Below are 56,204 nucleotides of genomic sequence, written 5' to 3' on the forward strand. Positions count from 1 at the left end.
GTGATAAAACGAATGGCATACGGATACCGGGATAACGACTACTTTTTTATGAAGATAAAAGCAGCGTTCCCCGGTAAGGCGCGATGAACCAAAAAAGAGGCTACCGAAAGGTAGCCTCTTCACATTGCAGGTGTCGTCTTACTTTTTTGTATTATGCAGTCTTGGTGCGAATCAGATAATCAAACGAACTGAGTGAGGCTTTCGCGCCTTCGCCAGTCGCAATAATGATTTGTTTGTACGGCACGGTAGTACAGTCGCCCGCCGCAAACACGCCCTTCACGCTGGTTTCGCATTTAGCATCAATGATGATCTCACCCATGCGGTTGCGCTCAATCGCGCCTTCCAGCCAGGTGGTGTTCGGCAGCAGACCAATCTGGACGAAGATGCCGGACAGCGCCACCTGGTGCGTATCCCCGCTGACGCGGTCACGATACTCAATCCCGGTCACTTTGCTGCCGTCACCCTTCACTTCGGTGGTCTGCGCGTTAAGAATGATGTCGACATTTTTCAGGCTGCGCACTTTATCCTGCAGGACCTGGTCGGCTTTCATTTCCGGGGCAAATTCCAGCAGGGTCACGTGCTCGACGATACCCGCCAGGTCAATGGCCGCTTCCACACCGGAGTTACCGCCGCCGATCACCGCCACGCGTTTGCCTTTAAACAGCGGGCCGTCGCAGTGCGGGCAATAGGTCACACCCTTGGTACGATACTGGTCTTCGCCCGGGACGTTCATGTTGCGCCATTTCGCGCCGGTGGCAATGATCACGCTACGCGCTTTCAGCACCGCGCCGGAGGCTGTTTCAATCTGATGCAGACCGCCTTCGACGGCCGCTGGCGTTAGCTTGCTGGCGCTCTGGGAATCAATCACGTCGACGTCATAGTCGGACACGTGCTGCTTGAGCGCGCCCGCCAGCTTCTGGCCTTCGGTTTTAGGAACCGAGATGTAGTTCTCGATATCCACAGTATCGAGAACCTGACCACCGAAACGTTCACCCATCAGGCCAGTACGAATGCCTTTGCGCGCAGAATAGACCGCCGCCGCCGCACCCGCCGGGCCGGAGCCGACGATCAGCACGTCATACACATCGCGTTTGTTCAGCTCTTCTGCCGCACGTTTTTCCGCGCCGGTGTCCACTTTGGCCACGATTTCCGTCAGCGTCATGCGACCCTGACCAAACTCTTGACCGTTAACAAAGACCGCCGGAACGCCCATCACGTTGCGATCGGTGATTTCGTTCTGGAACACGCCGCCGTCGATGGCGGTGTGCTTAATGCGCGGATTGAGCACCGCCATCAGGTTCAGCGCCTGCACCACGTCCGGGCAGTTGTGGCAGGAGAGCGAGTAATAGGTTTCGAATTCAAAATCGCCATCGATATCGCGAATTTGCTCCAGCAGCGACTGCGCTTCTTTCGACGGATGACCGCCGGTCCACAGCAGTGCCAGCACCAGAGAAGTAAACTCATGGCCCAGCGGAGAGCCCGCAAAGCGCGGCCCCTGGTTGGATCCTGGGTTAGTAATCAAAAACGATGGCTTACGTACCGCCAGGCTGTTGTCTTCTTTAAAGCTCACCTGCGGTGAAAGTTCGGCGATTTCCGCCAGCAGTTCCTTGATTTCTGCCGATTTAGCGCTGTCGTCCAGCGTGGCAATCAGCTCAACAGGTTTCGTCAGTTTCTCAAGGTAGGCCTTGAGCTGGTTTTTCATGTTAGTGTCGAGCATCGTTCTTCCCTCTCTTAAAACATCATCATGCGAGCGGCCTGGTTCGGGCAGCTTGCATCATGATATTCAGTGAATTTACGTGATGAGTAGGCCCGGCAAGCGCAGCGCCGCCGGGCATTGACGGCTTAGATTTTGCCGACGAGATCCAGGGACGGAGCCAGAGTCGCGTCGCCTTCTTTCCACTTAGCCGGGCACACTTCGCCAGGATGGGAAGCCACGTACTGAGCCGCTTTCACTTTACGCAGCAGGTCAGACGCGTCACGGCCGATGCCTTCAGCGGTCACTTCGATAGCCTGAATAATGCCCTGCGGGTCAACGATGAAGGTGCCGCGGTCGGCCAGGCCTTCGTCTTCACGCATGTTTTCGAAGTTACGGGTCAGGGCACCTGTTGGGTCGCCGATCATCGCGTATTTGATTTTGGCGATAGTTTCAGAGCTGCTGTGCCACGCTTTATGGGTGAAGTGGGTATCGGTAGAAACAGAGTAGATATCCACGCCCAGTTTCTGGAACTCTTCGTAATGGTCAGCCACATCGCCCAGTTCGGTCGGGCAGACGAAGGTGAAGTCAGCCGGATAGAAGAAGAACACGCTCCAGCGACCTTCGGTGTCTTTCTCAGTGACTTCTACGAATTCGCCGTTTTTGAAAGCCTGGTTTTTGAACGGTTTGATTTTAGTGTTAATTAAAGACATCTGTACTTCCTCCGTGTTTTCGTTGAGAGCTAAGGTAACCAACTTTCACTCATCGGGCTAATGCGTTTCCTTTATCAAATCAATAAGCGCTGGCTAACAAACTTATTGTTGCCCCTGAACGTAAAAAGGCCACCTTTTCAGGTGGCCCCGTTACCTGAAAAGCCCTGGGAGGGTATTCAGTGCCAGCAAGCTGGCTGTGCGTTGCGCTCTATAAAACCCAGATAAAGGTCGTATTAGCGGGCCGATTAGACCATTCAGGTTTTGTAAGCGCAATTGCACACGCCTCTGGTCTTCTCTATGGTTGTGATAGGCTGAACCATTCACCTGCGGCCATAAACTTATTTTACAAGGAGTTACCATGCGCAAACTCACCCTGCTTCTGACGTTATTACCGATGCTGGCCAATGCCGAAGAGCTGCCAGCCCCGGTAAAAGCGATAGAGAAACAAGGCATTACGATAATCAAATCCTTCGATGCGCCGGGCGGGATGAAAGGCTATCTCGGAAAATATCAGGATATGGGCGTCACCATTTACGTGACGCCGGACGGCAAGCACGCCATTTCGGGTTATATGTACGATGAAAAAGGAGCCAATGTCAGCGAGCAGATGATTCAAAAGGAAATTTATGCCCCCGCGGGCCGTGAGCTGTGGTCGCAAATGGAAAAAGCGCACTGGATCCTCGACGGCAAAAAATCAGCACCGCGCGTGATTTACGTTTTCGCCGACCCGTTCTGCCCGTACTGCAAACAGTTCTGGCAACAGGCTCGGCCATGGGTTGAGTCGGGCAAAGTGCAGCTTCGCACGCTGATGGTTGGGGTCATTCGACCGGATAGCCCGGCCACGGCGGCAGCCATTCTCACCAGTAAGGATCCGGCGAAAACCTGGCATGATTACGAACAATCGGGCGGGAAATTACCGTTAAATGTGCCGGCGTCTGTTCCTCCGGCGCAAATGGAAATATTAAACACCAACCAGAAACTTATGGATTCATTAGGTGCAAATGCAACACCGGCAATATATTATCTCAACGCAGATAATGAACTGCAGCAAGTGGTCGGTTTGCCCGACGCCGATAATCTAAAAGCGATGATGGGCGACAAATAATACACAGGGGCAAGGCATTCCACCGCAATTCGTCTTGCCCAACTTTCTTTTACCCAATGATTTAACGAGATATTCCCAATCAGTTATATTCAATTTATATATATTAGTCATCAATAAATAATCACCATGAATATTTATGAAATGACAATTTAGTTTACTTACATCCGTAATTTATATATTTTTTATTTATACCCTGAAAGGAATAATCAAGGCCAATACAATGTCGATCTACAAACTCCCGTTGGAACATACAGTTCTGGAAGCGAGTACCGAACGCATTACATGGACTCTCAATAATTTTGAACGGATTTGCGTCTCCTTTTCCGGCGGCAAAGATTCCACCGTTATGCTGCATTTAACCGGAATGTTAGCGCGCAAATACCATAAAAAGTTCAGCGTAATATTTATCGACTGGGAAGCACAATTCAGCAGTACCATCGATCATTGTGAAAAAATGCGCGTCGAATATGCCGATGTCATTGAGACGTTTTATTGGGTTGCACTCCCGCTGACCACCCCGAATGCCCTGACGCAATTCACCCCAGAATGGCGCTGCTGGGAACCCGGTACCCCATGGGTACGCCAACCGCCGAAAGATGCCATCACCGATCCGGCATTCTTTTCCTTTTATCAGCTGGGCATGTCTTTTGAGCAATTCGTTCGTGACTTTGCCGAATGGTTCTCAAACAAACGCCCCGCGGCGGTGACCATTGGCATCCGCGCGGATGAGTCCTACACCCGTTTTCTGACCGTCGCTTCCCAGCGCAAACAGCGATTTGCCGATGACATGCCCTGGACCAGCATGGCTCCGCGCGGGCACACCTGGTACATCTACCCGCTTTATGACTGGAAAACGGCGGATATCTGGACCTGGTTTTCGCGTAGCGGCCTCAGCTTTAACCCCCTGTATAACATGATGTATCAGGCGGGCGTCCCGCTGCGCTACATGCGAATTTGTGAACCGTTTGGCCCTGAACAACGTCAGGGACTGTGGCTGTATCACGTACTTGAGCCCGAACGCTGGGCTAAGATGTGCGCCCGCGTCAGTGGTGCGCACTGCGGCGGGATTTACGCCGGGCATGATAATCATTTCTACGGGCACCGAAAACTGGTGAAACCCGACGGCTACAGCTGGAAATCCTATGCGCTGTTTCTGCTGGAAACCATGCCGCCCCTGACCGCCACGCATTACAGCAATAAAATCGCGGTCTATCTCCGCTGGTATCAAAAACAGGGCATGGAGGATATCCCTGATACGCAAGAGAACGACACCGGCTCGAAAGACATTCCTTCGTGGCGGCGTATCTGTAAAGTTCTGTTAAACAACGATTACTGGTGTCGGACGCTGTCGTTTAGCCCGACAAAATCACAGCACTATCAGCGCTACAACCAACGGATGGCGAAAAAGCGCCAGGAATGGGGGATTTTATGCAACAACAAATGATCGAACAGATGACTGCCTGGCTGACAACGCTGTCAGAAGCGGAACGCATTGAAGCTATTAATCGGTTCAGACTCGCGCTACACCATGAGAGTCCCTTTAAGGATCAGCCCGTCGACTGCGTGCTGTGGATCAAACACGAACACATTGCACCGAACGATTACAACCCCAACAACGTCGCCCCGCCGGAGAAAAAGCTGCTACTGAAGTCGCTTGAAAGCGATGGGTTTACCCAGCCAATCGTGGTACACGAGCAAAAACAGCACCAATATGAGATTGTCGACGGCTTCCATCGTCATCTTCTGGCGAAAACGAAAAGCAGCCTGAAAAAGACGCTGAAGGGCTACGTGCCGGTCAGCGTTCTGCAATGCGACAGCGATGAAGTGTCCGGGCGCATGGCCTCAACCATTCGCCACAACCGCGCCAGAGGCCGCCATCAAATCAACGCCATGTCAGAGATTGTGCGCGAGCTAAGCCAGCTCGGCTGGACCGATGAGAAAATGGGATTAGAGCTAGGGATGGACAGCGATGAAGTCCTGCGCCTGCGGCAAATTAACGGCCTGCTGGATATGTTCAGCGACCGTCAATTCTCCCAGGCCTGGACGGTAAAATAATTACAGTTTGCACAGCTTTTCAGCGGCGGCTAACAGCGTCGATTCCTGCTTCGCAAAGCACAAACGAATCAGCTTATGCGGGAACGGATCGGCGCAGAATACCGACAGCGGAATGGCCGCCACGCCCACTTCTTTGGTCAGCCACTGGCAGAAACTGACATCGTCCATATCGGAAATGGCGCTGTAGTCGGCCAGCAGGAAATAAGTGCCTTCACACGGCAAAATTTCCAGCCGACTGTTACCGAGCGCGTTGATAAATAAGTCCCGACGCGCGCGGTAAAATTCCGGTAACTCACGATAATGCTGCGGCTCGCTGCGCAGCATATCCGCCAGCGCAAGCTGCGCCGGCGTATTAACGGCAAAGGTCAGATACTGATGCACTTTACGCAGTTCGGCACTGATTGCCGCGGGTGCCACGCAGTAGCCCACTTTCCAGCCGGTCATGTGGAAGGTTTTGCCAAACGACGACACCGCCACCGCGCGCTCGCGCAGTTGAGGGTGCGCCAGGACGCTGGCATGGCCAACGTCTGCAAAACTAATATGTTCATACACTTCATCACTCAGCACATAAATTTCGTGCCCGGCAATCGCCTGCCACAGCGCTGCAAAATCACTTTTCTGCCACACCGTCGCCGACGGATTATGCGGCGTATTGAGGATAACCAGCCGGGTTTTCTCACTCAGCAGTTGAGTGAACGCTTGCCAGTCGACGCGAAAATGCGGCGGTTGCAGGGCGATACGCTTCAGCACCCCGCCGGAAAGCGCCACCGCGGGCGCGTAGCTGTCATAGCTCGGGTCAAAACAGATAACTTCATCACCTTCGCGCACCAGGGCAGTGATCGCCGCATACAGGGCTTCTGTCGCCCCCGCCGTCACGGTGATGTCGGTATTGGCATCCGGCGTGTGGCCGTACAGCTCCGCTGTTTTCGCAGCGATCGCTTCCCGTAACGCCGGGACACCGGTCATCGGCGCATACTGATTGGCACCCTGTGCAACATGATGCGCCAGACGTTGCTGTAAATAATGTGGCCCGTCAAAATCCGGAAATCCTTGCGACAGGTTAATCGCCTGAAACTCCTGCGCCAACGCGCTCATCTGCGTAAAGATCGTGGTGCCAAGATTAGGGAGTTTGCTTTGCGGAATCAGACGGTTGTTGCTCATGCTCGTTTTACCCGAATGTAATGCGGTTGTTGCTGCCACTATAACACGATGTTAGTATTTGGCAATCAAGACGCTTAGACGTCTAAACGATAACGATATTCCTGTCGGAGAATGGTAAATGACCGTACACCCGCAACTCACTGCCCTCGTCGAAGCCTGTCACTGGATAGGGGCCAAAGGCTGGGCCCCCGCGACTGGCGGCAATATGTCCGTCCGGGAAGACGACCGTTGGTGCTGGCTGAGTGAATCCGGCAAAGACAAAGGCAGCCTGACCCATGCCGATTTTTTACAGGTCGAGATAGCCTCCAATCAGGCGCCCTCCGGGCGCAAACCCTCTGCCGAAACGGGCCTACACACCCTGATCTATCGCCTGTTTCCCGAGGCCGGCGCGGTGCTGCACGTCCACACGGCGAACGCTACCGTGCTGTCTCGGATCGAAAAATCGGCCGAACTGGTTCTGCACGGCTATGAGATGCAAAAATCACTGCGCGGTCAGAGCAGCCATCTCGACAGCGTCGCCATTCCGGTATTCGACAACGACCAGGATATTGACGGGCTCGCCCGTCGCATTGAACACTACGGGGCAGAACGTCCGCTCAGCTATGGCTTTTTACTGCGCGGCCACGGCCTGACCTGCTGGGGACGCGACGTGGCTGAAGCCCGCCGTCATCTGGAAGGGCTGGAATTTTTATTTGAATGCGAACTGCGCTTACGTCAACTGGAGAAACCATGATCCGCGCCATTGTGACCGACATTGAAGGCACCACCAGCGATATTCGCTTCGTCCACAACGTGTTGTTTCCCTATGCGCGTGAGCGTCTGGCGGCGTTTATCACCGACCAACAGTTTTCCGACCCGGTAAAATCGATTCTGGAAAATCTGCGCGAGGAGATCGCTCAGCCGAACGCCAGCCCCGCCGAGCTCATCCCAACGCTGTTCGCCTTTATGGATGAGGACCGCAAATCTACCGCCCTGAAAGCGCTGCAAGGGTTAATCTGGCGCGACGGCTACGTGAACGGGGATTTCACCGGTCATCTCTACCCGGATGTATTGCCAACACTCGAAAAGTGGAAGTCAGAAGGCATTGATCTGTATGTATATTCCTCCGGCTCGGTTGCAGCGCAAAAACTGTTATTTGGCTACAGCGACGAAGGTGATATTACTCATCTGTTCAGCGGGTACTTTGACACCCACGTGGGCGCCAAGCGCGAGGTGCAGTCTTATCAGACCATCGCTGAGCACATTGGCCACTCTGCCGGGCATATCCTGTTCCTGTCCGATATTCATCAGGAGCTGGACGCCGCCGAGCAGGCCGGGTTTCGTACCGTGCAGTTAATTCGTGGCGACGGCGATACGGCCAGTCACCATCATCAGGTTCCTCGTTTCGATAAAATTCATCCGGAGCAGATCCCCTCATGAGCGCCCTGACTATTTTCTCTGATACTCACGCCAGCGAGCCGACCTGGCACAGCACCGACGGCCATGAAATTCAGCAGCAGCTGAACGGTAAAGGCGTGCGCTTCGAACGCTGGCAGGCGGACCGGGATCTGGGCGTCAATCCCACCCCGGAAACGGTGATTCACGCCTACCAACACGCGATCGACAAACTGGTGCAGGAAAAAGGCTACCAGAGCTGGGATGTGATCAGCCTGCGCGCCGACAACCCGCAGAAGGAGGCTCTGCGTGAGAAATTCCTCAACGAGCATACTCACGGTGAAGACGAAGTGCGTTTCTTTGTGGAAGGCGCAGGGCTATTTTGCCTGCATATCGGCAATGAGGTGTATCAGGTGCTGTGCGAGAAAAACGATCTGATTTCAGTGCCCGCAGGCACGCCGCACTGGTTTGATATGGGGTCGGAGCCGAACTTCACCGCCATCCGCATCTTCGATAATCCAGAGGGTTGGATTGCGCAGTTCACCGGGAGTGAGATTGCGGCGGGATATCCGAAACTGGCGTAACGCTTTCCCCCTCACCCTAACCCTCTCCCTCAGGGAGAGGGAATGTCCGGTGCGGTTTTCTCCCTCTCCCTGCGGGAGAGGGCCGGGGTGAGGGCATCAGACGACACCGTTGCCCAACAACACTGCGACACTCCCTCCTTCAACCCCTTCGCATACGCCACCAGTTGATCCAGCACTATCCCCCATCCTTCGTGGAAACCCATCTGCTCATGCTGCTGACGGATTTTAGCGGTCGCATGGGGGGCAATGGCGGTGTTACGGGCTTGCCCCTCAGGATAATGCCTTGCGAAAGCAGATGGCTTCATCTCTGCCAACATACCTGCCGTAGTTTTCCGTAACCTGGTATCCCTGCTTTAAATAAAAGGCGACCGCACGCTGATTGACTTTTCGGGTTTCGAGCAGGATATAACGGTAATTCAGCCCGATAGCCGCGGCTTCCAATGCCAGTAACAGTGCGTGCCCCGTGCCCGGTTCACGCCCGGTCGAGTACATGCGTTTTAGCTCCGCCGTGTCGGCTGATAAGGGTCTGATCGCGCCACACCCGATGGATTCTCCCTGCTGATTTCTGGCCAACACCCACATCGCACGTTCACTCTCTATATCCTCGAGGCTGAACGAGGCTGTTCCCCCCTCTCCGGTGATGCGGGCGAGTTCTGCCGTCAGCTGCGCGATAAGTTGTTGCGATTCGCTCGAGCGCGGATCGGAGGGTTCCACCCTAATCATCGTTGTGCAAACCTCCCCGCCGCCACTTCTGTCGGGGTGACCACGCCGGTATCCAAAACCCAGCCGCTGATAAGCGCTGCGGGCGTGACGTCGAACGCCGGGTTGTAGACTTGCGCGTCTTCTGGCGCCCACTGCACGGCACCAAAACTGCCCGCTACGCCGGTGACTTCGGCCGCAGCGCGCTGTTCAATCGGGATGGCCTCCCCGTTTGGGCAGTTCGGGTCGAGAGTGGTTTGCGGGGCGGCAACGTAGAACGGAATACCGTGGAATTTCGCCAGCACCGCCAGGGAATAGGTGCCGATTTTATTGGCCACATCGCCGTTGGCAGCGATGCGGTCAGCCCCGACCCACACGGCATCCACCTGCCCTTTCGCCATCAGGCTCGCCGCCATCGAATCGGTGATCAGTTGGTACGGCACGCTAAGCTCGCCGAGCTCCCACGCGGTCAGCCGCCCGCCCTGCAACAGCGGACGGGTTTCATCCACCCAGACGTTAGCGACGTTACCCTGCCGATGGGCGAAATTGATCACCCCAAGCGCGGTGCCCACGCCCGCCGTCGCCAGCCCGCCGGTATTGCAGTGGGTCAGCAGACGGCTGCCGGGTTTCACCAGTTGGCTCCCCGCCAGGGCGATACGCTCGCACAGCTGTTTATCTTCTTCGATCAAGCGCAAGGCTTCAGCCACCAGCCCGGGCACGAAACGTTCCTGCGCTAACGCGAGCTTCATCCGGTCGAGGTTATTCATCAGGTTCACCGCCGTCGGGCGCGAGGCACGCAGCGTTTCCAGCGCATCCAACAACTGGTCGCGGTTCAGGCCCCGCTCCGCCAGTAGCGCCAACAGCAGGCTGGCCGACAGACCAATCAGCGGGGCACCGCGCACCCGCAGGGCGTGAATATGGCCCACCAGCGCCTCGACGCTATTGGCATCCAGCCAGCGCGACTCCTGCGGCAGCGCCTGCTGATCCAGAATAAACAGCTGATTGTCCCGCACCCGCAGGCTGGTGGTCTGTAATGTCTGCATATCGTTAAATCCCTGTTGCGTTGTTGTGTCACATTGTGTCAGGATGAATTCCAGATGTATAGACGTCTGAATGGCTTTATTTCTGGCTATCTGATCAAGAGAACATGAGGATCGAGGCAATGTCGCAATACCATACCTTCACAGCCCACGATGCGGTGGCCTATGCGCAGCAATTTGGTGGGCTTGCAGACCCGTCCGAGCTGATTTCGGCGCAGGAGGTCGGCGACGGCAACCTTAACCTGGTGTTTAAAATTTTCGATACGCACGGCGTGAGCCGCGTTATCGTCAAACAGGCCCTGCCCTATGTGCGCTGCGTGGGCGAATCCTGGCCCTTAACGCTGGATCGCGCCCGTCTCGAAGCGCAGACCCTGGTGGAGCATTACCAGCACGCCCCGGAACACACGGTCAAAATCCACCATTTCGATCCGCAGTTGGCGGTGATGGTGATGGAAGATTTGTCCGACCACCGCATCTGGCGCGGAGAGCTGATTCAGGGAGCGTATTACCCCCAGGCCGCGCAACAGCTCGGGCATTACCTGGCGCAGACCCTGTTTCACACCAGTGATTTTTACCTGCATCCGCACCAGAAAAAGGCCCAGGTGGCAAATTTCATCAACCCGGAAATGTGCGAAATTACGGAAGACTTGTTCTTCAACGACCCGTACCAGGTACACGAGCGTAATAATTATCCGGCAGAACTCGACGCCGACGTGGCCGCCCTGCGCGATGACGTTCAGCTCAAACTGGCGGTCGCCTCGCTGAAGCACCGTTTCTTCTCACAGGCCGAAGCGCTTTTGCACGGAGACATTCACAGCGGGTCGATTTTTGTGGCAGACGGTAGCCTGAAGGCGATCGACGCGGAGTTTGGTTACTTTGGCCCCATCGGCTTTGACATCGGCACCGCGATTGGCAATCTGCTGTTGAACTACTGCGGCCTACCGGGCCAGTTAGGCATTCGCGATGCCGCCGCCGGACGCGAGCAGCGTCTGGCCGATATTCAGGAACTGTGGAACACCTTTGCCGAGCGTTTCCAGGCGCTGGCGACGGAAAAATCCCGCGATGCGGCGCTCGCTTTCCCGGGTTATGCCAGCGAATTCCTGAAAAAGGTGTGGCACGATGCGGTCGGTTTCTGCGGCACGGAGCTAATTCGCCGCAGCGTGGGCCTGTCGCACGTGGCGGATATCGACACCATTAAAGATGACGCCATGCGCCACGAATGTTTGCGCCATGCGATTGCGTTGGGTCGGGCACTGATTGTGCTGGCAGACAAAATTGACGGTGCGGATGCGTTGATTGCCCGGGTTCGCCAGTACAGCTGAGCCTGAGCCCCTCGCCTGCGGCGAGGGTTTTACTTATCCCAGATACTCAATCACCGACAGCCCGCCGTTGTAATCGGTGCTGTAGATAATCCCCTGCGCATCGACGAACACATCGCACGACTGAATAATCCGTGGACGGCCTGGCCGGGTGTCCATCATTCGCTGCGGCGCGGCAGGCACCAGCGCCCCGGTTTCCACCGGGCGATACGGATTAGTAATGTCGTAGGCACGCACGCCCGCATTCTGATAAGTCGCAAAAATCAGGGTCGAACTGACAAAGCTGCCTGGCCGGTTCTCATGCAGATTGTGCGGTCCAAAATGTGCGCCTTTCGCCACGTAGTCCGTTTCATCGGGCTGCGGGAAGGTGGCAATGCTGACCGGGTTCGACGGTTCGCGAATATCAAACAGCCATATCAGCTTCTCGCCGTCTGCCTGATTATCGAGCACCGCTTCGTCCAGCACCACCAGCAGGTCGCGGTCCGGCAACGGCAGGGCGGTATGCGTCCCACCACCGAACGGCGGACTCCAGTTGCGATGGGCAATCAGCTTCGGTGCGGTACGGTCTTTAACGTCGAGAATCGTTAACCCACCGTCGCGCCAGCTACCGTAGGCGGTATCCCCGGCGATAATCGCATGATGCAGCGCATAACGTTTACCCTCGGGCCAGTCGGGCGTTTCTCCTGCCGCCTGATTCATGCCCGGCAGCCACCAGCGCCCCGCCACTTCCGGCCTGCGCGGGTCGGCTAAATCAATGGTCAGGAAGATGTAATCGCTAAAGCCCTCAATCAGGGCCGAGACGTACGCCCAACGCCCACCGACATACCAGATGCGGTGAATGCCGATCCCGTTGAGTGACAGGAAGCTGATTTCACGCGGCTTATCCGGGGTGGAAATATCAAACACCCGCAGCCCTGCGCTCCAGCCTTGGTCCTGCACGTCGCTGACCGTTTCGCCGACGGAACGGGTGTAATACACCTTTTCATCGGCAAAGCGCGCGTCAGCGAACAGGTCGCGGGCGTTGATCACCAACAGCAGATCGTCATGGGCCTGCAAATGCACATTCCAGGTGCCCGGCGGCGCAGGAATATACGCCACCGTTTTCGGGTTTTTCGGGTCGCGCACGTCAACCACGGAAAACCCTTGCGACACCATATGTCCGATATACGCATAACCGCGATGGACCATCAGCTGCACACCATCCGGTCTGCCGCCCTGGTCGCTGTGCCCGATCAGCCGCATATTGCGGCTGTAGTCAGGCGTCGGCCAGGCACTCATTTGGCTTTCGCTTCAAGGGTGGCGAACCACGGGGCGATAAAATCTTCGGTCTGGCCCCAGCATGGGATGATTTTGCCGAGGCTCGCCACGTTCACCGCACCCGGTTGCGCCGCCAGCAGCGCCTGCGGGATCGCCGCGGCTTTGAAATCATAGGTGGCAGGCGTCGGTTCCCCGGCGATTTTATTCGCTATCAGGCGCACGTTGGTGGCACCGATCAGTTTTGGATCCACCGCCACGCTGACTTTCCACGGGCTGCCCGCTTCGCGCATCAGCTGTAAATCCTGGTTGGAAACGTCGATGCTGTAGAGTTTGATTTCGGTACGACCGTTCTCTTTCAGCGCCTTATATGCGCCCTGGCTGAACGCATCCCAGGTGCCCCAGATAGCGTCGATTTTGCCTTTCGGGTATTTCGCCAGCACCGCGCCGACTTTGTTGGCAGTATCACCCTGCACGTCGGAGGAGACCGCGCCAATAGATTCCAGCTCTTTGATGCCCGGATTCTGTTTCAGCAGCGTTTTGTAGGCCGCTTCACGACGCTCCATCGGTGGGAAACCGGCCACCCACAGTTTGATAATGTTGGCTTTGCCGTTGAAATCCTTCACCAGCTGGCCGAACGAGAGATCGGTCAGAGAGGCGTCATCCTGCTGAGTGACGGTCACGCCAGGGATCTCCCCGTTCACGGCGGTATCAAACACCGCTACTTTGATGCCCGCGTCCACGGCTTTTTTCACCAGCGCGGTGGAGTACGGGTCGCGGCCCTGGGACAGGATGATCCCGTCATATTTCTGGCTGATCGCCTGATTGACGAAGTCCTGGAATTTGGCGTCATCACCGTTGCTCAAAAAAGTGCTGACCTTAAAGCCGAGCTTCTTGCCTTCCTGAATCGCCCCGGAAACGAACTGGGTGGTGTTGTCGTCCGAGCCGAGATTACGAATAACCGCAATGCGGATCGGTCCGCTGTGGTTGGCGATCGCCGCCGGAACCGGCGTCGGGGTTTCCGCAAAGGCATTAACGGCGTTGAACAAGCCCAGTGCGATAAGCGACAGCGTGATTTTTTTCATTATCTTTACCCTGAATGTTGTGTTGAGTGTTGTTATGTCTGACTTATTGTTATGTTCGGCGCTGAAAATAGGTCAGCGCCAGCGCGCCAGCCAGCACCAGACCTTTGATAATATCCATGGCGTAATACGGAACCGACAGCATCACCAGCCCGTTCGACAGCACGCCCAAAATCACCGCGCCGACCAGCGTACCCAGCGCATTAGGCTTGCCCGAACCGGCGAGCGAGAAGCCAATCCACGCCGCCGCCACCGCATCCATCAGATACCCACTGCCCGCGTTAACCTGCGAGGAGCCAATACGCGAAGCCAGCAGAATGCCGCCCAGCCCGGCGAGCAGCGAGGCGATCACATACGCCGCCACTTTGTAACGGGTCGTACGCAGGCCGGAGAGGCGCGCGGCCTCCGGATTGCCGCCTATGGCATACATCCGCCGACCGTGGGTGGTTAGCGACAGCGCCAGCTGTGCTACCACGGTGACCACCAGCATGATAATCACGATGGTCGGCACCTGACCGAGCAGGCCGAACGCCGCCGGAATAGTGCCCTCCGCCATCTCTCCGCTCGGCAGGACCATGTTTTCGGTTACCGATCCGCCGAAGCTGTAGGTCGCCGCCACGCCCTGCACTACGAACAGGCTGGCCAGCGTCGCGAGCATGTCGGGGATGCGCAGAATGACAATCAAAAATGCGTTAAACAGCCCGACCAGGGTACACAGCAGCAGGGTGACCACGATGGCTTCGGTGGTGCCAAACCCGTGCCAGACGAACAGGGAAATCACCAGCGCGTTGGCCAGTGAGGCGGTTGACCCAACCGACAGATCGAACCCGCCGACGGTCAGGGAAATCGACACCCCAACCGCAATCACCGTCACGATTGCGATGGATCGCAAAATGTTGATGATGTTGAACGGGTCGAGGAAGTTGTCCGAGGCGAGGCCAAAAATCACCACCAGCGCGACCACGGTCAGCAACATGCCCCACTTATAGAGAAAATCGAAAAACTGCTGACGGCCCGATGCCGTCGCCTTAACTGTCAGGGCCTTGCTCACGACGCCGCTCCTCCGGTGGAGTAATAAAGTAGGGTTTCTTCGCGGGCGTCAGCGCCCGCCACTTCTGCCACAATGCGCCCATCCCACAGGACGCAGATGCGGTCACACAGGCCGACCAGCTCGGCGAATTCGCCGGAGGCATAAATCACGCCTTTGCCTTCCCGGGCCAGGCCATCAATCAGGTTAAACAGGTCGGTTTTGGCTTTGACGTCGACCCCTTTGGTCGGCTCGTCAAAAATCAGCACGCTGGCGTTACCGCGCAACCATTTACCGATCGCCACTTTCTGCTGATTGCCGCCGGACAGACGACGCAGCGTTTGCCCTGGGCCAATGGTGCGAATGCCAACCCGGGCAATCACCTCTTCTGCCCAGCGCCACGCCTGACGATGACCGAACAGGCTCCAGCGCGAGAAGCTGTTATCTGCCCCCACCGCCAGATTCATGCCGATAGATTCGTCGATAAAAATCCCCTCTTTACGCCGCTCCTCGGGTACCAGCGCCAGTCCTCGGGTGACGGAATCCGCCGGGTCACGCGGCCGCCACGGCTGGCCGTTCAGCTCGGCGCGGTCAACCCGGCATTTGCTGGCGCCAAACAGCGCTTTGCACAGCTCGGTTTTCCCGGCCCCCGCCAACCCGGCGATACCGAGAATCTCGCCTTTGCGCAGGCGCAACGAGATGTCCCGCAGCAGATGCGGGTCGTGCAGGCCATCGACCTGCAACACCACCTCATCGCTATGTGCTTCACGGCGCGGCGGGAAAATGTCAGTCAGTTCGTGGCCGAGCATTTTCTCAACGATCTGCTCGCCGCTCAGTCGCGCCATCGGGCCGCTTTCGATTAAGCGACCGTCGCGCAGCACCGTCAGGGTGTCGCAAATCGCTTTTAACTCATGAATACGGTGCGAGATAAACACCACCCCGATGCCCTGCTGTTGCAGACGTTTCACCACCGCAAACAGGCGCTCGCTTTCGTGGCTGTCGAGCGGGGCCGTGGGCTCATCGAGGATCAGAAAACGGCAGCGGTGCGACAACGCCCGCGCCAGCAAAATTTGCTGTTTTTCCGCCAGTGAACAGCTGTCGATTGAACGCTTAACGTCGAGATCCACGTCAAGCTGCGCCAGTGCTGCCCTGGCCTGCTGACGCACCTGCCGCCAGCTGAAGCGATATCCCGGATCGGCCAGATGGTCGAGCAGGATGTTTTCGGCAATCGACAGCCCCGGCACCAGCGCCACGTCGACTTCCTGCTGCACCAGATGGATACCCAGCTGTTTGGCATCACGGGGGGAACGGATGCCGACCGCCTCATCGTTAATGACAATCTCGCCTTCGTAATGGTCATAGGTGCCGCACAGCACCGCCATCAGCGTCGATTTTCCTGCGCCGTTGGCCCCGGTCAGCGCATGCACCGATCCGCCTGTGAGCGTGAACGCCACCTGCGTTAAGGCCTTAAAACCGGAGAAGGCCAGGCTGATACCACGCATCTCAAGGCGATTGGCTACCATTCGCTGCATACCCTTATCGTTAATCGTCTGATTCGTGGACTGTTCCACACCCGCCGTTGACAGACAACGGCGTAAAAGGCATAAGATAAAGCAAAATAATATTAGCCTTCCAGATGTCCAGACATACCATCTGGGGAGCGATAATACACAAGGACATAACAAATGAGCAACACCGATATTCGTGTGGTCGTCGGGCCCGCCAACTATTTCTCGCATCGCGGCAGTTTTCAGCGGTTGGCGGACTTCTTCACGCCGGACCAGCTTTCCCGCGCGGTGTGGATTTACGGCGAACGCGCCCTCGAAGGGGCCCGCCCTTTCCTGCCCTCTGCGTTTGAAACTGACGGCGCGACGCATCTGCTGTTCAAGGGGCATTGCAGCGAGCGTGACGTCAGCGCCCTGGCCGAAAGTGGCGGGGAAAATCCGTCGGTGGTGATTGGCGTCGGCGGTGGGACGGTGCTGGACACCGCCAAAGCCGTAGCCCGTCGACGCGGGGTGCCGTTCGTAGGCTTACCGACCGTGGCCGCTACCTGCGCCGCGTGGACGCCGCTATCGGTGTGGTACAACGATGCCGGACAAGCGTTACAGTTTGAGATATTCGACGACGCCAATTTTCTGGTGCTGGTCGAACCGGACGTGATCCTCAACGCCCCTGCGGAATATCTGCTGGCGGGCATCGGCGATACGCTCGCGAAATGGTATGAAGCGGTGGTGCTGGCCCCCACGCCGGATGAACTGCCGTTAACGGTCCGGCTCGGCTTAAACGGCGCGCTGGCAATCCACGATGTGCTGCTCGAACACAGCGAGGCGGCGCTGGCGGATCAACGCCAGGGGAAATTGAGCCGGGCCTTTCTCGACGTAGTGGATGCGATTATCGCCGGAGGCGGAATGGTCGGCGGCCTGGGCGAGCGCTATACCCGTGTCGCCGCGGCCCACGCGGTTCACAATGGGCTGACGGTCCTGCCGCAGACCGAGAAATACCTGCACGGCACCAAAGTCGCCTACGGCATTCTGGTGCAAAGCGCGCTACTCGGGCAGGACGAGGTTCTGGCCCGTCTGGTCGCGGCCTATCAGCGTTTCAACCTGCCGACCTCCCTGGCAGAACTTGAGGTCGATATTAACGACAGTGCCGCACTGGAAAAGGTTATTGCGCATACCTTACGCCCGGTTGAATCCATTCATGCCCTGCCGGTGCCCGTCACCACCGACTCACTGCGCGCCGCATTTGTAAAGGTTGAAGCCCTAAGCGCTTCATTCTGAACGTCTAAATCTATACCCCTCGTTTCGCCAATTGACGGGGGCTTTTCGCCCTCTATAACTAGTGATGATTCTCAACTATCACCTGGAGTTACTATGCAGATCGATCTGACAGGTAAACGCGCCCTGGTCACCGGGGCCAGTCGTGGGCTTGGACGGGCTATCGCGCTGTCGCTGGCGAATGCCGGGGCTGATGTGGTTATCACTTACGAAAAATCGGCGGATAAAGCGCAGGCCGTGGCGGAGGAAATTCGCGCCCTGGGCCGTAAAGGCCACGCCATTCAGGCCGACAGCAGCAATGCCGAGGCCATTGTGCAGGCGGTAAATCAGACCGCTGAAACCCTCGGCGGGCTGGATATTCTGGTCAACAACGCCGGAATTGCGCGCGGCGGCCCGCTGGAATCGATGTCGCTGGAGGATATTGATGCGGTGATTGGGGTCAACATTCGCGGGGTGGTGATTGCGACCCAGGCCGCGCTGGCGCATCTCGGTCAGGGTGGCCGAATCATCAATATCGGCAGCTGTCTGGCGAACCGCGTAGCGTTTGAAGGCATTGCAGTGTATTCGATGAGCAAATCCGCGCTGAACTCGTTCACCCGTGGATTGGCCCGCGATTTAGGCCCGAAAGGGATCACCGTCAATCTGGTCCATCCCGGCCCGACGGACAGCGACATGAACCCGGCTGACGGGGAAGAGGCCAAAGGCCAACTGCAGCATATTGCGCTAGGTCATTACGGTAAACCCGAGGATATCGCCGCCGCGGTCACTTTCCTCGCCAGCCCCGCCGCCGGGCAAATCACCGGCACCGGACTGGACGTCGACGGCGGCGTGAACGCCTGAGTCCGTTTTCAAACTTTTGCTTTTGCGACCCCCCTTCCCATTTTTATGCAAGCCTCTGCCCTCCGGCAGAGGCGCGCCCAGCCTGCCTCGCAGCGTAAACATCGCCTGCTTTCTCTCTTCTTCCACGCAGTCTAAAGTGTGAGATATTTTCTAATACAACCATCACTAATAATCTAATTATTTACTTATGTTCGTAAGGGAATACTATGCAAATGAAATTAACGATCCAGTGGTCGAAATCGGCAAAAAAAGATCTGATGTCTATAGACCAACGTTACAAGCAGCGCATCAGGATGAAATTAGAATGCCTCAGCGACAATAGAGCCCCGCAGTTGGATCTTCAGAAACTGACGTCACCAGCAGATCACTATCGGCTCAGAGTAGGGGATTATCGGGTTATCTTCACCCATCGCGGTGAGGATCTTAAAATCTGCTTTGTCGTGGCGGTACGGCGCAGAACGTCAAAAACATATACCTTTCATGAGGAACAGATGCCCTATGAATATACAGTTTATAAAAGATGAAAAAGGGAACACCGAGTATGTCGTGGTGCCTTACCACGTTTGGTTCAACTTGATGCTGGACCGACTGCCGGTCGAAGATGAAAAAGAAGCAGAAAACTGGGAGGAAATCCCTATTGAGCATGATGAATACGACGATATCGCTATTCCCCATGAAGTCGTCTGCCTGACGATCGATGAAAGCGTCAGCCTGCAGGCCGCATGGCGCATTTACCGTGGTCTGTCACAACAAGAGGTGGCAGACAAACTGGGCATTACCCAGTCGGCGGTATCACAACTCGAAGCGGTGGACTCCCGCCCGCAAAAACGCACGCGTGAAAAACTGGCCGCAATTTACGGCTGCACGCAGGAGCAAATCAGCCTGTTTCTGCCGAAAGAGGGGTAATTCTCCGGCGCTAACAGCACTTCGCGCCGCCTTTACCGCCGTAGCGGGCGTCTTGCCGTTCGCGGAAAAACTCTTCATAGGTCATCGGCGTCTGGTCCGGATGGGTCAGGCGCACGTGGGCGACGTAGTTGTCGTAGTCAGGCACGCCAATCATCATTTTGGCCGCCTGGCCGAGGTATTTTCCAGCTTTTGAAAGTGTGTCGAACATAGAAACTCCTGTGGTGTTTTCCCCTCATCCCGACCTTCTCCCCATAGGGGAGAAGGAGAAAACTTTCCCTCGCCCCTATGGGGAGAGGGTTAGGGTGAGGGGCAACCCAACTTAATGTGCGCTCTTGGCCTGCGCCACAATCTGCTGAACATCTTCCGGCATCGGCTCATACGGCGTCTCTTTCGCCGTCGGTTTGTCGTTTTTCAGTGCCGTCAGTGCGGTTTTCACCGAATACAGCGCCAGCACCACGACCACCACCATAAAGAAGATGGTCAGACCGGCATCCAGACGGTTGTTAAACACCAGCTGCGACAGCTGAGACTCGGTATACTGCGCCGGAATTTTACCGCTGTCGATCATCGCCTGGAACTTGTTGGCGATGGCGAGGAAACCGACTTTAGTATCCGGGCTGAACGCTTTCTGCCAGCCTGCGGTCAGGGTACAAATCAGCAGCCACGCGGTGGGCACCAAAGCCACCCAGGCATAACGCTGACGTTTCATCTTGAACAACACCACCGCACAGAGCATCAGCGCCATGCCCGCCAGCATCTGGTTGGCGATCCCGAACAGCGGCCACAGAGTGTTGATCCCGCCGAGCGGATCGACCACGCCCTGATGCAGGAAGTAGCCCCACGCCAGCACGCAAAGCGCCGTCGCCAGCAGGTTCGCCGGTAACGAATCGGTACGTTTCAGGTTCGGGCTGAGCACCCCTAATAAGTCCTGCAACATAAAGCGCGCCGCACGCGTTCCGGCATCGACCGCGGTGAGAATAAACAGCGCCTCGAACAGAATCGCAAAGTGATACCAGAAGGAGACATCCATCAACCCGCCGAGCGAACCGTGCAGAATATAGGCCATGCCCACCGCCAGCGTCGGCGCCCCGCCCGCGCGGGAGATAATTGACTGCTCGCCAACCTCCTTCGCAATTTGCGTCAGGGTATCCGGCGTAATCGCAAAGCCCCAACTGCTGACCACCTGCGCCGCAGAGGCCACCACGTCGGTGGTTCCTGCCGGAGCCAGCACCGCCATCGGACTGTTCATCGCGAAGTACACGCCGGGATCAATGATACAGGCCGCTACCAGCGCCATGATCGCCACGAACGACTCCATCAGCATCCCGCCGTAACCGATCAGGCAGGCCTGGCCTTCATTAGCCAGCATCTTCGGCGTGGTGCCTGAGGCAATCAGGGCATGGAAGCCCGATACCGCCCCACAGGCGATAGTGATAAACAGGAACGGGAACAGGCTGCCGGTCCACACCGGGCCGGTGCCGTCCACGAATTTAGTCAACGCAGGCATGGTCAACGTCGGGCGCAGGATCAGAATGCCGATCGCCAGTCCGACGATGGTGCCGATTTTCAGGAAGGTCGAGAGATAGTCACGCGGCGCCAGAAGCAGCCACACCGGCAGCACCGCCGCCACGAAGCCATAGCCCACCAGGATCCACGTCAACTGAACGCCGGTGTAATCAAACCACGGTGCCCACGTTGGGCTCTCCGCTACCCAGCCGCCAGAGATAATGGCGAAAATCAGCATCACCAGGCCAATCACCGACACCTCGCCAATACGTCCCGGACGCAGATAGCGAATATAAATCCCCATGAAAATCGCCAGCGGGATGGTGAACGCCACGGTGTAGGTCCCCCACGGGCTGTGGGTCAGGGCTTTCACCACGATCATCGCCAGCACCGCGAGGATGATGACCATGATCATGAAGGTCGCTACCAGCGCAATCACGCCTGCGGTTGCGCCCATTTCCTCTTTCACCAGTTCACCGAGCGAGCGTCCGTCACGACGGGTCGAGACGAACAGCACCATAAAGTCCTGTACCGCCCCGGCCAGCACCACACCTGCGAGGATCCAGATCATCCCCGGCAGATAGCCCATCTGCGCCGCCAGCACCGGGCCAACCAGCGGCCCCGCCCCGGCAATTGCCGCAAAATGATGACCGAACAGCACTTTTTTATCGGTCGGAACATAATCGAGACCGTCGTTATGGCGCACCGCAGGCGTCATGCGCGTCGGGTCGACCGCCAGCACTTTTTTGGCGATGTAGAGACCGTAAAAACGATAGGCGATGAGATAGATACAGACTGCCGCGACGACAATCCATAAGGCATTGATTTGTTCACCACGATTGAGCGCGATATAGCCGAGGGCGAAGGCTCCCACGATCGAGAGAATGGCCCATATCAGGTATTTCCCTGGGTTGTTCATGGTCAAATTCCATCAGTGAGGGGAAGATGTTACATTTTGTATCTATAACACCCCTGATGGATTTAACAACCTGATAACCGTTGAAAAATTCGACAATGTTAAGCAGATCACTGTCGTAGGTCCGGTCAGCGCAGCGCCACCGGACAATCAGACAATGCCCGGCGGCGCGTTGCTTGCCGATCCAACGTGACCAGTGCCCGGAATTACCCTATCACCATGGTGCTTAACCGGCAGGTACAGCAGCGCCGTCCCTGCTCATCGAACACCACGATTTCCCAGCTTTGGGTCTGTCTGCCGAGATGCAGCGGCTGACACACGCCGCGCACGTTGCCCTGCGATACCGCCCGATGATGGGTGGCGTTCAGTTCGGTGCCGACCACGCACTGCCCGTCGCGGGTCATCAGATACCCCGCCATCGAGCCGAGCGTTTCCGCCAGTGCCGCCGACGCTCCGCCGTGCAGCAGGCCAAACGGCTGATGGGTTCGCGCATCGACCGGCATTTCGGCTTCCAGGGAGTCGTCTCCGAGGCGGGTATAGACAATGCCCAGATGCGCTACCATCGTTGCTTCACTGGTGGCATTCAGGTCTTCAAGGCTTAATCGACGCGTCCAGATCATCACGCCCCCAGGGTCGAGCCGCCGTCGACCACGATATCCTGCAACGTAATGTGGCTGGCGCAATCAGAGGCGAGGAACAGAATGGTGCTGGCGATTTCCTGCGGGCGGGCAATTTTCCCCAGCGGAATGCCGAGTTTGAACTGCTCGCCGAAGCCGCGAATGCGCTGCTGTTCGGCATCATCGCTGACCCACAGCGTGCGCTGCATGTCGGTGTCGGTGGAGCCTGGCGAGACAATATTGCAACGCACGCCGCTCGCCGCCAGTTCCAGCCCGACGGTCAGGGCCAGGCTTTTCAGCGCCGCTTTCGATGCGCCGTATGCGCTCATGCCAATGCGCGGGGTGTGCGCCGCATCTGAGGCGACGGTGACAATCGCCCCCCCCTGCTGTTGACGAAATTTCGCCATTGTCTGCTGGAACAAATTGAACGCCCCGCCGACGTTGACCGCGAAGGTCTGCTGCCAGTCGGCCTGGCTCAACGCGTCCGTCGCGCCCATGCGTAAAATTCCGGCGGCGTTGACCAGCACGTCGAGCCGCGCCAGGTCATGCAACAGTGGCGCACAGACCAGCAGCACCTGCTGCGGATCCGCGACGTCCATTTTCACCGTGGTGAAAGGATAGTCAGCCTGTTCAAACGCCAGGTCGAAACCGGTGACGTCTGCCCCGGCCTCAACAAATGCCCGGGCGGTGGCGTAACCAATACCTTTGCCCGCCCCGGTCACCCATACCGTTTTGCCGTGAAAATCGAATCCGGCCATCACTTCACCTCGCGGGACAGCAGCGCCCACCAGGCATCAATCGTTGGATTCTTCGCCAGCATCACAAAATCGATATCGCCGTGAATTTTGCGCCAGCGCGCCGCCAGGGCCATCATCCGTACCGAATCCAGACCGTAATCAATCAGGTTTTCGTCATCCAGCGGTTCGTCGGATTCATCCAGCAGCGGCAGGATCACCGCCCGCAGTGCCGCTTTTGACCCCGGCAGCGGGAGCAGTTCTTCGGTCATCACTACGCGCCCGGAACGCCCGGCCACGTATTTCAGCGACATCAGATGTTCGTCGCGGCTGAAATCCGCCAGCGCATCGGCCACGAAGAACGGTTTGATATCCCGCATGAACGCGTCGGTGGCGGTGGTCATGCAGCCGATGTGCGCATACACCCCGGTGATGACCAGCTGGTTGCGCCCGGTCTCTTTGAGCATCTGCTCCAGCGGCGAGCGGTGGAAAGCGCTATAGCGCCATTTGACCAGCACGGTGTCGGCTTCGTCTGGCGCGAGGGCGGCAATCACCCGCTGCTGTTCCGGGGAGCGGGTCAGGCCCGGCCCCCACATATCATTCAGCAAGGCGCGGTCTTCATCGCTCTGCTCTTTCGGCTGGGCGGTGTAGTAAACCGGAATATTGTGTTGTTTGGCAAAGTCACGCAGGGCTTTGATATTGGCGACCACGGTCTCCATCATCGCGCTATTTTCACCCCAGAAGTTGAGGAAATACTCCTGCATATCATGAATAAGCAGCGCAGCGCGCTGAGGCTCAAAGGCCCAGTCCACTTTGTTAGCCGGGATATCAGCGGCGGTGGGCAGCGCATAAGCCTGCAGTTTTGGAATTGCCATACTCTTCTCCTTCAGGCCAGGGCGCGGTCCGCAATCCACTGACGTAATTGTTTTTTATCGACTTTTCCCACCGGCGTCAGCGGCAGCGCGTCCACGCACTCCACCCGGTCCGGCAGCTTGAATTCAGCAACGCCCTGCTCACGCAGGAAACGACGGACGGCCACCGCCTTCAGCGGGGTTTTGACCACCAGATACGCGCAGCTCTTTTCGCCGAGCAGACTATCTTCCATGCTGACCAGTGCGGCGTGGATCACCGCCTCGTGGCGTAACAGCAGGTTTTCGACTTCCTCGGCGGCTATCTTTTCCCCGCCACGGTTGATCTGATCTTTCTCGCGCCCCTGTACCGTGATGTAGCCGTGTTCGTCGATTGAAATCAGATCGCCCGAGCCGTAGAAACCGTTGGCATCGAAGGCGCTGGCGTTGTGCTCCGGGCTGTTGTAATAACCGCGGAAGGTATACGGCCCGCGGGTCATCAGACGGCCCACTTCGCCACGCGGGAGCGGATTGCCCTCGGCGTCGGCGACCCAGACTTCGTCATCCGGCGACATCGGGCAGCCCTGGGTGTGGATGATACGTTCCAGCGGATCGTCCAGACGGGTGTAGTTCACCAGCCCTTCCGCCATGCCGAACACCTGCTGCAGCTGACAGCCGATTTCCGCCGGAATACGTGCCGCCAGCGTGGCCGACAACCGAGCGCCGCCCACCTGTAACAGCGTCAGGGAGGCTAATTGCGCCTGGCTGTTGTCGTCATGAACGGCCTGCAACCACAGGCTCACCGCCGGAGGCACCAGCGCCGCGACGTTAATTTGATGCTGTTCAATCAGCGGGAAACAGAGCGTGGCGCTCGGGTCGGCGGCCAGAATGACGCAGCCGCCCGCGAGGAACACCCCGAGCGCCCCGGGGGAACTTAGGGCGTAGTTGTGTGCCGCAGGCAGCGCGCACAGATAGCGCGTGGTCGCATCAAAGGCGCAAATCTCATTGCTGCGGCGAATGCTGTAGTAATAATCGTTATGGGTGCGAGGAATAAGCTTCGGCGTACCGGTACTGCCGCCAGACAGTTGGAAGAAAGCCACTTCGCCTGCGTCAGTGGGTGACGGCACAAAATTATCCGCAGGCTGCGCCATGGCCGCCGCAAGATTGTGTTCCCCATGGTCGTTACGCAGCAGCACGATGCGCACCGAGTCGTGCTGGTCGACAAAGTCGTTGAGGAAGGCGTCATCGGCAAACAGGGCATGCTCCCGGTCGGCAATCACTAACGCCGGTTGAATTTGCGTGGCGTAGGCCTGCAGTTCGCTGCGCTGATGGCTGAACAGCGCATTCACCGGGGCCACGCCGATACGCAGCAGTGCGAATAGCGCGATATAAAATTCCGCTACGTTGCCCAGATGCACCAGCGCGGTTTCCCCCGCTTGCAGCCCCTGACGCTGCAACGACGACGCCAGGTTATCCACCTGCGCGTTCAGTTCACGGTAGGTAATGCGGCGATCGCCGTCGATCACCGCCAGCCGCTCGCTGTCGGCGTGACGCGTCAGAATGTCGGTCAGCGGCAGATCCTGCCAGTACCCCTTTGCCCGGTAACGGGCCGCCAGCTCCGGCGGCCAGGGCGTAAATGCAACACTCATCGTCAATCCTTAATTGAGGCCAAACACGTTCAGCATGGTGGTCAGCTTGACGCCGGTTTCGCGCCATTCCCCCAGCGGGGACGAGGCAGGCACGATACCCGCGCCCGCGAACAGGCGAATGTGGTTGGCACGGACGTTGGCGCAGCGGATGGTGACCACCCACTCGCCGTTACCCTCGGCATCACACCAGCCGACGATCCCGCCGAACAGCTCCCGGTCAAACGGCTCCAGCTCGGCGATCAGTTGCTTGGCGACATCGTGCGGGAAGCCGCTCAGGGCTGGCGTTGGATGCAGCAGGCAGGCCAGCGACAGCGCGTTCTCCCCGGCTTTTGCCTCGCCTTCAATTGGGGTCGCCAGATGCCACAAAGTCGGGGTGGTGATCAGCTGCGGTGAGGAAGGGAGCGACAGCGCATCGCTGCGCGGGGCCAGCACGTTTTTCATCGCCTGGGTGACAAGATCATGCTCATGGCGGTCTTTTTGCGAGGCCAGCAGACGGTTGCCCGCTTCCCGGTCCAGCACGTTATCCGGCTGACGTCGCGCGGAACCGGCCAGCGGCAGCGAACTGAAATGCGCCCCGTCTTTACGCAGCAGCAGTTCCGGGCTGGCACCGAGCAGCACTCCGCCGTCGGGCAGCGGCACGTGGAAGTTGAAGCTCGCCGGATTCTGGGCAATGAGCCGTTCCAGGAGCGCCCCGGTGTCGACGTGGGTATCAGTTGTTATCTCGATCAGCCGCGAGAGCACCACTTTGTCGACTTTCGGCGTGGCGGTCAGCTCGGCGGCGCTCGCCACCATCGCCATGAACAGGTCCTGCTCCGGGATTTCCTGACGCGCCTGAACCTGCATCGGTTTCATGCTGGCGGCGTAAGGCGCGGAGTGCTGTTTGGCGGTGCGGGAAAACGCCTCGCTGTGCTGCGGAATAAACAGCGCGGAAGGCTGGGTGGTATCAAACGGGATCGCGCCCACCAGCAGCGGACGTTCAATTCCGGCGGCTTTGGCCTGCGCGAAGGCATTGGCGAGGGTGTGCTGGAACGCCCCCGCTAAATCTTCACCGCCTTCCACGGGCTGTTCGATGCGACGAAAACAGCCGGAGGTGGTGAAACTGCGGTACGGCGACATAAAAAAGAAGTTGTCGGGCGACAGCGTTGATGCGACTTCCTGCACGGCCTCAGCCGGTGACGTTTCCATATCATCCTCCAAAACGATAAAGATATTAATAATGATTATCATTTATATTTTGGTTCGGTAAGCTAAAAGTAAAAGCGTCCCTTGTCAACTTCCGCCGCATCATCCGACTTGCATCTGAGATGCCTTGAAGTGAAAATGAGTTTCATTAACATCAACAAAACAGGACTTTGCCGTCGTGAAATTCCCCGTTTTCTTCCGTCATACCCTGCTCATCTCCGGGCTGTGCCTTTTAGGATTAACCTCAGCCATGGCCGCCGACTGGCCGCGTCAGGTGACCGACAGTCGCGGCAGCCACACGCTCGAGCACAAACCGCTGCGCATCGTCTCCACCAGCGTTACCCTGACCGGGTCGTTGCTGGCGATTGACGCCCCGGTGATTGCCAGCGGGGCCACCACGCCGAATAACCGCGTGGCGGATGCACAGGGCTTTTTGCGCCAGTGGAGCGACGTGGCGAAACAGCGCAAGCTCACGCGGCTGTATATCGGCGAGCCGAATGCCGAGGCCGTGGCCGCGCAGATGCCGGATCTGATTCTGATCAGTGCTACCGGCGGCGACTCGGCGTTAGCCCTGTACGATCAGCTGTCGACCATCGCCCCAACGCTGGTTATCAACTATGACTCGCAAAGCTGGCAGGCCCTGCTGACTCAGTTGGGTAGCATCACTGGCCAGGAACAGCAGGCCGCCGCGCGGATCGCCGAATTTGATACCCAGCTAGCGACGCTTAAAAAGCAAATGAAGCTGCCGCCGCAGCCGGTCAGCGCGCTGGTGTACACCGCTGCCGCCCACAGCGCGAACCTGTGGACCCCAGAATCCGCACAGGGAAAACTGCTCGAACAGTTAGGTTTCACCCTTGCCCCGCTGCCTGCCGGGCTGCACACCAGCCAGAGCCAGGGTAAACGCCACGACATTATTCAGCTGGGCGGCGAGAACCTGGCGGCGGGCCTGAACGGCGAATCGCTGTTTGTGTTCGCGGGCGACCAGAAAGATACCAACGCCATCGAGGCCAATCCGCTGCTGTCACACCTGCCGGCGGTGCAGAACAAACGCGTTTATGCGCTCGGGACCGAAACCTTCCGCCTTGATTACTATAGCGCGATGCGGGTGTTGCAGCGTCTGGAAACGTTGTTTGGCTGATGCCTTTGCCCGGTGGCGCTTCGCTTACCAGGCCTACGGAATGTGCGGTGTAGGCCCGGTAGGGCGCAGCCACCACCGGGCACCTTCCACCGGATTAAACCGCTGCCGTTTCCTGGCGGAAGCGGCGCAACTCTCCAAGCAGCAACACCAGAATCAGCCCAACGATCGCCAACGCCCAACCGCTGGCGGAGGCCGCCGCGACCGGGGTGAGCATCGCGCCAACGCCGCCTAATATTGCCGCGCCGATGGCATCGCCGGTGACGTTCTGCGCCGTCCACAAACCGTTAATGCGCCCGAGCATCGCTTCCGGGGTTTGGGTCTGAATCAAGGTATATTGCAGCAGTGAACTGATGGCACTCAGCCAGCCAAACAGCGCCAGACACAGCACGCCCAGCGCCCAGACCGGCATCAGGCTGAACAAGCCAATGGCGACGAACGCACCGACGGTCGTCAGGAGCATGATTTGCCCAGGCCGAACGCTGCGCGCCAGGTTGCCGCTGGTGAGCGCCCCCAACGCCGCCCCGAGCGGGATCGCCGCATACAACATGCCAATCTGCGCCGCCGACATATTCCAGCTCATCGCCAGCGCCGGATACAGCACCCGCACCGCGCTGGCCATGGTCAACAGAGCGCCGAGCAGCGCAATGCCGCCAATCAACGGGCTATTAAACAGAAAGCGCAGGCCGGTCAGTAAGGATTTCAACGGATGTTCACGCGGCTGCGGAGGTGGCGGCAACAACGGCAGACGCAGCAGCGTCAGGGTGGTGATGAAGGTGCCGAGCGCCGCCAGTAAATAGTTCCAGGAGAATCCCCCGCTCGCCAGCAGCAGGCCGCCAACCATCGGCGAAATCACCGACCCGAGGCGCACCGTGAGCATGGTTATCGCCCCGGCCTGCATCAGGTTTTCACGCCCAACCAGCGCAGGCGTCGCCGCCAGCAGGGCGGTCACGCCAATCGAGGCGAACAGCCCATCCCAGATACCGAGCAGATAAATCGCCAGCAGCGACGGCTCCGGCAGCAGCGCATTCAGCCACAGGCCAATAAAACCGATCCCGCAGGTGCCGCGCGCCAGCAGGATAAGCTTCTTGCGTTCATAGCGGTCGGCCAGCACGCCGCCGAGCATCAGGCCGATAAACATCGCCCCGCCGGTCAACGTCACCGCCAGCCCAACATGCCAGGTGGAGTGAGTCAGCGTCTGGATTTGCACCGGCACGGCAACGCCGAGCAGGCCGAGAGAAAGAATGGAGATAAAACGGGCGATAAAGACGGCGCGGAACGCCGGGTGAGTCTTCAGCAGGCTGAGATTTAGCAGCCAGGATTGTCTTTGCATGACAGGGCCTTCAACGAACTTTCGGTACCATTTCCGTGGTCGCACATGCTAACATAGGCGAATAAGATCGAGAACGATAATTACTATCATTATCACATCATGGACGTTGCTATGTCGTTTTCTGCCGCCACGCTGCGTACCGTCGCCGTGCCCGGATTACTCATTCTGCTGATCGCCGCAGCTGCGCTCAGCCTGCTGATTGGCGCAAAACCGCTGCCGCTGAACGTGGTGCTGGACGCCCTGTCCGGCACCTGTCGCAGTCCCGACTGCACCATTGTTCTTGACGCCCGTTTACCTCGCACCCTTGCTGGCCTGTTGGCCGGTGGCGCGCTGGGTCTGGCGGGCGCACTGATGCAAACCCTTACCCGCAATCCGCTTGCCGACCCCGGCATTCTCGGCGTTAACGCCGGAGCCAGCTTTGCCATCGTGCTGGGCGCGGCGCTGTTCGGTCTGACGCTGCCGCAGGAGCAACTGTTGCTCGCTTTTGGCGGGGCGCTGATCGCCTCGCTGCTGGTGGCCTTCACCGGCAGTCAGGGCGGCGGGCAGCTTAGCCCGGTGCGTCTGACCCTGGCGGGCGTGGCGCTCGGGGCGGTGCTCGATGGCCTCTCCAATGGCATCGCGCTGCTGAATCCCGATGTGTACGATCAGCTGCGTTTCTGGCAGGCCGGGTCGCTGGATATTCGCTCCCTGGAAACGCTAAAAGTGGTGCTGGTGCCGGTCACTATCGCCATCATGATAGCCCTCGGATTAAGCCGCTCGCTGAACAGCCTCAGCCTTGGGGCGGATACCGCCACCGCGCTCGGGAATAAAGTGGCGCGCACCCAACTATTAGGGCTGCTGACCATCACCGTATTGAGCGGCAGTGCCACCGCGCTGGTCGGGCCGATTGCGTTTATCGGCCTGATGGTGCCGCATATTTCTCGCGGGTTGGTCGGGGGCGATCACCGCTGGTCGCTGCCGGTCACCCTGCTCGCCACCCCTGCCCTGCTGCTGTTTGCCGATATTATTGGTCGCCTGCTGGTGCCGGGTGAACTGCGCGTCTCGGTGGTGAGCGCCTTTATCGGTGCGCCGATGCTTATCTGGCTGGTGCGCCGCCAGCCGTCGCGCGGAGGTGTCGCATGATGGCCCCGTCTCGCCGTCTGGTAGGGAGTTGCGTGCTGCTGACGCTGGTAAGCCTGGTCATTGCGCTGTATAGCCTGCGCAGCGGAGCGGTGACGCTGGATTTACGCCAGGTGCTGGCCGCGCTGTGGGGCGATGCGCCGCGGAACGTGACAATGGTGATCACCGAATGGCGTCTGCCACGGGTGCTGATGGCGCTACTGGTCGGCGCGGCACTCGGCGTCAGCGGCGCGATTTTCCAGTCTTTGATGCGTAACCCACTCGGCAGCCCTGACGTGATGGGGTTCAACACCGGAGCATGGAGCGGCGTGCTGGTGGCGATGGTGCTGTTTGGTCAGCATCAAACCGCCATTGCGTTTGCGGCGATGGTGGGCGGGATTGTGACCTCGCTGCTGGTCTGGCTGCTGGCGTGGCGCAATGGCGTCGATACTTTCCGGCTGATTATTATCGGGATCGGGATCCGCGCCATGCTGATGGCCTTCAACACCTGGCTGCTGCTGCGCGCCTCACTGGAAACCGCACAGTCGGCCGGGCTGTGGTTCGCCGGATCGTTGAACGGGCTGACGTGGGCAAAAATTTTCCCTTCCGCACCGATCCTGCTGGTGATGCTGGTCTTCGCCGCCCTGCTGGTACGCCGACTGCGGCTGCTGGAAATGGGCGACGACAGCGCCTGCGCGTTGGGCGTGCGGGTGGAACGTTCGCGTTTATGGATGATGCTGGTGGCGGTGGTGCTGACGGCGGCATCGACCGCGCTGGCGGGCCCGATCTCCTTTATTGCGCTGGTGGCCCCACACATTGCCCGCCGCCTCAGCGGCACCGCGCGCTGGGGATTGACCCAGTCGGCGCTGTGCGGCGCATTGCTGCTTCTGCTTGCTGATTTCGGCGCACAGCAGCTGTTTATGCCTTACCAGCTTCCAGTGGGCGTGGTGACCGTCAGCCTTGGCGGCCTGTATCTCATCGCCCTGCTTATTCAGGAGTCTCGTAAAAAATGACCCACTCTGACGCTCGCCTGCAAGGCGAAAATCTGACCCTCAGCTACGGTAAAAAAATCATCGCCGAGGGGCTGAACGTGGCCATTCCGGATGGACATTTTACCGCCATCATCGGCCCCAACGGCTGTGGGAAATCGACCCTGTTACGCACCTTGAGCCGCCTGATGACTCCGCAGCACGGCCAGGTGTTTCTCGACGGGGAGCAGATCCAGCGTTATGCCAGTAAAGAGGTCGCGCGACGCATTGGCCTGCTGGCACAAAACGCCACTACCCCGGGCGATATCACGGTGCAGGAGCTGGTGGCGCGCGGGCGCTATCCGCACCAGCCGCTGTTTGCCCGCTGGCGGCAGGAAGATGACGACGCGGTGCAACGGGCGATGCGGGCCACTGGCGTCGTGGAACTGGCGAATCAAAGCGTGGATACCCTCTCCGGCGGCCAGCGCCAACGCGCGTGGATTGCGATGGTGCTGGCCCAGGAAACGGCGATCATGCTGCTCGACGAGCCGACCACCTGGCTGGATATCAGCCATCAAATTGATTTGCTGGAGCTGCTGAGCGACCTCAATCGCCAGCAGGGTTATACCCTGGCGGCGGTGCTGCACGATCTCAACCAGGCCTGCCGCTATGCCACGCATCTGATTGCCCTGCGCGACGGCAACATTGTGGCCGAAGGCGCGCCGAAAGAGATTGTCACCGCGGAGCTGATTGAGCGGATTTACGGCCTGCGGAGTCTGATTATTGAAGATCCGGTGGCCGGTACGCCGCTGGTGGTGCCGTTAGGGAAAACCTCAAAGTGAGGGGGTGAGCCGGAATCCGGCTGACATCCCGGTATCCGCCGTGCCGCTCCAGAACCCGGTCTCCACCGTGGCCCAGGCGTTCACCGGCACGCTCCAGGCCAGCGCAATCCCTTTCATCGTCGCTGATGCAGGATACGCCTGATTAATGCGCTGCGACGTGCGATTCACCCGCGCCCATACCAGGCGCGTGCTCAGCCGCTGCTGATTTTCCAGCACCAGCTCCACCCGTCCTGAGTACTGCGTCCCGTCGCCGCCCATCGCCGCGCCCAGCGGAGCACCCTGCTGGTAATAGCCGCCGTGATAGCAGTAGTGATAATAAATGATGCCGGTGTCTTTCAGGCCCGAACGGGTGTCGGCCGTTTCCAGATACCAGTTTACTTGCCCGACGTTAAGGCTCTGATGCCCTTCCACTCCGCCGACAAAGGTATTGTGTGAGGGCAAAATTCCCGCCTGATCGTCGCCGGTGATTTGCCCGTACAGGCTGAGCGGGAGGCCCGTTAGCGGCAGCAGTTTGAGGCGGAAATCAATGCCTGCCATCTGATCGCCCGGGTCCCGGTCCTGACTGCCGGTGTTGTCCCGGCCGAGCAGCGCATCGCCAAACGAGTCCAGGGTGTTGGGTCGCCCTTTCCCGCCCCACATCAGCATTCGTGACATCCCCACGTCCAGGGTAGTAAACGGGCTGGCGGTCAGCCTGCCGCCAATCAGCTTAGGCTCTTCCGGGCGTTGATACTGGCGCAGTTGCCCGGCTGAAAGCTGATATTGCCAGCTGCCGAGCCACGCCAGCCAGGGGGTGTCGAATGGGGTTTGCTCTGCACGTTGCAGCATAAAACCGACCACCGGGCGCGCGGCATCGGAGCGAATGGTGCTGACGTCATTGCCCGGCCCCCACCACTGCGGGATCTCGCCAAACGCCAGCCACTGGTTAAACAGTTTTACACCCGCATACGCACCGTTGAGGTTGAAATGTGAGGCGTCACTGATGTACTGATGGCTTTCGGCCTGACCCTGAAGATTGATATCCCAGAACTCACCGCTGCTGGCGAGCGCCGCGCCAAGCCCGTGGGCGCTGGTAGGAGTGTTGCCAAATCCCTGCGGTAACGACGGGCTGGCGGAATGCGTCCAGCCATTGAGGCGTAGCGGGGCTTTTACTTCCGCCAGGCGACGCTGCACGCGGGCGAGGGTTTCCTGGTTGGCTATCGTACGTGGGGCGTTGGCGTTGGAAAGCGCCCGTGTAACCTCTTCCTGGCTGAGCGGCCAGGTGGAGAGATTAAGCTGAATAATATCGCGGTCCACCAGCCAGGCTAAATCAGCGCGTAACTGCGGATCGTTAACCAATAATCCCGCATCAGCCTGCGAGCAACAGACCAGCAGCGCCAGACAGAGAGTCCGTCGGCGCAATAAAGCCAAAGTTTTCATATTCATCCCTTGAAATATACGCCGAGCCTAAATAAAGATTATCGCCCTGCCAGACACTCTGAAAATTCATTGGGCATCAGCTGTTGTTTTTTCAATCCATTAAGGAAGTGCAATAACTCACAGTCGGAATAAAGATTAAATTTGGTCATGATCATCCGTTTATGGGCGCAGACGGTTTTCACATTGAGCTGTAAATCGAGAGCGGTTTCTTCCGGATTATGGCCGGAATAAAAATGAGCAGCGACTTTAACCTGCTGGGGCGAAAGGGTCCGATGCAGGCAGCGCTGACAGTTACGGATAATATTTTTACTGGCACTCAGGGCACTATTTTCCCAGCCACGCACAATTAATGCCCTGGTCTTGCTGAGACTTTCGGCCCGGTTGATGAATACCATGTTATTGACACACAAAGGCAGTTCGCCAAAATAGGGATTGCCTGCCCCTTCGTAAATACCGATGAGTAGACTGACTGCCTTACGATCGCGTAATACCGGGTTGCAGATATAGCTTTCACCAGGTTCAACGCTTTTGACAATAACGTCGGCCGTGGCCACATGGTCTTCGGTGAGAGGCAGGAATTCCACTAACTCACCCTCTTCACGCAGAAATATCTGCTCCAGCAAAATCTCCATGCCTTTTCGGTACAAGGTATTTTTATCATCTATCACTATTTGCAACATCTGCCCTCTCCTGTGCCAATGCAAAAAGTCATCGAGAATATCGTTGGATTAGAATTCCGTACTGCCGTCGGGTATTAAGCTCCAGACCACGCAACAAAACAGTGTCAGGACAATAATGGTTTTAATGATCAGCGGCAGGTAATAACGTAAGACATACATCTGAACCTCCATTTAAATAATATCTATCTCATCAGGGGCACATTACTGATAGGCCATAGTGATGGTTGCAGTGGCGTTGGCGATACCCGGCGTGACAGGACTCGCCGCCTGATAATAACGGGCAACAAAGGGAATATTTAACGTTCCGCCAGCACTGATAATACTCCCTACGTTGAAGTAACTATCAAAGGCTACAGGACTGCCGTTATACATGACCTGAATGCCGACCCCTCCGGCATTTCCGGTAGCGCTCGTTAACGCCAGTACGCCGTTAGGTTTCGAGAGATACCCTGCCGACGTCATATACGCACTGACGTTGGCGGGCGAATTACAGGTGACGGGCACCGTGAAATTCTTATCGCCTGCGGTGGATCCAATGCCGTTAAAATCCGCGCGCGGCACTTTCGGTAGTGGCACGGGGATAAGGGTACTGACCGCGCAGGAAATAGCCCGATAATTAATAGTCCCGGCATACGAAACCGAGCTGTCGGTATTGCTCCCGAGGCCATAACCGGTGGCATATATCCCGATGCCAAATTTGGTTTGCGCCTGAACCAGAGTGCCGGTGCCCACCGTCGGTGACGTTTTGACTAACGCTAACGTCATGCTGATGGAATAGGTTTTTGCACTGGTGTTTGAGATATAGCCGAGAGGTGTATTTCGGGTATCGCAACTCGCGCCTCCGCCAGAAATACGCACACCAGAAGAGTTTATCAAGGTGATACCGATGCCGCTTACACCGGTATTATATACCCCGGGCATACCCGCCACTTCAGTCCCCGAGCCATAGTAACAGGTGATGATAACACTCCCCTGAGGTACAGCGCTGATGGCGGAACAGTTACCCGAGAAGTTAAAATATCGCTCAGTGCCGGGGATAATATTCCCCACGGGGATAGTCGTATCCACGGCAACGGAACCTAAAGTCGCCACCCCTGGAATAGCCGGAGAACTCACACACCCGGTGTTCGCCGCGAAAGCCGCGGGTGACAACATGCTCAGCCCTGCCAGCAAACCGCATAGCAGCAGACACCTTTTAATTAAAAACACCAAAGCCATACATTTTCTCATTTACGTTGTTCACGGTGCCTGCTTGCAGGAATATTATTGATATGTAAAGGTCATCAGAACCACACTGTTGATTCTTCCCGGCCCCGCATCTCCCGTAGGCGTAATAACTCTTCCCGCCAACGGAAATATCGCCGCATGTGATACTGGATCAATGTTAATTGACATTGAAGTGCCGTTACTTTTTATACTGCTCTTGTCTGCATCTTCAGCCACCTGAATTGCAATATTGGTGGCATCACCTGGAGATGAACCATTGCTGTATAACGCGGCATCCGAAGAATCCGGTATGCCACTAAATGTGGCGATGGCCGTCACCGTCGCGGCAGGACAGTTCATCACTTTGACCTGAAACGATTTCCAGTCTGATGCCGCGCCCGCAGTAACAAGATTGGTCCCGAGTATTTGGCCAAAATCGACGGTCTGACTTACCGAACCAGCATCCACCGTGCATGGCGTGGCGGTGACTCTGCCCTGCACATTAATATTGACCAGGTCGCCTGCAATCCCTTTCGCGCAGCCCCCTGCGATAATGAAGGAAAATAGTAGCGCCTTTCGCATTCGATCCATTATTGCTTCCTAATAAACAGGCTTTAAAAACATCATCAGTATTAATTCGATGATTTATTTCGACGGTCCTGTTTTTACTGGTAGGTTAATGTCATCGTGGCTGTCGCATTCGCAGCACCTTCTGAGACCGTACTTTTCGTCTGATAATATTGTGCGGTGAACGGGTAGGACTGCACGCCGTCACCGGCCGTCCCCAATATTAAGGGGGTTGAACCGTTTAGATTCACAGCATAACCATTATAAAGAATTTGGATGCCGACACCTTTAGCCACACCATTCCCTCCGGCGTTGCTTAGCTGTAATACACCTGGCGCGCTGGTATCGGTGTTTGCAACCCCCTGGAAGGTCACATTAACCCTCGCCCCTGCGGCGCAATTTAATCCCAGATTAAACCCCGTGGGCTTGGCCGTGGTGCCTATCGCCGTCAGGCTGCTGGTGTAAACATCATCCAGCTTCACCGCAATATTGCTACTGCTGACAGAGCAGGCCAATACGTTCACCGTTGTGCCGGGTAACAGTGTCGCCGTGGCGGCGCTACCCGAAATACCCGTCAGGGTCACATTGTATAAAACCCCAGGATTAAGCACATTGGTCCCGACGGGTATGTCACCTATTTTAACGAGACTCACAGCGGCAGCATTGTTGAACGTCCCGGCCACCACGTTTGTCCCGGAATAGGAATAAGGCAACCAGGTGCCATTTAAATAACTGATCCCCACCCCAGGAATATTGGTCGCATATATGTAGTTCGTTGAACTCCGGGTCGAATACGTTACAGGCGTATAGGTATAAGATAGTGGCCCAACACCGCACGAATAGGACACAACTGATGACGTCACCGGACCATAGATAACGGTCCCCACGGGGATATCGCGCTGTATCGTCAGCGAACCGATATTGATTTGGATATTGGGCGAACCACTGGTAAGGGTGCAAGCCCAGCCCATGGAACTCCAAAGTGTCATCAGTAAAAGTAGGCCACCCAACAACCCGCCTATTCTTAAGTGTTTCATCACATTGTCCTATTTACACTGCCCGGTCATGGTCTGGACGCCGGTATCTGCGGCCTGTTTGGTTAATGTGTAACTCACACGGCACTGCTGTGAGGCTTCATTACCCCATTTCGCCGTCAGCGTTCCGCTGTCGTTTAGACCCGTCAGATAGACCTGCCCGCCGTCACCCACGATAAACGCCTGGGTATGCTTCTGGGCCGGGTCGGTGACCGTGGCACCAAACGGAATCGGATCGCCACCCGCACGCAGGATAGTCATCAATACACGCTGACCGACGCTGGCGCTAAAGTTCGCCCGCACCACGGCGCCACGCGTAGGCACCACATTCTGGTTATTGAGTGCGAGTTCCACGTCGTCAGGCAGCGATTGAGGATCAAGCTGGACCGGATTGCGGCGATACGGCGTGGCGTACGGCACAATCGCATAACCACGCCAGTCAGTTTTCACCCCTGGCTGGCTGCTGACGGCGATACCGCTGGCACCCGGCGCGGCTACCAGCGCAACGGTTTCATTCATTTGCTGACCGAAGGTCACACCGTTCTCGTGCACCAGAATCCCGCCCTGTACGCCATAGTTAACGCGCTGGGTATCTTTGTCATAGGCATAGCCGCCGGTGACTTCCCCGTAGGTGCCGCGATAATCGGCGTTAAGGTTTCCGCTGTTGCCAGCGCCCTGGCTGCCATACCCCTCAAGGGCGCTCCAGCTCAGGTTACTGGCTTCCAGGGCGGTGCCGTTCAGGCCGACAGTCTGGGTGGTATTGCCCTTCTTGCTGGTGTTCAGGGTGTAGCTGGCCCAGGTGTTCGGCAGGAACAGGCTAAACGGCACGTTGATATTGAGGCTAAAGACCTGATCGCGGTCGTATACCCGGCCAATTTGCGTTCCGTCGGTAGTCACGGAATTCTCGTTATAGCTGTAGTTCAGGCCATAACTGACGCCGTTCCAGGAGTTGTAATAACCCGCCCCAATCGAACGCATCGTCCTGTCGCTATTCCAGTAGTTCTCACCGACCCAGCTCAGGGATAACGAACCTGCACTCCCGCCCAGCTCCTGGCTGATGGTCAGCTCGCTGCGGTTGCGTCGACGCTCTTGTAATAACAGGCTGTTATTGTTGTCGTCGCGCCAGGTGTACATCACCTCCGGCAGGCTATAGAAGCCGCTCGTGGAGTATCGATAGCCCGCAATCGCAAAGTTGGTGCCGGTCTGGACGATGTTTTTGCTGTAGCGCACGCGCCAGGACTGACCGTTGTCTTTGCCCTGATCGTTTAAGTCAGACCAGGCCTGGGTAACATCGGTCGATATCGCCCCGAAGTCGCCGAGGTTTTTACCCACGCCGAGCGCCACCGATCGGTAGTGATCGGCCAGTTGGCTGCCCCCATAAACGGTGAACCCTTTCGGTAAGCCATAAATGAGGGTGCCCTGGGCGAAAGGCGCGTTATCGACGCTGTGGTCATAGGCGCGATATTGCCCACCTGTCAGGCTGTATTTCACGCGGCCTTCACGTTGCAGAACCGGCAGGGACGCAAATGGCACCACCATGTTTTGTTCGCTGCCATCCGCTTCTTTTATGGTGACGTACAGATCGCCAGAGCCACCGGTCGGATACATATCATTGATTTCAAATGCGCCCGGGGACACATAGCTCTGATAAATGATATAGCCGTTCTGACGAATGATGACCTGAGCGTTGGTGCGGGCAATGCCGCGCACCACCGGGGCATAGCCTTTCTGGCTGTCCGGCAACATATCGTCGTCAGAGGCCAGCTGCGCCCCGCGAAACGGTACGCTGTCAAAGACGTCAGACGGCGAGGTGCTGTCGCCCATCACCAGCTGACTTTTCAACGAGATAATGCTGCGCGCAGCATAGGTATACACCGTATCCCACTTGTCCTGACCGTTGCTGTCGCGGCTCCAGGTGGTGTAGTTGCGCAGCCGCCAAGGGCCAAGGTTGATCCCCGGACGCAGGTTGGCATACTGGCTGTCGTTGTCTCGTCCGTTACCGCTGCGGGCGGTGTTATTCGCCCCGCTAAAGCTGTAATTGAGCAGAAAAGCCGGGATACCGTTATCCCATTGCGCTTCCGGCACGTAGCCTCGCGCGTTCTGCGAAACCGCCATTTGCGGAATACTGAGCAGCAACTGCTGGCCGCTGAAACGGAATTCAGCTTTGGCCTGGGGAATAGCCCCCAGTTTCGCGCATTTGGCGGTTTTATCCCCCAGCTCCGGGAATAATTCGGTTTTAACCCCCATCTCATTGAGCTCGGCCACGCTCAGACACGGTTGCAGGGTCTCATTACCCGATGCGTCTTTTTGCAGGCTGAATTCGACGTCGCGCGTATCCTGTAAATCGTTGTTCAGATAGATATCAACGTGATAAAAACCCGGCGGCTGGCCCGCTCCGTCCTCAAAAACGGAGAGGTCTGTCATCCCCTGGTGAGGCGCATCCACTTCCAGCAGCGCCGGGTTAAAGACATCACGCGCCAGGGCGCTGAGGGGAAAACTCCCCATCAGCACAAATTGCCCGGCGATCAAATACGCGAGCTTGCTCACTCGCGGAAAAGGCATGTATCTGCCCTTTTTTAATGTGCTATTCATCCATTAACTCCTGCCCGCAAAGCGGTTTCCTGATAAAACATCTTTTGCTTTTCAGCCGTGTTTTTCTGGAGTTCTTTCCTATTACAGAGAACCTTTGTGTTCCGGCCCAACGGCGCCGTAATCACTGATAATTTTCCAGCTCACGCTGCCGCCGCTGACGCCTGCGGGCAACGCAAATTTCGCTGTACTTTGCGGCGCGACATAGGTCACGTTTTTCACCTCTTTGCCCGCCACGCTGATTTGCATAAAGTTCATATAAAAAGGCGTCGGGTTGGTAATTAGCAGGCTGTCGCCGCTGCGCTGCCAGGTGAGTTTGTCTGCCACATCTTCAGGTACACCTTTCAGACCCGTCGGGCGGAAAATCAGCTTGATGCGGTTTTTGACCGCAATTTGCAGGGTGTTCTGGTTACTGGAAACTTCCGCAGACGGAATAGCTTTGATGTTCATCCAGTACAACGACTCCCTGTCATTGGGCAAATTACCGCCCGCGCGAACCACGCGCAGCACGTTCTGTTGCCCACCGTCGAGACGAAACAGCGGAGGCGTCACCATAAAGGGGGCTTTCTCAGCGCCACCAGTGGTGGTATCAACCCAGGACTGCACCAGATAAGACACCTTGTCCGGGTTACTGACGCTCAGTGAAGACTCCTTCTTACTCCCGTCATAAATCAGGCGTGTCCCGCCGACGACGACACCCGCCTGGGCTAAAGTTGAGGTGACCAGCAGTACAGCCAGTATTGAGCCAGTAAAAATTTTCATCTTAGTTTCCTGTCGAGGAGATAAAAAATGGCCGGCAATATCGCCGCCGGCCAGTTCACTCATTGCCTGCCACGACGGGCAGAGAATTAGTTGTAAATGACGCTGAAGTTCGCCACGGCGTTCGCAGGACCTGCGGTAACGGCGGTGGTATATGACTTATACCGCGCGGTAAACGGCAGATCGTTCATGGTGCTGCCAGACTGCAGAGGGTAAGCCGTAGACGGTTGAGCCAGAGGCACAATGCCGCTTGCATCAGAGAGCTGAATGCCTACACCTGTTGCCACACCGGAGTCCTGAGTCAGTTGCAGAATGCTGTTGTCGCCAGCCACCGCCGTGCCGTCAAACTTAATGCTGGCGGTAGAAATCGTTATCGGGCAGTTGGTCAAGCGGATGTTGAAGCTCGTGGCTGCAGCGGTATCTCCGGCGCTCACGAACTCAGATTTAGCGACCTGACCCAGGTTAACCTGCAGTGGGTTAGCGACGGTGTTGATAACATCGCAACCTGCATCGATAATTTCACCGGTGAAATTAACCTGACCCGCAGCAGCGAATGCGTTAGCCGCAGACAGAACAGCAGTAGCAGCGATAGCCATAGCGATTAAATTCTTTTTCATAACGATATCCTTTATTTATATAAGTAACGCCAACGAGTTCAGGCAATACGGCGCCCATCAATTACACCAGGGTAATTGATCATTCTGTTGAACATTTCCTTGCTTCATCAATTGAGTTGTACAGTGTGGTTTTTATGAATAACAATTAAATTAATCCCTGAAAGAATACTTTCAGCCTGTCAGACTGGAACGCCTGACGAAAACTGACTTGCATTCAAAATTAATCTAAGTCATCAACTACCAATTCACTGCATGAATCAATTTTCATTAAAACACGCACTAAACTCAAGGTGTTTTTTGGTGTAATTTTACACCGCAACATTTATTCACTTAATAAAAGTTCTTTACCATAATGCAGCCACTTATTAACGTCGTAAGAATATTCTTATGCGTGCATGGAGTGATGTAAATGACTGTATATGAACAACAAAAGCATTTTTTCCCTGAGGAGAAAAACCTCAGAAATAAAAAACCCACTGCTGAAATAGAAAAACTCCTTTTTCATCTCACGCCATTTTCTAACAATTTTGAAACAAAAGATCGCCAGACGATTAACTATATGGATGATGAAAAGAGAAAGTGTTTTTTGTTGCATCAAGGTAGCGTGTCGCTGTACCGCAGCGTTGACGGCATGGTGTTAAATACCGAGTCTGCACCTTTTATTTTTGGCATGAGTACGCAACTGACGGATCCGGAATATCTTTTTATCCGTACCCATGAAGTTTCCGAAGTAAGTTGGATGCCACTGGAAGTCGCCAATCAGGTTATTGCTGACAATAACCTTTGGCGATCCTTATCTCAGATGCTGATATATACCGTGACGCGGGTTTACGATCACTGCACCAAAATATCGTCACTGTCGTCCTACGATATTATTCGTTATCAACTCTATGAGTTAATGAGCGAACCCGAAGCCATTCGTCACAGCGTGACGATCGCTAACTATGTGCAAAGCCGTACATTTTTATCGCGCAGCAGCATTATGAAAATCCTGGCGCAGCTCAAAACCGGAGGGTACATCACCACCGACAAAGGGTTGCTGTTGGCTATCCATAACATTCCGTTGAAGTATTGATGTACGCTCAGGCGCTCTGTTGCTAAATTTAAAGCAAGAGTTTGCAACCTGATACGTGCTGATATGAAAGAGTCTTTCCTGCAAGATATGACCACGCTGGCGGAGTCTCAGGCAACGCGTGATCTCATCGATGTGCTCACGCCATATGTCGTTTTTGAGGATGTTCCCCCCCGCACGCAATTGTACTTTTCCATTGATGGCGTGAACATGTGCTACATCCTGCAGTCTGGCCTCGTCAAAATTGGCAGAAGAACGGATGACTTTGTTATTTCATCCTTACCCACACCGAATATTATGGGCATTACCAACATGATACCGGATGCGTCGGGCCTGTTTCTTGAGACACTGAGTGTTGCGAAGATAGCGACCTTACGGTCGGAACGCGCCCATGAAATCATTGCAGATAACAATGCCTGGAAACTGTTAGTCGGCCACATCACCAAGATCACTACCAACCTTTTTAAAAACAATGTGATCATGACGGCCCCGACCTCCTACGATGTGCTGAAATTTCAGCTACTGGCGTTGATGCGTGAACCCGACAATCTGCGCCAATCCACCTCTGCAGCAAAATACATTCTGGAAAGAACGCGCCTGTCACGCAGCACGGTCATGAAAATGCTCGCGCAGCTGAAACAGGGCGGGTATATCGAGATGGAAGACGGCGTGCTGAAAGCCGTTCACCGTTTACCGGATAAGTATTGAGGGAAGCGACACCTTACTGCGCCACATGGATCCGCTTTTTAATATCCTTCAGGAACAGCGTGATGGTGAAGGTCATCATCACCAGCAGCGTCCATGAACCCCATTTGCCGACATGTACCGTCGCCCACGCCCCCAGCTGATTCGGATAACGCCATACGCCGAAGAAGGTGCCCATGTTTTCCGCCAGCCAGATAAAGAAGCCAATCAGCGCGAAGGCCACCAGCAGCGGCATTTTATAAGGCCGGTCGTATGGGGTGAAAATGACCGTCGAACGGGCGTACATCCCCAGCGCAACGGCGGCAATATACCCGCGATAGTCGCCGATAAAGTGATGGGTAAAGAAGTTGGCATACAGCGCCAGCGAGAGCAAAACGGCATGCAGAATCGGCGGATGATGACGAATTTTCAAATCCAGCAAACGCCAGCACTGAATGAGATAGCTGCCTACCGCCGCGTACATAAATCCGCTGAACAGCGGCACCCCGCCTATTTTGCTCCAGCCCGCTTCCGGGTAGCTCCACGAGCCAATGGCCGAGGAGGTTTTAAACAATTCGAGAGCAAAACCGAGCAGATGAAACAGGGTGATGGCTTTGATTTCGTCCAGGCTTTCGAGCCGGGTGAAATACATGGTGAACTGGATGGCTAACGCAATAAGCAGCAGCAGATCGTAACGCGAGACGCCCATCAGGCCCGTACGCGGCACGCAGAAGATCGCCACAAAAAACAGCCCCGCGAACAAACAGGCGCGCAGTTCCTTGATGCCGAACCACAGAAACTCCAGGCCGTAGCGCCTGACGCCGATAAGGCGAGTAGCGGGCGGGTCCATCAAAAACGGGTCGATACGATTGAGCACTTCCGTTCACTCCATGATAGAAAGCGCTCATTGTGCCATAAGCGTTATCGAAGAATAGCGATAAAGAAGACGGTGAACACCACCGCACCTATCATCACCAGGAGTGATATGCCCAAGGCTTTCCAGTTGGATTCCATCAGCCCTTTTTGTTCAAGATGCCTGGCAATAAAAGGCCCCTGTAATTGCTTCATGAGAAAAGCTAAAGCGACAATCAGCGATACCGCAAACGGGGTGGCCGGTCCATCGTCCGGCATGAGCATTGCACCAAACACCCCGGCCAGAGTAGCCAGGGCCGTTAACCAGTACGTCAACCTCGCTTTATGCACTTCACCCAAGCGTTGATAATTCATGCCTATCAATATTCCGCCCACCAGAACACTGCCAATAACAGCGGCAATCACTACCCCTGGCAGACTGAATAACTTATAGGCTGGAATATTGTGTTCATCATTTCCATTTATATTTTCCAACTCTGACATATAATCCCTCAATAATTAATAATTCCATGATTTTATTAATATAAACCGCTGTGGTTTTATCATAGAAAAAGAGAATTACGAAGGACCGCAGGACAGATACACAGGCCGGTTTTACCGGCCTGTGAGAATAAAGAAACTTACCCCAGTATTTCCTTCAACACCGGACCAATCGCCTCGAACGCCTGCGGGGAGATGATGTCCACGTGGGCGCAGTTCTGGCGATAAACATCCAGTTCGTTGACCCATGGCGCCCAGGCACGGTGCGGATCCTGACCCGGCATTAGCGTTTTTTCGGCCACGAACAGCGTGGCTTTGCCATCGAACGCCACGCTGTGCGCAGTGGTCAACAGGCGCACCGCATCGGCGTAGTTGCCTTCAATCGCGCTGAACAACTCGCCTGAAGCCTGCCCCTGCTGGGCCGCCAGAAACGCCTCGCGTTCACGATTAATTTCCGCCAGCACCTCTGGATCCAGACCGTTGGCCTCTTTCTCTGACCAGTTCTGCGTTTCTGGCGGCCAGGTATCGAGCAGGCCGAGAAACGCCACCGCTTCGCCGCGCTGACGTAATCGGGCGGCGATGCCCTGCGCCAGCGTGCCGCCGAGCGAATAACCAAACAGATAATAGGGCCCATGCGGCTGCTGTTGCAGCAGCGTCGCCAGATGATGCTCGCAAAGCTGGTCCAGATTTTCCACGCTGGCCATCGGCCCTTCCGGGCGCGGCGACTGAATGCCGGTAATCGACCAGCGCGGGCTCAGCCAGCGGGCCAGGACGCTAAACTGCCAGGCAAAACCCGACGCCGGATGGAAGCACCACAGCGTCGGCCCACTGCTTTCGCGTAACGGCAGCAGCGTTTCATAGCCCAGACGCTGGGCCTGCGCCTCGTTCACCGAGTCCAGCAGATGGCTGAGTTTGCCCACCGTGGAGGCGACCATCACCTGCCCCGGCGTGACCTGGCGAGCAAAAGTGCGGCTGAGCTGTGCCGCCAGACGCATCGCCAGCAGGGAGTGCCCCCCGAGGGCAAAGAAATCCGCATCGACATCGTGAATTTCACACCCGAGCAGGGCGCTAAACGCCTGCGCCACCGCGATTTCAGTTTTGCTTTCTACCGCGCGACCCGGCGTTTTTTGCGCCAGATCCGGCAGCGGCAAGGCTTTACGATCCAGCTTGCCGTTGGCGCTCAGCGGTAACGCGGAGAGTTGCAGCAGCGTGACCGGCACCATATGCGGCGGCAACCTGTCGCGCAGCTGTTCGAGTAAGGTATCGCGGTTCAGCGGCAGGCCGGATTCAGACACCACGTAACCCACTAACTGGCGCGCATCGCCGCCGATGGCCGTCGCCTGATTCAGCACGCAGGCATGTGCCACCGCCTGTGCCACATCCGGCAGGCTGAGCATCATGCGGTCAATCTCACCGAGTTCGATACGCTGTCCGCGAATTTTCAGCTGATCGTCGCTGCGACCCAGGTATTCGACCGCGCCATTCGCAAGCCAACGCGCCACGTCCCCGGTGCGATACATCCGCTCGCCGGGGGCAAAGGGATCGGCGATAAAGCGGCTGGCGGTGAGATCAGGACGGCCCATATACCCCTGCGCCAGCTGGATGCCGGTGAGGTATAAATCCCCCGCTACGCCGAACGGCACCGGGCGCATTTGCGCGTCCAGAATGCGTAAACCGGTATTCCATACCGGGAAGCCAATCGGCACGCTGTGTCCGGTCACCACTGCCAGTTCCGGGCCAAACGCCGGATACCAGCTGACGTCCACCGCCGCTTCCGTTGGCCCGTATAAATTGTGCAACGGCGCGCCGGTGAGCTGTTCCCATTCGCGACACAGCGCGGTCGGCAGCGCTTCGCCGCTACAGAACACCTGTTTCAGCGTGCGGCATGACGAGACATTGTCGTCGCTGAGCGATGCCACAAACGCCGCCAGCATCGATGGCACAAAATGGGTCGTGGTCACGCCAAAATCGGCGAAGAACTGCTGCAACGCCTGCGGGTCGCGGTGCGCGTCCGGCTCCGCCATCACCAGTTTTGCCCCGGCGATAAACGGCCACCAGAACTCCCACACCGACACGTCAAAACTGCACGGCGTTTTCTGCGCCACCACATCGGCGGCGGTCAGCGGATAGTGGTCCTGCATCCACAGCAGGCGGTTGACGATCGCCGTCTGGCCGACCATCACCCCTTTCGGGCGGCCGGTTGAGCCGGAGGTGAAGATGATATAGGCGGTGTGCTGTGGACGAGACAACGCCAGCGGTGCAGCGTCGTCGACCGCCAGTGGCTCTGCGTAACAGAAGGTCTCGATGCCGGGGAACCGGCTGAGCTGATCGTCAGAGGTTATCAGCAGCGAAGGCTGGGCATCTTCCAGCATCATCTGCAGGCGATCGTCCGGATAGCCGGTATCCAGCGGCAGCCAGGCCGCACCTGCTTCGACTATCCCGTGCAGCGCCAGGGTTAAAAATACCGAACGGGGAAGCGCCACCGCCACGCTGTCGCCGGGCTTCACCCCGCGATCGCGCAGCACTTTCGCCAGGGCCACCACCTGTTGGCGCATCTCGCGATAGCTGAACTGTAAGCGGGCATCGGCCAGCGCCGGTGCGTCCGGCGTTTTCTCCGCCTGCGCCGCCACCAGCGCGCTGAGCGTGGTGTCCGGGAGCATCATTCCGGTGTCATTAATCTGTTCCAGGCGCTGATATTCATCTGCCGAGACCAGGTCCACCTCGCCGCAGCGAAGTTGAGGATTGGCGGCAAACTGCGCCAGCAACGCCTGCAGACGCGCCACGTGCTGTTGCAGTTCATGTCGATCATAGCGCTGCTGATTGGCCAGCACTTCAATCGTCAGGCCCCCCTCTTCATCCGGGAACAGCGCCAGCTCGAGGTCATTCACCGGCCCGGTTGCCAAAGTGTGGGTGGTGGCACGAACGCCGTCGATATCCAGCTGATAATCGAAAACTTTGATGTTAAACACCGGGCCAAACAGCGGCTCTTCTCCTGCCGCCTTGCCTGCATCACGCACAATTTGTTCGGCGTCGTAACGCTGATGGCGGCGCATTTTCTTGAGCTGCGCCCCGAGTCGAGTCGCCAGCTCCGGCAGGGTTTCTTCCGGTGCGATCGTTACCGCCAGCGGCAGCACGTTCAGCACCGGGCCGGTGGCGGTCAGCGCCGCAGATCCCAGACGACGCATGAAGATATACCCCGCCGCGTAGTCGTTGCGCCGGCACAGACGACCAAGCCACAGCGCCGCCAGCGCCAGGGCTAAATCGGTGCGTGGGCAGGCTGTTGCGGCTGAAATTTGGCGGAAGGCGTGAGGGCAGGCAGCCAGCTTCAGCCGCCAGATATCGGGGCTGGCGGCGCGGCCCGGCAACGGGGCGGCAGACAGCGAGGCCGGAGGCGGCAGCTGTTGGCGCTGTTCAGCCCAGAACGCACCGTCCCGCGTCCAGCCCTCGCTTTCACGGTAGCGCTGATACTCTTCGACCACTTCGGCAAACGGCGTGAACGGAGAGTCAGGTAAGGTTTCCTGGCGCTGTAAGGCGCGGTAAATATGGACTATCTGGCGGGTAATGGCCGGGAAACTGAAGCCATCCACCAGCAAATGGTGATAACGCTGATACCAGTACCAGCGGGTATCCGCCACCCGGAGTAGCAGATGGCACACCAGCGGATTGCCGCTGTCGACGCGGGTATTTTGTGCTAAATCGGCCTGCATGATGTTCATCGCGGCGGCGTGCGGGTCAGATGCCTGCCGCAGATCGTTCACCGCCGCCACGCCCGGCGGCAGACTGTCAGCCAGGCTCTGCCACGGCTCGCCGTTCTCTTCGCCAAAGTGCATCCGCAGGGTATCCGCCTGCCCCAGGCCAAGCGCGATCGCCTGCTGTAAAAGCGGGGCATCAATCTCGCCGTCGAGTTCGACGTAATGGGCCACGCTCCAGGCGTTCGGCAGAGTGGAAAGCTGTTCCGCCATCCAGATCCCCGGCTGCGCCGCGACCAGCGGTAAACGTTCAGTCATGGGGCACTCCAACAAAATGAGCAGGATTCAGAAGCGTCCAGCGGGCGGCCAGCCAGGCGTTGCAGACGTCCGCGCTTTGCGGCTCGCAGACCACCTGCCAGCCCTCAGGCAGCGCACACTGCTGCGGCCAGAGGCTGTACTGCTGCTGCGCATTTTGCAGTATATAAAACTGCCCTTGCGCATCATCGAAAGGGTTACTGATTTGCATACCAAACTCCTGTCGTAAAGTGCGCGTTATGCGTCGAGCAGCGGCTGCCAGAGCGCTGTCAGCCCTGCCGTCAGCCCGCCGCGCCAGCACAGCGCATCGTGTCCGCCGTCAACCTGACGCCAGAAAACCGGCTGCTGGTGCTTGTCTAATTGTTGTAAGAGTGCCTGATTGGCCTCGAAGATAATCGGCTCGCGCCGCCCGGCTTCCAGCCAGATGCGCAGGCCGTGCGGCGAAAATTCACCGCGAGAAAGTTTTGCCGGGATAACGCCCCCGTGACGATCGCCGCGCGTCGGCCACCAGTAGGATCCGGACTGACTCAGCACACAGCCAAACCGCTGCGGAAAACGTAGTCCGGCAAACATCGCCGCCATCCCGCCAAAGCTCTGGCCTGCGACAAGGGTGCGCCCAGGGTGTTCGCTGTGCGGGGCGAGGCGCTGGATCTGCGGCAGCAATTCGGTCTGTAACGCCTGCCAGAAATCGGTATTGCAGGGCAATTCTGCGCTGCGATGAACGGTGTCGATGGCATCGATTAAGACGTAGACCGCCGGGGGAAGCTGGCCTTCGCGGGTCAGGCGCGCCAGCGGCGACCAGACCGGCATACTTTCGGCCCAGAACTGCCCATCCAACAGCAACGCCAGTGGGCGATCGGGCGAGGCATTGTCTCCGGGGGTGTAAATCCACACCCGGCGGACATTACCCAGGCGCTGACTGCGCCAGTCAATGCACAGCGGCGGGTTGTACGGCACCTCAGGCAGATCCCAGCCGGGCTGAAGCGGCGCATCGGGGAGTGAAAGTGCCGACACCGCATGCCCGCGCCCGCCGCGCCAGCTATGGCGATTGAGCGGATCGGCTATCGCCTGCGGGAGCAGCTTTCGCCAGCCTTCGCGCAGCAGCTGCCTGTCCGGGGCGTCACCGTTAAACAGCGCCGGGGAAAAATCATCGTCACGCTCGCAGGGAATAAAACAGTAGCTGCCGCGCCAGCTGGCGGGCAACCGGGTTTGCCACTGCCAGACGTCGGTGCCGGGCAGACGGGACAGCGTCTGCGGCACCGCGTTCTGGTGGTGATCGGTCACGCCGGTGATGTAAATCCACACACGTTTTATCGCCGAGTGGGACTCGCTTCCGGCCGGGTCGCGCCAGTAAAAGGTGACGTGGCACAACGCCCCTTCCCTTCGCCACTGCGGGCCGTCAATGCGTTGCCACCAGGCTGCACTCCCTGTCGTTACCGTCTCCGCCACGTTAACCCCGCGCTGTATGTGGAATTTTTTGTTACACCCCAAAAATTATTGATAATATTATTGATAACTATTTGCATTTGCAATAGCGTATTGGCGCGCGTTTTACTTTCCTTCCCCTGACCTCTGACAGGGGGTTTATTCGATACAGCAGGACGTTGGCTAATGAACAACAAACTCAAATCCCTGGCCTTACTGGTCAATCTGGGTATTTACGGGGTGGCATTCCCTCTGCACGCAGAAGAGACCGAAAAGGCGACGACGGCAGAGACGGGCGAAACCATGGTCGTCACCGCCGCTCAGCAAAACTTGCAGGCACCGGGCGTGTCTACCATCACCGCCGATGAAATTCGTAAACGCCCTCCGGCCCGTGATGTCTCCGAAATTATCCGTACCATGCCCGGCGTGAACCTGACCGGGAACTCCACCAGCGGTCAGCGCGGCAACAACCGCCAGATTGATATTCGTGGTATGGGCCCGGAAAACACCCTGATCCTGATTGACGGTAAACCGGTAACCAGCCGGAACTCGGTGCGTCTGGGCTGGCGCGACGAGCGTGACACTCGAGGCGATACCAGCTGGGTGCCGCCAGAGATGATTGAGCGTATTGAAGTGATTCGCGGCCCGGCGGCGGCGCGTTACGGTAACGGCGCGGCGGGCGGGGTGGTGAACATCATCACCAAAAAAGGCAGCGACGCGTGGCACGGTTCCTGGGATACCTATATGAACCTGCCGGAACATAAAGACGAAGGCTCAACCAAGCGCACCAACTTCAGCCTCTCCGGCCCGATGGGCGGTGATTTCAGCTTCCGTCTGTACGGTAACCTCGACAAAACGCAGGCCGACGCCTGGGACATCAACCAGGGTCATCAGTCAGAGCGTACCGGCATTTATCAAAACACCCTGCCCGCCGGACGGGAAGGCGTGGAAAACAAAGACATTAACGGCGTGATGCGCTGGGACTTCGCCCCGATGCAGTCCCTGGAGCTGGAGGCGGGCTACAGCCGTCAGAACAACCTGTACGCCGGGGATACCCAAAACACCAACACCAATGCGTTCGTTAAAGAGAACTACGGCAAAGAGACCAACCGTCTGTATCGCCAGAACTACTCCCTGACCTGGAACGGCGGCTGGGATAACGGCATCACCTCCAGCACCTGGGCGCAGTACGAGCACACCCGTAACTCGCGTAAAGGCGAAGGCCTGGCGGGCGGCACCGAAGGGATTTTCAACTCCAATCAGTTTGTGGATATCGACCTGTCCGACGTGCTGCTGCACAGCGAAATCAACCTCCCGGTCGATTTCGTCTTCAACCAAACGCTGACGCTGGGCACCGAGTGGAACCAGCAGAAAATGAAGGATATGGGCTCGAATACCCAGACCTTTATGGGCGGCCCGATCCCGGGGGTGAGCAGCACCAACCGCAGCCCGTATTCGCAGGCAGAAATCTTCTCCCTGTTCGCGGAAGACAATATTGAAGTCACCGACAGCACCATGCTGACTCCGGCGCTGCGCTTCGATCACCACAGCATCGTCGGCGATAACTGGAGCCCGTCGCTGAACCTGTCGCAGGGTCTGTGGGATGATTTCACCCTGAAAATGGGCATCGCCCGCGCCTATAAAGCGCCGAGCCTGTATCAGACCAACCCGAACTACATTCTCTACAGCAAAGGCCAGGGCTGCTACGCCAGCACCAGCGGCTGCTACCTGCAAGGGAATGAGGACCTGAAAGCCGAAACCAGCATCAACAAAGAAGTGGGCCTCGAGTTCAAACGCGACGGCTGGCTGGCGGGGGCAACCTGGTTCCGCAACGATTACCGCAATAAGATTGAAGCGGGCTATTCGCCGGTGTACACCAACGGCAGCGGCACCGATCTGTATCAGTGGGAAAACGTGCCGAAAGCGGTGGTTGAAGGCCTGGAAGGAACGTTGAATGTGCCAGTGACCGAGGCCATCAACTGGACTAACAACATCACCTACATGCTGCAAAGTAAAAACAAAGAGACCGGCGATCGCCTGTCGATCATCCCGGAATACACCCTCAACTCGACCCTGAGCTGGCAGGTGTATCAGGACTTCTCCGTGCAGTCGACCTTCACCTGGTACGGCAAGCAGCAGCCGAAGAAGTACAACTATAAAGGCCAACCGGCGACCGGCAGCGAGCTGAACGAAGTTAGCCCGTATAGCATTGTCGGCCTGAGCGGCACCTGGGATGCCAATAAATACGTCAGCCTGACCGCGGGGATCGACAACCTGTTCGATAAACGCCATTGGCGCGCGGGCAACGCCCAGACCACCGGCGGCGCGACGGGCTATATGTACGGCGCAGGCGCCGAGACCTATAACGAGTCTGGCCGAACCTACTACATGAGCGTGAACACACACTTCTAAGCATGAGGCCAACCCCTCTCCCACCGGAGAGGGGTATCACCATGAACATCCAGCCCAGCACCTTTTCCCTCGGCGGTCTGACGCTTCACCGCATTGATTTCGACCCCGCCAGCTTCACCGATGCCGATATCTTGTGGCTGCCCCATCACGCCAAACTTCAGCCCGCAGGCAATAAACGTAAAGCGGAACATCTCGCCGGTCGTCTGGCGGCGTTTCATGCCCTACAGCTGCACAACCTCCGTCACATCCCGGATATCGGCGACAGCCGACAACCGCTCTGGCCGCAGGATGTTTACGGCAGCATCAGCCACAGCGGCACCACCGCGCTGGCCGTGGTGGCAAAACATCCTGTTGGGGTGGATCTGGAGTCTATTTTCACGCCAGAAATGGCAAATGAGGTTGTCGGAAGCGTTGTCACCCCCGACGAGCGCCGCGTGTTGGAAGCCAGCGGCCTGCCCTTTGAGCTGGCGTTAACCCTGGCATTTAGCGCGAAAGAGAGCCTGTATAAGGCCTACAGTTTTGCGGCCAGCGAACTGCCGGGGTTTAACGAGGCACAGGTTATCGCCCTCAACGCCGGGCAGATAACGCTCCGTCTGGCCGAGGCATTTTCTCCAGCCCTGGCGGGGGAAATGTGTCAGGTTCACTGGCGGCAAGACGGCCGCCAGGTCATCACCCTACTCTCTAAAACTCTCCAGTCGGCGTAGCTGCTGCCCATTAGCGTCAACATTACGCTCCGCCAGCCAGGCCTGCAACGTGGCGTCAATCGCGGGCCATTCAACGTCGATAATTGACAGCACGTCGCTGTCCCGGCTTCGGCCTTTACAGTGCATTTTTGTCTCCTATACTGACAAAAAAACGTCAGGACATCGCCATGCCGCTACCCGATTTTCATGTTTCCGAACCCTACACTCTCGGCATTGAACTGGAATTGCAGGTCGTCAATCCGCCAGGGTTCGACCTCAGTCAGGACTCTTCCGCGCTGATTGCCCTGCTTGGCGAGTCGGTCAGCGGCGGGGAGGTCAAACACGATATCACCGAAAGTATGCTGGAGATTGCCACCGGGGTGTGTCACGACATCCACCAGGCCAGCAGCCAGTTTTCGGCCATTCGCCAGGCGGTGCTGGAAGCCGCCTCGCACCAGCATGTGCAAATCTGTGGCGGGGGCACCCACCCGTTTCAGAAATGGCAGCGCCAGGAGGTGTGCGATAACGAGCGCTATCTGCGGACCCTGGAGCAATTCGGTTATCTCATTCAGCAGGCGACGGTGTTTGGCCAGCATGTTCACGTCGGCTGTACCAATGGGGACGACGCGATTTATCTGCTGCACGGGCTTTCCCGCTATGTGCCGCATCTGATTGCGCTCAACGCCGCCTCCCCCTATTTGCAGGGCGCGGACAGCAAATTTTCCTCATCACGGCTGAACGTGTTTTCCGCCTTCCCCGATATGGGGCCGATGCCGTGGGTCACTAACTGGTCAGAATTTGAAGGGCTGTTCCGTCGCCTGAGCTATACCGACACCGTCGACAGCATTAAGGACATCCACTGGGATATTCGCCCCAGCCCGCGTTTTGGCACGGTGGAAGTGCGGGTGATGGATACGCCGTTGACCCTGGCGCAGGCGGTGAATATCGCCGGGCTGATTCAGGCCATCGCCAGCTGGCTGCTGGAAACCCGGCCATTTAAGCATCAGGAGCGCGATTATCTGTTGTATAAATTCAACCGCTTCCAGGCCTGCCGCTATGGGCTGTCGGGCGTGCTGACCGACGTTCACTCCGGGGAGCAATGCACGATTGCCGACGACCTTCAGCGCCTGCTGGAGACCGTTGCCCCGTGGGCGGAAACGCTACAGGCCAGCAGCGCCATTGATGCGCTGGCCCGCCAGGTGAAACAGGGCCACAGCGAAGCTGACCGGATGCGTGAGTTCATCGCCGATGGCGGGTCGCTGATTACGTTGGTTGAAAAACATTGTGAGATTTGGGCGGCGTGAGGCACAAGCGCGCCGGGAGGGTTGCTGCCCGGCGACGTTTCCCGGACAATGTCTTTTTTAACTGCCGATTAACACCACCATGAAGCATCCGCTTGAATCCCTGATAACCGCTGGCGGCATTTTGCTGATGGCATTTCTGTCCTGCCTGCTGCTGCCCGCCCCTTCCCTGGGGCTGACGTTGGCGCAAAAATTGATGACCGTATTCCATCTGATGGATCTCAACCAGCTGTATACCATCCTGTTTTGCATCTGGTTTCTGCTGCTGGGCGCGGTGGAATTTTTGCTGCTGCGCTTTATCTGGCGGCGCTGGTTTTCATTGGCGGACTAAGCCGGTGAAATCACGCATGCCGTCCACCAGCGCTTCGCACCATGCGGCATAATCATGGCCGCTTGACGACGAATGGAAGCTGACGCGATACCCTTTTTCGCGTAGCACCTGCTCAAATGCCCGCGTGTTGGGGTAATTCCCACCGCCCGGCCCGCGGGTTTCAAAAATGCCTGCCTGCAACCAGAAACGCACCGGATAGCGCGGGGCCTGCTGATACTCGCGCGTCAGCCAGCCCGGCGCTTCACCTTTTGGTGCCCACCAGTAGGAACCCGATAAACTCAGCACGTTGCCAAACAGACGCGGATAGCGCAGTGCGACCCACGCGGACGCCAGCCCGCCATAGCTCGATCCCGCCAGCACCGTTTTCTGTCGCTGCATATTCAGCCCCTGACGATGCAGCCACGGCAGCAGTTCATGAGCCATAAAATCGGCAAAGTGCGGATTGGGCGGCAGTTCGGCGCTGCGTCTGGCGTGATCCAGGGCATCAATAAACACCACGTTAATCGGCGGCAGCACGTGACGCGCAATCAGGTCGTCCAGCACGTTGGCAACGTGATAATCGTCCTGATACTCCTTGCCATCGAACAGCAGCAGCGTCCAGCGCGCGGGCTGCGGCACGCGTGGGCGATAGATTTTGATTTCGCGGGTGTTGCCGAGAAAATCGCTGTCTAGTTGATGACGGGTCAACTGACCATAACGGATCGGCTTGTTCATGCGGCTTAACGTGCAGTAACGGGCAGGATCCAGCGCCAGCAGTGAATAGCGCCTCCTGCGATCGTCTCCGGGGTGCAGAGTCTCTGGATTAAGCGGATCGGCCTGGCCGCTGAGCATTATTGCCCGCTGCTGCTCGCGCGCAGAGCCGTTCACCCGCGGCACGTCGGGAGCCAGTTTGTACTGCATCAGGGTATCAGCGGGCACCACATAGCTGCGAAACCAGACGTCAGACCCTGCCAGGCGGAATAGTGGATCCTGCTCTCCGGCCGGGGAGCCAATCAGATAAACGTTCTTCTGCGCGCCGCGCCACAGAAAGGTCACGCGCTTATGATGGCTGTCGAACGGTTCCACCAGCGGCGTGCCCTCCTGCTGACGGGCCTGCCAGAAAGCATCCGTGGTGGCACCGCTGGCAAGCTGTTTCGCGAGCTGTTGCAGTACCGGACTGGCAGGTTCGAGGGTGCTAACGCTGATATCAAATTTTGCCTTTTGCGTTTCCTGGACTGCGGGAGAGTCGCTGGCAACCGCCGCGGTGGAGATCGTGCTCAGGCCAAGTAACAGACCACTCCATGCCATCTTCATTGCGCTTACATTCCTGTAGAAATGGGCTAACAACGTTAATGCAAATGGGAATGGTTTTCAATATCGCTTTATGGCGAGATAATTCTTTTCAGAGTTGGGATAAAAGAACCATCTGTGTTGCTTCATTTTTTATGACCCTCGATGGTGTAAAACCTGAGCATCCGGCCTCACCACTCGCCGTAAGGGTAGGTTTTACCTTTGATAACCTCTTTTGTCTCATCAGAATATCCATCCGGGATCGAATAGTCGAAACTCGCCAAAGTGCTCCCCTTACAGCCATCCAACTTATCACCGGACAACGTGGTGATTTTTTTAGGTTCC

The 56,204-nt window shown here is 57.3% G+C and carries 53 protein-coding genes and 2 pseudogenes (1 of these 55 running past the window's edge); 21 read left to right on the forward strand and 34 right to left on the reverse strand.

All coding sequences use genetic code 11. The features are described from left to right. Positions 1 to 151 precede the first annotated feature (151 nt). Together ahpF and ahpC are read right to left on the reverse strand one after the other, a co-directional pair. Positions 152 to 1,717, reverse strand: coding sequence for an alkyl hydroperoxide reductase subunit F (gene ahpF / locus ACG0Z5_RS11230; protein WP_394447352.1), 1,566 nt, complete (start codon positions 1,715 to 1,717; stop codon positions 152 to 154). A 125-nt stretch (positions 1,718 to 1,842) separates the two neighbouring features. Further along, a complete protein-coding gene (gene ahpC, locus ACG0Z5_RS11235) occupies positions 1,843 to 2,406 on the reverse strand; it encodes an alkyl hydroperoxide reductase subunit C (protein ID WP_319626923.1) in 564 nt (187 codons plus the stop codon). Between the two features lie 358 nt (positions 2,407 to 2,764). On the opposite strand from ahpC, the gene dsbG reads away from it, so the two are divergent. The 3 genes from dsbG (at position 2,765) to ACG0Z5_RS11250 (ending at position 5,566) form a co-directional block, all read left to right on the forward strand. Beyond that, complete coding sequence (gene dsbG / locus ACG0Z5_RS11240; protein WP_394447354.1) at positions 2,765 to 3,511, forward strand: thiol:disulfide interchange protein DsbG; 747 nt, start codon at positions 2,765 to 2,767, stop codon at positions 3,509 to 3,511. Between the two features lie 220 nt (positions 3,512 to 3,731). Then, on the forward strand, positions 3,732 to 4,955 hold the full coding sequence (locus tag ACG0Z5_RS11245; protein ID WP_394447356.1) for a phosphoadenosine phosphosulfate reductase: 1,224 nt from the start codon (positions 3,732 to 3,734) through the stop codon (positions 4,953 to 4,955). Then, positions 4,928 to 5,566 (forward strand): IbrB-like domain-containing protein, encoded by a 639-nt coding sequence (locus ACG0Z5_RS11250; protein WP_394447358.1) that lies wholly within the window; start codon positions 4,928 to 4,930, stop codon positions 5,564 to 5,566. The genes ACG0Z5_RS11245 and ACG0Z5_RS11250 overlap by 28 nt, the downstream gene beginning before the upstream one ends. Here the strand turns inward: ACG0Z5_RS11250 and ACG0Z5_RS11255 are convergent, their stop codons facing one another. Continuing rightward, complete coding sequence (locus ACG0Z5_RS11255) at positions 5,567 to 6,727, reverse strand: pyridoxal phosphate-dependent aminotransferase (RefSeq protein WP_394447360.1); 1,161 nt, start codon at positions 6,725 to 6,727, stop codon at positions 5,567 to 5,569. It lies immediately after the preceding gene. Between the two features lie 118 nt (positions 6,728 to 6,845). Here ACG0Z5_RS11255 and ACG0Z5_RS11260 point away from each other — a divergent pair, with 118 nt between their 5' ends. The 3 genes from ACG0Z5_RS11260 to ACG0Z5_RS11270 are packed head-to-tail and all read left to right on the forward strand — an operon-like array spanning position 6,846 to position 8,685. After that, positions 6,846 to 7,460: a methylthioribulose 1-phosphate dehydratase gene (locus ACG0Z5_RS11260; protein ID WP_394447362.1), complete on the forward strand. Its 615-nt coding sequence runs from the start codon at positions 6,846 to 6,848 to the stop codon at positions 7,458 to 7,460. Beyond that, entirely contained in the window at positions 7,457 to 8,146 is a 690-nt protein-coding gene (gene mtnC / locus ACG0Z5_RS11265) for an acireductone synthase (RefSeq protein ID WP_394447364.1), read from the forward strand. The genes ACG0Z5_RS11260 and mtnC overlap by 4 nt, the downstream gene beginning before the upstream one ends. Beyond that, the gene (locus tag ACG0Z5_RS11270) at positions 8,143 to 8,685 is read left to right on the forward strand and encodes a 1,2-dihydroxy-3-keto-5-methylthiopentene dioxygenase (RefSeq protein WP_394447366.1); all 543 of its coding nucleotides are present in this window, start codon (positions 8,143 to 8,145) and stop codon (positions 8,683 to 8,685) included. Before mtnC ends, ACG0Z5_RS11270 begins: the two co-directional genes overlap by 4 nt. A 137-nt stretch (positions 8,686 to 8,822) precedes the next feature. Here ACG0Z5_RS11270 and ACG0Z5_RS11275 read toward each other — a convergent pair. The 3 genes and pseudogenes from ACG0Z5_RS11275 to mtnA all read right to left on the reverse strand — a co-directional run. Beyond that, positions 8,823 to 8,957 (reverse strand): annotated as a pseudogene (locus ACG0Z5_RS11275) (polyketide cyclase); the annotation flags it as partial. Beyond that, positions 8,956 to 9,408, reverse strand: coding sequence for a GNAT family N-acetyltransferase (locus tag ACG0Z5_RS11280; RefSeq protein ID WP_394447368.1), 453 nt, complete (start codon positions 9,406 to 9,408; stop codon positions 8,956 to 8,958). The gene ACG0Z5_RS11280 and the pseudogene ACG0Z5_RS11275, both read right to left, overlap by 2 nt. Next, the gene (gene mtnA, locus ACG0Z5_RS11285) at positions 9,405 to 10,427 is read right to left on the reverse strand and encodes an S-methyl-5-thioribose-1-phosphate isomerase (protein ID WP_394447371.1); all 1,023 of its coding nucleotides are present in this window, start codon (positions 10,425 to 10,427) and stop codon (positions 9,405 to 9,407) included. Before mtnA ends, ACG0Z5_RS11280 begins: the two co-directional genes overlap by 4 nt. A 119-nt stretch (positions 10,428 to 10,546) precedes the next feature. Here mtnA and mtnK point away from each other — a divergent pair, with 119 nt between their 5' ends. Continuing rightward, complete coding sequence (mtnK, locus tag ACG0Z5_RS11290; protein WP_394447373.1) at positions 10,547 to 11,746, forward strand: S-methyl-5-thioribose kinase; 1,200 nt, start codon at positions 10,547 to 10,549, stop codon at positions 11,744 to 11,746. A 33-nt stretch (positions 11,747 to 11,779) separates the two neighbouring features. On the opposite strand, the gene ACG0Z5_RS11295 is transcribed toward mtnK, so the two are convergent. From ACG0Z5_RS11295 to ACG0Z5_RS11310, 4 genes are read right to left on the reverse strand one after another with little or no spacing between them, the layout of a single operon-like run. Beyond that, positions 11,780 to 13,021 (reverse strand): LVIVD repeat-containing protein, encoded by a 1,242-nt coding sequence (locus ACG0Z5_RS11295; RefSeq protein ID WP_394447375.1) that lies wholly within the window; start codon positions 13,019 to 13,021, stop codon positions 11,780 to 11,782. Next, on the reverse strand, positions 13,018 to 14,082 hold the full coding sequence (locus ACG0Z5_RS11300) for a sugar ABC transporter substrate-binding protein (protein ID WP_394447377.1): 1,065 nt from the start codon (positions 14,080 to 14,082) through the stop codon (positions 13,018 to 13,020). Before ACG0Z5_RS11300 ends, ACG0Z5_RS11295 begins: the two co-directional genes overlap by 4 nt. Positions 14,083 to 14,131: 49 nt before the next feature. After that, entirely contained in the window at positions 14,132 to 15,130 is a 999-nt protein-coding gene (locus tag ACG0Z5_RS11305) for an ABC transporter permease (RefSeq protein WP_394447379.1), read from the reverse strand. Then, the gene (locus ACG0Z5_RS11310) at positions 15,127 to 16,629 is read right to left on the reverse strand and encodes a sugar ABC transporter ATP-binding protein (protein WP_394447542.1); all 1,503 of its coding nucleotides are present in this window, start codon (positions 16,627 to 16,629) and stop codon (positions 15,127 to 15,129) included. The genes ACG0Z5_RS11305 and ACG0Z5_RS11310 overlap by 4 nt, the downstream gene beginning before the upstream one ends. Positions 16,630 to 16,791: 162 nt before the next feature. On the opposite strand from ACG0Z5_RS11310, the gene ACG0Z5_RS11315 reads away from it, so the two are divergent. The 4 genes from ACG0Z5_RS11315 (at position 16,792) to ACG0Z5_RS11330 (ending at position 19,629) form a co-directional block, all read left to right on the forward strand. Continuing rightward, positions 16,792 to 17,886, forward strand: a complete 1,095-nt coding sequence (locus ACG0Z5_RS11315) for an oxidoreductase (RefSeq protein WP_394447381.1) — start codon at positions 16,792 to 16,794, stop codon at positions 17,884 to 17,886. A gap of 93 nt (positions 17,887 to 17,979) precedes the next feature. Further along, positions 17,980 to 18,723: a 3-oxoacyl-ACP reductase family protein gene (locus ACG0Z5_RS11320; protein ID WP_394447383.1), complete on the forward strand. Its 744-nt coding sequence runs from the start codon at positions 17,980 to 17,982 to the stop codon at positions 18,721 to 18,723. Positions 18,724 to 18,929: 206 nt separating this feature from the next. Continuing rightward, positions 18,930 to 19,247, forward strand: coding sequence for a type II toxin-antitoxin system RelE family toxin (locus ACG0Z5_RS11325; RefSeq protein WP_394447385.1), 318 nt, complete (start codon positions 18,930 to 18,932; stop codon positions 19,245 to 19,247). Further along, a complete protein-coding gene (locus ACG0Z5_RS11330; RefSeq protein ID WP_394447387.1) occupies positions 19,222 to 19,629 on the forward strand; it encodes a helix-turn-helix domain-containing protein in 408 nt (135 codons plus the stop codon). The genes ACG0Z5_RS11325 and ACG0Z5_RS11330 overlap by 26 nt, the downstream gene beginning before the upstream one ends. Positions 19,630 to 19,639: 10 nt before the next feature. Here the strand turns inward: ACG0Z5_RS11330 and ACG0Z5_RS11335 are convergent, their stop codons facing one another. The 7 genes from ACG0Z5_RS11335 to entC form a co-directional block, all read right to left on the reverse strand. After that, the gene (locus tag ACG0Z5_RS11335; RefSeq protein ID WP_110511097.1) at positions 19,640 to 19,837 is read right to left on the reverse strand and encodes a YbdD/YjiX family protein; all 198 of its coding nucleotides are present in this window, start codon (positions 19,835 to 19,837) and stop codon (positions 19,640 to 19,642) included. A 111-nt stretch (positions 19,838 to 19,948) separates the two neighbouring features. Then, positions 19,949 to 22,054, reverse strand: a complete 2,106-nt coding sequence (cstA, locus tag ACG0Z5_RS11340; protein WP_394447390.1) for a pyruvate/proton symporter CstA — start codon at positions 22,052 to 22,054, stop codon at positions 19,949 to 19,951. Positions 22,055 to 22,257: 203 nt separating this feature from the next. Beyond that, on the reverse strand, positions 22,258 to 22,671 hold the full coding sequence (gene entH, locus ACG0Z5_RS11345) for a proofreading thioesterase EntH (RefSeq protein ID WP_394447392.1): 414 nt from the start codon (positions 22,669 to 22,671) through the stop codon (positions 22,258 to 22,260). Then, the gene (gene entA, locus ACG0Z5_RS11350; RefSeq protein WP_394447394.1) at positions 22,671 to 23,426 is read right to left on the reverse strand and encodes a 2,3-dihydro-2,3-dihydroxybenzoate dehydrogenase EntA; all 756 of its coding nucleotides are present in this window, start codon (positions 23,424 to 23,426) and stop codon (positions 22,671 to 22,673) included. Before entA ends, entH begins: the two co-directional genes overlap by 1 nt. Further along, a complete protein-coding gene (locus tag ACG0Z5_RS11355) occupies positions 23,426 to 24,277 on the reverse strand; it encodes an isochorismatase family protein (RefSeq protein ID WP_394447396.1) in 852 nt (283 codons plus the stop codon). The genes entA and ACG0Z5_RS11355 overlap by 1 nt, the downstream gene beginning before the upstream one ends. 11 nt (positions 24,278 to 24,288) lie before the next feature. Next, positions 24,289 to 25,899, reverse strand: a complete 1,611-nt coding sequence (gene entE / locus ACG0Z5_RS11360) for a (2,3-dihydroxybenzoyl)adenylate synthase EntE (RefSeq protein WP_394447398.1) — start codon at positions 25,897 to 25,899, stop codon at positions 24,289 to 24,291. 9 nt (positions 25,900 to 25,908) lie between these two features. Then, positions 25,909 to 27,084 carry an isochorismate synthase EntC gene (entC, locus tag ACG0Z5_RS11365; protein ID WP_394447400.1) on the reverse strand — a complete coding sequence of 392 codons (1,176 nt, stop codon included), beginning with the start codon at positions 27,082 to 27,084 and terminating at the stop codon, positions 25,909 to 25,911. 175 nt (positions 27,085 to 27,259) lie between these two features. On the opposite strand from entC, the gene fepB reads away from it, so the two are divergent. Continuing rightward, a complete protein-coding gene (gene fepB, locus ACG0Z5_RS11370) occupies positions 27,260 to 28,219 on the forward strand; it encodes a Fe2+-enterobactin ABC transporter substrate-binding protein (RefSeq protein WP_394447402.1) in 960 nt (319 codons plus the stop codon). Positions 28,220 to 28,313: 94 nt separating this feature from the next. Here the strand turns inward: fepB and entS are convergent, their stop codons facing one another. After that, positions 28,314 to 29,549, reverse strand: coding sequence for an enterobactin transporter EntS (entS, locus tag ACG0Z5_RS11375; RefSeq protein ID WP_394447404.1), 1,236 nt, complete (start codon positions 29,547 to 29,549; stop codon positions 28,314 to 28,316). A 111-nt stretch (positions 29,550 to 29,660) separates the two neighbouring features. On the opposite strand from entS, the gene fepD reads away from it, so the two are divergent. The 3 genes from fepD to fepC are packed head-to-tail and all read left to right on the forward strand — an operon-like array spanning position 29,661 to position 32,457. Then, the gene (gene fepD, locus ACG0Z5_RS11380; RefSeq protein WP_394447406.1) at positions 29,661 to 30,671 is read left to right on the forward strand and encodes a Fe(3+)-siderophore ABC transporter permease; all 1,011 of its coding nucleotides are present in this window, start codon (positions 29,661 to 29,663) and stop codon (positions 30,669 to 30,671) included. Then, on the forward strand, positions 30,668 to 31,660 hold the full coding sequence (gene fepG, locus ACG0Z5_RS11385) for an iron-enterobactin ABC transporter permease (protein WP_394447408.1): 993 nt from the start codon (positions 30,668 to 30,670) through the stop codon (positions 31,658 to 31,660). The genes fepD and fepG overlap by 4 nt, the downstream gene beginning before the upstream one ends. Continuing rightward, the gene (gene fepC / locus ACG0Z5_RS11390; RefSeq protein ID WP_394447410.1) at positions 31,657 to 32,457 is read left to right on the forward strand and encodes an iron-enterobactin ABC transporter ATP-binding protein; all 801 of its coding nucleotides are present in this window, start codon (positions 31,657 to 31,659) and stop codon (positions 32,455 to 32,457) included. The genes fepG and fepC overlap by 4 nt, the downstream gene beginning before the upstream one ends. Here fepC and ACG0Z5_RS11395 read toward each other — a convergent pair. The 8 genes from ACG0Z5_RS11395 to ACG0Z5_RS11430 all read right to left on the reverse strand — a co-directional run bounded on the left by ACG0Z5_RS11395 (position 32,449) and on the right by ACG0Z5_RS11430 (position 41,325). Further along, complete coding sequence (locus tag ACG0Z5_RS11395) at positions 32,449 to 33,864, reverse strand: capsule assembly Wzi family protein (RefSeq protein WP_394447544.1); 1,416 nt, start codon at positions 33,862 to 33,864, stop codon at positions 32,449 to 32,451. The genes fepC and ACG0Z5_RS11395 overlap by 9 nt on opposite strands. A gap of 47 nt (positions 33,865 to 33,911) precedes the next feature. Continuing rightward, on the reverse strand, positions 33,912 to 34,553 hold the full coding sequence (locus ACG0Z5_RS11400; protein WP_394447412.1) for a helix-turn-helix transcriptional regulator: 642 nt from the start codon (positions 34,551 to 34,553) through the stop codon (positions 33,912 to 33,914). Positions 34,554 to 34,754: 201 nt separating this feature from the next. Further along, a complete protein-coding gene (locus ACG0Z5_RS11405; protein ID WP_394447414.1) occupies positions 34,755 to 35,708 on the reverse strand; it encodes a fimbrial protein in 954 nt (317 codons plus the stop codon). A 108-nt stretch (positions 35,709 to 35,816) separates the two neighbouring features. After that, positions 35,817 to 36,350 carry a fimbrial protein gene (locus ACG0Z5_RS11410; RefSeq protein WP_394447416.1) on the reverse strand — a complete coding sequence of 178 codons (534 nt, stop codon included), beginning with the start codon at positions 36,348 to 36,350 and terminating at the stop codon, positions 35,817 to 35,819. 74 nt (positions 36,351 to 36,424) lie between these two features. Beyond that, positions 36,425 to 37,363, reverse strand: a complete 939-nt coding sequence (locus ACG0Z5_RS11415) for a fimbrial protein (RefSeq protein WP_394447418.1) — start codon at positions 37,361 to 37,363, stop codon at positions 36,425 to 36,427. 9 nt (positions 37,364 to 37,372) lie between these two features. Further along, the gene (locus tag ACG0Z5_RS11420) at positions 37,373 to 39,922 is read right to left on the reverse strand and encodes a fimbria/pilus outer membrane usher protein (protein ID WP_394447420.1); all 2,550 of its coding nucleotides are present in this window, start codon (positions 39,920 to 39,922) and stop codon (positions 37,373 to 37,375) included. A gap of 111 nt (positions 39,923 to 40,033) precedes the next feature. Next, a complete protein-coding gene (locus ACG0Z5_RS11425; RefSeq protein WP_394447422.1) occupies positions 40,034 to 40,711 on the reverse strand; it encodes a molecular chaperone in 678 nt (225 codons plus the stop codon). An 86-nt stretch (positions 40,712 to 40,797) separates the two neighbouring features. Beyond that, entirely contained in the window at positions 40,798 to 41,325 is a 528-nt protein-coding gene (locus ACG0Z5_RS11430; RefSeq protein ID WP_394447424.1) for a fimbrial protein, read from the reverse strand. 409 nt (positions 41,326 to 41,734) lie between these two features. Between ACG0Z5_RS11430 and ACG0Z5_RS11435 the strand changes: the two genes are divergently transcribed. Together ACG0Z5_RS11435 and ACG0Z5_RS11440 are read left to right on the forward strand one after the other, a co-directional pair. Further along, positions 41,735 to 42,400, forward strand: a complete 666-nt coding sequence (locus ACG0Z5_RS11435; RefSeq protein ID WP_394447426.1) for a winged helix-turn-helix transcriptional regulator — start codon at positions 41,735 to 41,737, stop codon at positions 42,398 to 42,400. Between the two features lie 63 nt (positions 42,401 to 42,463). Next, positions 42,464 to 43,105 (forward strand): winged helix-turn-helix transcriptional regulator, encoded by a 642-nt coding sequence (locus tag ACG0Z5_RS11440; RefSeq protein ID WP_394447429.1) that lies wholly within the window; start codon positions 42,464 to 42,466, stop codon positions 43,103 to 43,105. A 13-nt stretch (positions 43,106 to 43,118) separates the two neighbouring features. On the opposite strand, the gene ACG0Z5_RS11445 is transcribed toward ACG0Z5_RS11440, so the two are convergent. From ACG0Z5_RS11445 to fes, 5 genes are all read right to left on the reverse strand, one after another. Next, entirely contained in the window at positions 43,119 to 43,958 is an 840-nt protein-coding gene (locus ACG0Z5_RS11445; RefSeq protein WP_394447431.1) for a DUF817 domain-containing protein, read from the reverse strand. Between the two features lie 44 nt (positions 43,959 to 44,002). Further along, entirely contained in the window at positions 44,003 to 44,437 is a 435-nt protein-coding gene (locus ACG0Z5_RS11450; RefSeq protein WP_394447433.1) for a hypothetical protein, read from the reverse strand. Positions 44,438 to 44,574: 137 nt separating this feature from the next. Further along, positions 44,575 to 48,441, reverse strand: coding sequence for an enterobactin non-ribosomal peptide synthetase EntF (gene entF, locus ACG0Z5_RS11455; RefSeq protein ID WP_394447435.1), 3,867 nt, complete (start codon positions 48,439 to 48,441; stop codon positions 44,575 to 44,577). Beyond that, on the reverse strand, positions 48,434 to 48,649 hold the full coding sequence (locus ACG0Z5_RS11460) for an MbtH family protein (RefSeq protein WP_319626883.1): 216 nt from the start codon (positions 48,647 to 48,649) through the stop codon (positions 48,434 to 48,436). Before ACG0Z5_RS11460 ends, entF begins: the two co-directional genes overlap by 8 nt. 26 nt (positions 48,650 to 48,675) lie before the next feature. Continuing rightward, positions 48,676 to 49,887 carry an enterochelin esterase gene (fes, locus tag ACG0Z5_RS11465; RefSeq protein WP_394447437.1) on the reverse strand — a complete coding sequence of 404 codons (1,212 nt, stop codon included), beginning with the start codon at positions 49,885 to 49,887 and terminating at the stop codon, positions 48,676 to 48,678. A gap of 162 nt (positions 49,888 to 50,049) precedes the next feature. On the opposite strand from fes, the gene ACG0Z5_RS11470 reads away from it, so the two are divergent. Further along, a complete protein-coding gene (locus ACG0Z5_RS11470) occupies positions 50,050 to 52,275 on the forward strand; it encodes a TonB-dependent siderophore receptor (protein WP_394447439.1) in 2,226 nt (741 codons plus the stop codon). A gap of 41 nt (positions 52,276 to 52,316) precedes the next feature. Then, positions 52,317 to 52,979 carry an enterobactin synthase subunit EntD gene (gene entD / locus ACG0Z5_RS11475; protein ID WP_394447442.1) on the forward strand — a complete coding sequence of 221 codons (663 nt, stop codon included), beginning with the start codon at positions 52,317 to 52,319 and terminating at the stop codon, positions 52,977 to 52,979. On the opposite strand, the pseudogene ACG0Z5_RS11480 reads toward entD, so the two are convergent. Further along, positions 52,950 to 53,096, reverse strand: a pseudogene (locus ACG0Z5_RS11480) (GNAT family N-acetyltransferase); the annotation flags it as partial. The gene entD and the pseudogene ACG0Z5_RS11480 overlap by 30 nt on opposite strands. A gap of 50 nt (positions 53,097 to 53,146) precedes the next feature. Here ACG0Z5_RS11480 and ACG0Z5_RS11485 point away from each other — a divergent pair. Continuing rightward, the gene (locus tag ACG0Z5_RS11485; protein ID WP_394447444.1) at positions 53,147 to 54,262 is read left to right on the forward strand and encodes a YbdK family carboxylate-amine ligase; all 1,116 of its coding nucleotides are present in this window, start codon (positions 53,147 to 53,149) and stop codon (positions 54,260 to 54,262) included. A gap of 79 nt (positions 54,263 to 54,341) precedes the next feature. Next, positions 54,342 to 54,590, forward strand: coding sequence for a DUF1158 domain-containing protein (locus tag ACG0Z5_RS11490; RefSeq protein WP_394447446.1), 249 nt, complete (start codon positions 54,342 to 54,344; stop codon positions 54,588 to 54,590). Here ACG0Z5_RS11490 and ACG0Z5_RS11495 read toward each other — a convergent pair. Both ACG0Z5_RS11495 and ACG0Z5_RS11500 read right to left on the reverse strand, forming a co-directional pair. After that, a complete protein-coding gene (locus ACG0Z5_RS11495; protein ID WP_394447448.1) occupies positions 54,576 to 55,883 on the reverse strand; it encodes an alpha/beta hydrolase in 1,308 nt (435 codons plus the stop codon). The two genes, ACG0Z5_RS11490 and ACG0Z5_RS11495, sit on opposite strands and share 15 nt — an antisense overlap. Before the next feature lie 167 nt (positions 55,884 to 56,050). Beyond that, positions 56,051 to 56,204 carry the final stretch of a DUF2931 family protein gene (locus ACG0Z5_RS11500; protein WP_394447450.1) on the reverse strand. The gene runs 518 nt beyond the window's last position, so the window shows 154 of its 672 coding nt (coding positions 519-672); its start codon lies off the right edge, out of view; its stop codon occupies positions 56,051 to 56,053.

It is taken from the genome of Scandinavium sp. M-37 (genome assembly GCF_043558715.1).
Taxonomy (GTDB): Bacteria; Pseudomonadota; Gammaproteobacteria; order Enterobacterales; family Enterobacteriaceae; genus Scandinavium; species Scandinavium vulneris_A.

What these genes read in the sequence shown, in the direction of transcription:
- ahpF (WP_394447352.1), bottom strand. Translation starts at nt 1,717, where the DNA reads ATGCTCGACACTAACATGAAAAACCAGCTCAAGGCCTACCTTGAGAAA.
- ahpC (WP_319626923.1), bottom strand. Translation starts at nt 2,406, where the DNA reads ATGTCTTTAATTAACACTAAAATCAAACCGTTCAAAAACCAGGCTTTC.
- dsbG (WP_394447354.1), top strand. Translation starts at nt 2,765, where the DNA reads ATGCGCAAACTCACCCTGCTTCTGACGTTATTACCGATGCTGGCCAAT.
- ACG0Z5_RS11245 (WP_394447356.1), top strand. Translation starts at nt 3,732, where the DNA reads ATGTCGATCTACAAACTCCCGTTGGAACATACAGTTCTGGAAGCGAGT.
- ACG0Z5_RS11250 (WP_394447358.1), top strand. Translation starts at nt 4,928, where the DNA reads ATGGGGGATTTTATGCAACAACAAATGATCGAACAGATGACTGCCTGG.
- ACG0Z5_RS11255 (WP_394447360.1), bottom strand. Translation starts at nt 6,727, where the DNA reads ATGAGCAACAACCGTCTGATTCCGCAAAGCAAACTCCCTAATCTTGGC.
- ACG0Z5_RS11260 (WP_394447362.1), top strand. Translation starts at nt 6,846, where the DNA reads ATGACCGTACACCCGCAACTCACTGCCCTCGTCGAAGCCTGTCACTGG.
- mtnC (WP_394447364.1), top strand. Translation starts at nt 7,457, where the DNA reads ATGATCCGCGCCATTGTGACCGACATTGAAGGCACCACCAGCGATATT.
- ACG0Z5_RS11270 (WP_394447366.1), top strand. Translation starts at nt 8,143, where the DNA reads ATGAGCGCCCTGACTATTTTCTCTGATACTCACGCCAGCGAGCCGACC.
- ACG0Z5_RS11280 (WP_394447368.1), bottom strand. Translation starts at nt 9,408, where the DNA reads ATGATTAGGGTGGAACCCTCCGATCCGCGCTCGAGCGAATCGCAACAA.
- mtnA (WP_394447371.1), bottom strand. Translation starts at nt 10,427, where the DNA reads ATGCAGACATTACAGACCACCAGCCTGCGGGTGCGGGACAATCAGCTG.
- mtnK (WP_394447373.1), top strand. Translation starts at nt 10,547, where the DNA reads ATGTCGCAATACCATACCTTCACAGCCCACGATGCGGTGGCCTATGCG.
- ACG0Z5_RS11295 (WP_394447375.1), bottom strand. Translation starts at nt 13,021, where the DNA reads ATGAGTGCCTGGCCGACGCCTGACTACAGCCGCAATATGCGGCTGATC.
- ACG0Z5_RS11300 (WP_394447377.1), bottom strand. Translation starts at nt 14,082, where the DNA reads ATGAAAAAAATCACGCTGTCGCTTATCGCACTGGGCTTGTTCAACGCC.
- ACG0Z5_RS11310 (WP_394447542.1), bottom strand. Translation starts at nt 16,629, where the DNA reads ATGGTAGCCAATCGCCTTGAGATGCGTGGTATCAGCCTGGCCTTCTCC.
- ACG0Z5_RS11315 (WP_394447381.1), top strand. Translation starts at nt 16,792, where the DNA reads ATGAGCAACACCGATATTCGTGTGGTCGTCGGGCCCGCCAACTATTTC.
- ACG0Z5_RS11320 (WP_394447383.1), top strand. Translation starts at nt 17,980, where the DNA reads ATGCAGATCGATCTGACAGGTAAACGCGCCCTGGTCACCGGGGCCAGT.
- ACG0Z5_RS11325 (WP_394447385.1), top strand. Translation starts at nt 18,930, where the DNA reads ATGCAAATGAAATTAACGATCCAGTGGTCGAAATCGGCAAAAAAAGAT.
- ACG0Z5_RS11330 (WP_394447387.1), top strand. Translation starts at nt 19,222, where the DNA reads ATGAATATACAGTTTATAAAAGATGAAAAAGGGAACACCGAGTATGTC.
- ACG0Z5_RS11335 (WP_110511097.1), bottom strand. Translation starts at nt 19,837, where the DNA reads ATGTTCGACACACTTTCAAAAGCTGGAAAATACCTCGGCCAGGCGGCC.
- cstA (WP_394447390.1), bottom strand. Translation starts at nt 22,054, where the DNA reads ATGAACAACCCAGGGAAATACCTGATATGGGCCATTCTCTCGATCGTG.
- entH (WP_394447392.1), bottom strand. Translation starts at nt 22,671, where the DNA reads ATGATCTGGACGCGTCGATTAAGCCTTGAAGACCTGAATGCCACCAGT.
- entA (WP_394447394.1), bottom strand. Translation starts at nt 23,426, where the DNA reads ATGGCCGGATTCGATTTTCACGGCAAAACGGTATGGGTGACCGGGGCG.
- ACG0Z5_RS11355 (WP_394447396.1), bottom strand. Translation starts at nt 24,277, where the DNA reads ATGGCAATTCCAAAACTGCAGGCTTATGCGCTGCCCACCGCCGCTGAT.
- entE (WP_394447398.1), bottom strand. Translation starts at nt 25,899, where the DNA reads ATGAGTGTTGCATTTACGCCCTGGCCGCCGGAGCTGGCGGCCCGTTAC.
- entC (WP_394447400.1), bottom strand. Translation starts at nt 27,084, where the DNA reads ATGGAAACGTCACCGGCTGAGGCCGTGCAGGAAGTCGCATCAACGCTG.
- entS (WP_394447404.1), bottom strand. Translation starts at nt 29,549, where the DNA reads ATGCAAAGACAATCCTGGCTGCTAAATCTCAGCCTGCTGAAGACTCAC.
- fepD (WP_394447406.1), top strand. Translation starts at nt 29,661, where the DNA reads ATGTCGTTTTCTGCCGCCACGCTGCGTACCGTCGCCGTGCCCGGATTA.
- fepG (WP_394447408.1), top strand. Translation starts at nt 30,668, where the DNA reads ATGATGGCCCCGTCTCGCCGTCTGGTAGGGAGTTGCGTGCTGCTGACG.
- fepC (WP_394447410.1), top strand. Translation starts at nt 31,657, where the DNA reads ATGACCCACTCTGACGCTCGCCTGCAAGGCGAAAATCTGACCCTCAGC.
- ACG0Z5_RS11400 (WP_394447412.1), bottom strand. Translation starts at nt 34,553, where the DNA reads ATGTTGCAAATAGTGATAGATGATAAAAATACCTTGTACCGAAAAGGC.
- ACG0Z5_RS11405 (WP_394447414.1), bottom strand. Translation starts at nt 35,708, where the DNA reads ATGTTGTCACCCGCGGCTTTCGCGGCGAACACCGGGTGTGTGAGTTCT.
- ACG0Z5_RS11410 (WP_394447416.1), bottom strand. Translation starts at nt 36,350, where the DNA reads ATGGATCGAATGCGAAAGGCGCTACTATTTTCCTTCATTATCGCAGGG.
- ACG0Z5_RS11415 (WP_394447418.1), bottom strand. Translation starts at nt 37,363, where the DNA reads ATGAAACACTTAAGAATAGGCGGGTTGTTGGGTGGCCTACTTTTACTG.
- ACG0Z5_RS11420 (WP_394447420.1), bottom strand. Translation starts at nt 39,922, where the DNA reads ATGCCTTTTCCGCGAGTGAGCAAGCTCGCGTATTTGATCGCCGGGCAA.
- ACG0Z5_RS11425 (WP_394447422.1), bottom strand. Translation starts at nt 40,711, where the DNA reads ATGAAAATTTTTACTGGCTCAATACTGGCTGTACTGCTGGTCACCTCA.
- ACG0Z5_RS11430 (WP_394447424.1), bottom strand. Translation starts at nt 41,325, where the DNA reads ATGAAAAAGAATTTAATCGCTATGGCTATCGCTGCTACTGCTGTTCTG.
- ACG0Z5_RS11435 (WP_394447426.1), top strand. Translation starts at nt 41,735, where the DNA reads ATGACTGTATATGAACAACAAAAGCATTTTTTCCCTGAGGAGAAAAAC.
- ACG0Z5_RS11440 (WP_394447429.1), top strand. Translation starts at nt 42,464, where the DNA reads ATGAAAGAGTCTTTCCTGCAAGATATGACCACGCTGGCGGAGTCTCAG.
- ACG0Z5_RS11450 (WP_394447433.1), bottom strand. Translation starts at nt 44,437, where the DNA reads ATGTCAGAGTTGGAAAATATAAATGGAAATGATGAACACAATATTCCA.
- entF (WP_394447435.1), bottom strand. Translation starts at nt 48,441, where the DNA reads ATGACTGAACGTTTACCGCTGGTCGCGGCGCAGCCGGGGATCTGGATG.
- ACG0Z5_RS11460 (WP_319626883.1), bottom strand. Translation starts at nt 48,649, where the DNA reads ATGCAAATCAGTAACCCTTTCGATGATGCGCAAGGGCAGTTTTATATA.
- ACG0Z5_RS11470 (WP_394447439.1), top strand. Translation starts at nt 50,050, where the DNA reads ATGAACAACAAACTCAAATCCCTGGCCTTACTGGTCAATCTGGGTATT.
- entD (WP_394447442.1), top strand. Translation starts at nt 52,317, where the DNA reads ATGAACATCCAGCCCAGCACCTTTTCCCTCGGCGGTCTGACGCTTCAC.
- ACG0Z5_RS11485 (WP_394447444.1), top strand. Translation starts at nt 53,147, where the DNA reads ATGCCGCTACCCGATTTTCATGTTTCCGAACCCTACACTCTCGGCATT.
- ACG0Z5_RS11490 (WP_394447446.1), top strand. Translation starts at nt 54,342, where the DNA reads ATGAAGCATCCGCTTGAATCCCTGATAACCGCTGGCGGCATTTTGCTG.
- ACG0Z5_RS11495 (WP_394447448.1), bottom strand. Translation starts at nt 55,883, where the DNA reads ATGAAGATGGCATGGAGTGGTCTGTTACTTGGCCTGAGCACGATCTCC.